This window comes from Exiguobacterium sp. SH3S3, from assembly GCF_004337115.1.
Taxonomy (GTDB): Bacteria; Bacillota; Bacilli; order Exiguobacteriales; family Exiguobacteriaceae; genus Exiguobacterium; species Exiguobacterium aurantiacum_A.
Genome location: NZ_SJUU01000014.1, coordinates 1 through 43,969, shown reverse-complemented (window position 1 = coordinate 43,969; position 43,969 = coordinate 1). Strand labels below are relative to the sequence as shown.

The 43,969-nt window shown below is 52.2% G+C and carries 43 protein-coding genes, 2 tRNA genes and 3 rRNA genes; 47 read left to right on the top strand and 1 reads right to left on the bottom strand.

Annotation, left to right across the window (positions count from 1 at the left end):
- The 11 genes from EVJ28_RS12520 to rsmI form a co-directional block, all read left to right on the top strand.
- Positions 1 to 123 (top strand): 23S ribosomal RNA (locus EVJ28_RS12520); the annotation flags it as partial.
- 51 nt (positions 124 to 174) lie between these two features.
- A 5S ribosomal RNA gene (gene rrf, locus EVJ28_RS12515) occupies positions 175 to 290 on the top strand.
- Positions 291 to 374: 84 nt separating this feature from the next.
- Positions 375 to 1,796: an aminotransferase class I/II-fold pyridoxal phosphate-dependent enzyme gene (locus EVJ28_RS12510; RefSeq protein WP_236634156.1), complete on the top strand. Its 1,422-nt coding sequence runs from the start codon at positions 375 to 377 to the stop codon at positions 1,794 to 1,796.
- 2 nt (positions 1,797 to 1,798) lie between these two features.
- Entirely contained in the window at positions 1,799 to 2,440 is a 642-nt protein-coding gene (gene tmk / locus EVJ28_RS12505; protein WP_070329396.1) for a dTMP kinase, read from the top strand.
- A complete protein-coding gene (locus EVJ28_RS12500; RefSeq protein WP_070329395.1) occupies positions 2,437 to 2,766 on the top strand; it encodes a cyclic-di-AMP receptor in 330 nt (109 codons plus the stop codon). Before tmk ends, EVJ28_RS12500 begins: the two co-directional genes overlap by 4 nt.
- The gene (locus tag EVJ28_RS12495; protein ID WP_131458678.1) at positions 2,766 to 3,776 is read left to right on the top strand and encodes a DNA polymerase III subunit delta'; all 1,011 of its coding nucleotides are present in this window, start codon (positions 2,766 to 2,768) and stop codon (positions 3,774 to 3,776) included. The genes EVJ28_RS12500 and EVJ28_RS12495 overlap by 1 nt, the downstream gene beginning before the upstream one ends.
- 6 nt (positions 3,777 to 3,782) lie before the next feature.
- Positions 3,783 to 4,613, top strand: a complete 831-nt coding sequence (locus EVJ28_RS12490) for a PSP1 domain-containing protein (RefSeq protein ID WP_131458679.1) — start codon at positions 3,783 to 3,785, stop codon at positions 4,611 to 4,613.
- A gap of 23 nt (positions 4,614 to 4,636) precedes the next feature.
- Positions 4,637 to 4,972, top strand: a complete 336-nt coding sequence (yabA, locus tag EVJ28_RS12485; protein WP_016510808.1) for a DNA replication initiation control protein YabA — start codon at positions 4,637 to 4,639, stop codon at positions 4,970 to 4,972.
- Positions 4,973 to 5,037: 65 nt separating this feature from the next.
- Positions 5,038 to 5,772 carry a tRNA1(Val) (adenine(37)-N6)-methyltransferase gene (locus tag EVJ28_RS12480; RefSeq protein WP_070329393.1) on the top strand — a complete coding sequence of 245 codons (735 nt, stop codon included), beginning with the start codon at positions 5,038 to 5,040 and terminating at the stop codon, positions 5,770 to 5,772.
- On the top strand, positions 5,765 to 6,043 hold the full coding sequence (locus EVJ28_RS12475; protein WP_016510809.1) for a GIY-YIG nuclease family protein: 279 nt from the start codon (positions 5,765 to 5,767) through the stop codon (positions 6,041 to 6,043). The genes EVJ28_RS12480 and EVJ28_RS12475 overlap by 8 nt, the downstream gene beginning before the upstream one ends.
- Entirely contained in the window at positions 6,015 to 6,884 is an 870-nt protein-coding gene (gene rsmI, locus EVJ28_RS12470; protein WP_131458680.1) for a 16S rRNA (cytidine(1402)-2'-O)-methyltransferase, read from the top strand. Before EVJ28_RS12475 ends, rsmI begins: the two co-directional genes overlap by 29 nt.
- 16 nt (positions 6,885 to 6,900) lie before the next feature.
- Here rsmI and EVJ28_RS12465 read toward each other — a convergent pair whose 3' ends face one another.
- Positions 6,901 to 7,194, bottom strand: a complete 294-nt coding sequence (locus tag EVJ28_RS12465) for a transition state genes transcriptional regulator AbrB (RefSeq protein ID WP_070329391.1) — start codon at positions 7,192 to 7,194, stop codon at positions 6,901 to 6,903.
- Between the two features lie 329 nt (positions 7,195 to 7,523).
- On the opposite strand from EVJ28_RS12465, the gene metG reads away from it, so the two are divergent.
- The 36 genes from metG to EVJ28_RS12285 all read left to right on the top strand — a co-directional run.
- Positions 7,524 to 9,482 carry a methionine--tRNA ligase gene (gene metG / locus EVJ28_RS12460; protein ID WP_131489141.1) on the top strand — a complete coding sequence of 653 codons (1,959 nt, stop codon included), beginning with the start codon at positions 7,524 to 7,526 and terminating at the stop codon, positions 9,480 to 9,482.
- 53 nt (positions 9,483 to 9,535) lie between these two features.
- Positions 9,536 to 10,303: a TatD family hydrolase gene (locus EVJ28_RS12455; protein WP_131458682.1), complete on the top strand. Its 768-nt coding sequence runs from the start codon at positions 9,536 to 9,538 to the stop codon at positions 10,301 to 10,303.
- A complete protein-coding gene (locus EVJ28_RS12450) occupies positions 10,300 to 11,607 on the top strand; it encodes a 3D domain-containing protein (protein ID WP_131489139.1) in 1,308 nt (435 codons plus the stop codon). Before EVJ28_RS12455 ends, EVJ28_RS12450 begins: the two co-directional genes overlap by 4 nt.
- A complete protein-coding gene (gene rnmV, locus EVJ28_RS12445; RefSeq protein ID WP_016510695.1) occupies positions 11,600 to 12,160 on the top strand; it encodes a ribonuclease M5 in 561 nt (186 codons plus the stop codon). Before EVJ28_RS12450 ends, rnmV begins: the two co-directional genes overlap by 8 nt.
- Positions 12,157 to 13,035: a 16S rRNA (adenine(1518)-N(6)/adenine(1519)-N(6))-dimethyltransferase RsmA gene (gene rsmA / locus EVJ28_RS12440; protein ID WP_131458684.1), complete on the top strand. Its 879-nt coding sequence runs from the start codon at positions 12,157 to 12,159 to the stop codon at positions 13,033 to 13,035. The genes rnmV and rsmA overlap by 4 nt, the downstream gene beginning before the upstream one ends.
- Positions 13,036 to 13,118: 83 nt before the next feature.
- Positions 13,119 to 13,355: a Veg family protein gene (locus EVJ28_RS12435; RefSeq protein ID WP_016510694.1), complete on the top strand. Its 237-nt coding sequence runs from the start codon at positions 13,119 to 13,121 to the stop codon at positions 13,353 to 13,355.
- A 101-nt stretch (positions 13,356 to 13,456) separates the two neighbouring features.
- Positions 13,457 to 14,320 carry a 4-(cytidine 5'-diphospho)-2-C-methyl-D-erythritol kinase gene (gene ispE, locus EVJ28_RS12430; protein WP_131458685.1) on the top strand — a complete coding sequence of 288 codons (864 nt, stop codon included), beginning with the start codon at positions 13,457 to 13,459 and terminating at the stop codon, positions 14,318 to 14,320.
- A 73-nt stretch (positions 14,321 to 14,393) separates the two neighbouring features.
- A complete protein-coding gene (gene purR / locus EVJ28_RS12425) occupies positions 14,394 to 15,218 on the top strand; it encodes a pur operon repressor (protein WP_070329384.1) in 825 nt (274 codons plus the stop codon).
- A gap of 136 nt (positions 15,219 to 15,354) precedes the next feature.
- A complete protein-coding gene (gene spoVG, locus EVJ28_RS12420) occupies positions 15,355 to 15,654 on the top strand; it encodes a septation regulator SpoVG (protein WP_070329383.1) in 300 nt (99 codons plus the stop codon).
- A gap of 183 nt (positions 15,655 to 15,837) precedes the next feature.
- Complete coding sequence (gene glmU / locus EVJ28_RS12415; protein WP_070329382.1) at positions 15,838 to 17,193, top strand: bifunctional UDP-N-acetylglucosamine diphosphorylase/glucosamine-1-phosphate N-acetyltransferase GlmU; 1,356 nt, start codon at positions 15,838 to 15,840, stop codon at positions 17,191 to 17,193.
- Positions 17,194 to 17,238: 45 nt separating this feature from the next.
- A complete protein-coding gene (locus EVJ28_RS12410; RefSeq protein WP_131458686.1) occupies positions 17,239 to 18,195 on the top strand; it encodes a ribose-phosphate diphosphokinase in 957 nt (318 codons plus the stop codon).
- A gap of 55 nt (positions 18,196 to 18,250) precedes the next feature.
- A complete protein-coding gene (pth, locus tag EVJ28_RS12405) occupies positions 18,251 to 18,808 on the top strand; it encodes an aminoacyl-tRNA hydrolase (RefSeq protein WP_070329381.1) in 558 nt (185 codons plus the stop codon).
- A 45-nt stretch (positions 18,809 to 18,853) separates the two neighbouring features.
- A complete protein-coding gene (gene mfd, locus EVJ28_RS12400) occupies positions 18,854 to 22,381 on the top strand; it encodes a transcription-repair coupling factor (RefSeq protein WP_131489137.1) in 3,528 nt (1,175 codons plus the stop codon).
- A complete protein-coding gene (locus EVJ28_RS12395; protein ID WP_131458688.1) occupies positions 22,365 to 23,912 on the top strand; it encodes a polysaccharide biosynthesis protein in 1,548 nt (515 codons plus the stop codon). The genes mfd and EVJ28_RS12395 overlap by 17 nt, the downstream gene beginning before the upstream one ends.
- 1 nt (position 23,913) lies before the next feature.
- On the top strand, positions 23,914 to 25,329 hold the full coding sequence (gene yabN / locus EVJ28_RS12390) for a bifunctional methyltransferase/pyrophosphohydrolase YabN (RefSeq protein WP_131458689.1): 1,416 nt from the start codon (positions 23,914 to 23,916) through the stop codon (positions 25,327 to 25,329).
- Complete coding sequence (locus EVJ28_RS12385) at positions 25,326 to 25,598, top strand: RNA-binding S4 domain-containing protein (RefSeq protein ID WP_070329377.1); 273 nt, start codon at positions 25,326 to 25,328, stop codon at positions 25,596 to 25,598. The genes yabN and EVJ28_RS12385 overlap by 4 nt, the downstream gene beginning before the upstream one ends.
- 45 nt (positions 25,599 to 25,643) lie before the next feature.
- A complete protein-coding gene (locus EVJ28_RS12380) occupies positions 25,644 to 26,018 on the top strand; it encodes an FtsB family cell division protein (protein ID WP_131458690.1) in 375 nt (124 codons plus the stop codon).
- A 75-nt stretch (positions 26,019 to 26,093) separates the two neighbouring features.
- Positions 26,094 to 26,648 (top strand): S1 domain-containing RNA-binding protein, encoded by a 555-nt coding sequence (locus EVJ28_RS12375; RefSeq protein ID WP_070329375.1) that lies wholly within the window; start codon positions 26,094 to 26,096, stop codon positions 26,646 to 26,648.
- 198 nt (positions 26,649 to 26,846) lie between these two features.
- Positions 26,847 to 29,249 (top strand): YhgE/Pip domain-containing protein, encoded by a 2,403-nt coding sequence (locus EVJ28_RS12370; protein WP_236634155.1) that lies wholly within the window; start codon positions 26,847 to 26,849, stop codon positions 29,247 to 29,249.
- 143 nt (positions 29,250 to 29,392) lie between these two features.
- A tRNA-Met gene (locus tag EVJ28_RS12365) sits at positions 29,393 to 29,469 on the top strand.
- A 9-nt stretch (positions 29,470 to 29,478) separates the two neighbouring features.
- A tRNA-Glu gene (locus EVJ28_RS12360) sits at positions 29,479 to 29,550 on the top strand.
- A 69-nt stretch (positions 29,551 to 29,619) separates the two neighbouring features.
- Complete coding sequence (gene tilS, locus EVJ28_RS12355; protein ID WP_236634154.1) at positions 29,620 to 30,855, top strand: tRNA lysidine(34) synthetase TilS; 1,236 nt, start codon at positions 29,620 to 29,622, stop codon at positions 30,853 to 30,855.
- Positions 30,856 to 30,890: 35 nt separating this feature from the next.
- A complete protein-coding gene (gene hpt / locus EVJ28_RS12350) occupies positions 30,891 to 31,436 on the top strand; it encodes a hypoxanthine phosphoribosyltransferase (RefSeq protein ID WP_016509617.1) in 546 nt (181 codons plus the stop codon).
- A 106-nt stretch (positions 31,437 to 31,542) separates the two neighbouring features.
- A complete protein-coding gene (ftsH, locus tag EVJ28_RS12345) occupies positions 31,543 to 33,570 on the top strand; it encodes an ATP-dependent zinc metalloprotease FtsH (protein ID WP_070329372.1) in 2,028 nt (675 codons plus the stop codon).
- Between the two features lie 94 nt (positions 33,571 to 33,664).
- A complete protein-coding gene (locus EVJ28_RS12340; protein ID WP_070329371.1) occupies positions 33,665 to 34,429 on the top strand; it encodes a type III pantothenate kinase in 765 nt (254 codons plus the stop codon).
- 21 nt (positions 34,430 to 34,450) lie between these two features.
- On the top strand, positions 34,451 to 35,377 hold the full coding sequence (gene hslO / locus EVJ28_RS12335; protein ID WP_131489131.1) for an Hsp33 family molecular chaperone HslO: 927 nt from the start codon (positions 34,451 to 34,453) through the stop codon (positions 35,375 to 35,377).
- 86 nt (positions 35,378 to 35,463) lie between these two features.
- Positions 35,464 to 36,417 carry a cysteine synthase A gene (cysK, locus tag EVJ28_RS12330; RefSeq protein WP_131458696.1) on the top strand — a complete coding sequence of 318 codons (954 nt, stop codon included), beginning with the start codon at positions 35,464 to 35,466 and terminating at the stop codon, positions 36,415 to 36,417.
- 93 nt (positions 36,418 to 36,510) lie between these two features.
- Positions 36,511 to 37,890 carry an anthranilate synthase component I family protein gene (locus tag EVJ28_RS12325; protein WP_304986368.1) on the top strand — a complete coding sequence of 460 codons (1,380 nt, stop codon included), beginning with the start codon at positions 36,511 to 36,513 and terminating at the stop codon, positions 37,888 to 37,890.
- On the top strand, positions 37,887 to 38,471 hold the full coding sequence (pabA, locus tag EVJ28_RS12320) for an aminodeoxychorismate/anthranilate synthase component II (protein WP_131489129.1): 585 nt from the start codon (positions 37,887 to 37,889) through the stop codon (positions 38,469 to 38,471). Before EVJ28_RS12325 ends, pabA begins: the two co-directional genes overlap by 4 nt.
- On the top strand, positions 38,455 to 39,288 hold the full coding sequence (locus EVJ28_RS12315) for an aminotransferase class IV (RefSeq protein ID WP_131489127.1): 834 nt from the start codon (positions 38,455 to 38,457) through the stop codon (positions 39,286 to 39,288). Before pabA ends, EVJ28_RS12315 begins: the two co-directional genes overlap by 17 nt.
- The gene (folP, locus tag EVJ28_RS12310; protein WP_070329366.1) at positions 39,285 to 40,070 is read left to right on the top strand and encodes a dihydropteroate synthase; all 786 of its coding nucleotides are present in this window, start codon (positions 39,285 to 39,287) and stop codon (positions 40,068 to 40,070) included. Before EVJ28_RS12315 ends, folP begins: the two co-directional genes overlap by 4 nt.
- Positions 40,063 to 40,428, top strand: a complete 366-nt coding sequence (gene folB, locus EVJ28_RS12305) for a dihydroneopterin aldolase (RefSeq protein WP_201738419.1) — start codon at positions 40,063 to 40,065, stop codon at positions 40,426 to 40,428. Before folP ends, folB begins: the two co-directional genes overlap by 8 nt.
- Positions 40,425 to 40,928, top strand: a complete 504-nt coding sequence (gene folK, locus EVJ28_RS12300) for a 2-amino-4-hydroxy-6-hydroxymethyldihydropteridine diphosphokinase (RefSeq protein ID WP_070329364.1) — start codon at positions 40,425 to 40,427, stop codon at positions 40,926 to 40,928. Before folB ends, folK begins: the two co-directional genes overlap by 4 nt.
- Before the next feature lie 22 nt (positions 40,929 to 40,950).
- Positions 40,951 to 41,946: a tRNA dihydrouridine synthase DusB gene (gene dusB, locus EVJ28_RS12295; protein ID WP_016509635.1), complete on the top strand. Its 996-nt coding sequence runs from the start codon at positions 40,951 to 40,953 to the stop codon at positions 41,944 to 41,946.
- A gap of 148 nt (positions 41,947 to 42,094) precedes the next feature.
- Positions 42,095 to 43,585 (top strand): lysine--tRNA ligase, encoded by a 1,491-nt coding sequence (lysS, locus tag EVJ28_RS12290; protein ID WP_131489125.1) that lies wholly within the window; start codon positions 42,095 to 42,097, stop codon positions 43,583 to 43,585.
- Positions 43,586 to 43,905: 320 nt separating this feature from the next.
- Positions 43,906 to 43,969 (top strand): 16S ribosomal RNA (locus EVJ28_RS12285); the annotation flags it as partial.

The following is a 43,969-nucleotide window of genomic DNA, read 5'->3' as shown; positions in this document are numbered from 1 at the left end:
GATGAGATTTCCCTTTGAGCAATCAAGAAAGACCCCTCAGAGACGATGAGGTAGATAGGTCATGGGTGGAAGCACGGCGACGTGTGGAGCTGAATGATACTAATCGGTCGAGGCTTTGATCTAGAAACGGTTTGAACTTGATGAGTCTTCAGTTTTCAGGGAACAATTCCCTTGTCTGGTGTCGATAGCGAAGCGGCCACACCCGTTCCCATGCCGAACACGGAAGTTAAGCGCTTCAGCGCCGAAAGTAGTTGGGGGTCTCCCCCTGTGAGGATAGGACGTTGCCAGGCCATATGAAGGACGACCAAGCACATGCTTGGTCGTCTCTTTTTGTATAATTTATGCGTACGGTTTCGGATAAGGAGGATTTCCACATGACTCGAAAGCCTAAAAATAATCCATTCACGTTTATGGAAATGCTTGAACAGCACGTTCGGGAAGGACGTGTGTCGTTTCATGTGCCAGGTCATCATAACGGGACCGTGACAGATGATAGCCTCCCGACAGCATTTAATAAAATCATGCCGTATGATTTAACCGAACTTGCACATCTGGATGACCTTCATCACGCTGAAGGGATTATCCAGCAAGGTGAAGAGGCTCTTGGGACCCTGTATCAAAGTAAGAGTAAGTGGTTAGTCAACGGATCGACCGTTGGCAACTGGAGCATGTTAGCTGCGACAGTCAAACGAGGTGAGCGGGTATACGTCCAGCGAAACTCACATAAATCAGTTTGGAACGCAATTGAATGGTTGGGCTTAGAGCCGATTTTATTGACTCCTGAACTAGAACGGGGCAGTGGTCTGCCGACAGTCGTGTCCCTTCGTACCGTCGAAGCGGCGGTTACGCAATATCCCGGAGGAAAAGCGTTACTGCTTACGTCCCCGACTTACTATGGGGATATGGCAGATGTACGGGCAATCAGTCGTTTTCTGCAGACGTTAACGATTCCTTTACTCGTAGACGAGGCGCATGGGGCACACTTGATTCATCCGAATCTTCCAAACCGCTCAGCGATTTTTGAAGGTGCGAGCGCTGTCGTCCAGTCCGCCCATAAGACACTTCCGGCATTCACGATGGGGGCCTGGATCCACTATAAGGAAGATATTAATGAATCGCGTTTATTTCATGCGCTCTCTTCCTTCCAAACGTCTAGCCCGTCTTACTTGATCATGGCGTCGCTTGATCATGCTCGAGCTTATCTCGAAAATTTGAGTGACCGAGATTGGTCACTGATTCAAACGAGTCATTTAGCTTTTATTATGGAAATGAGACGTGCCGGTTTCACAATAAAAGTGGGCGATGATTTCACAAAAATGACAGTGCTGACTTATCCGAAGAACGGTTTGATCTTTAGTAGACATCTATCTTCGATTGGAATTGATATTGAACTTGCAGCCGAGGACCATGTGTTATTCTGTCTGCCGTTCCGGGAATTAAAAACGCAAGAGATCCATCATTGGGTGAAGCTGATTAAAAATGCTTCTCAGCATGTCCCACTCATTGACGAGGATGAAACAATTTATCCGTTTCCGATGACGGAGCCTGTTTCGCGCCTTCATCTTATAAAAGAAGATACACACGTCGTGCGCCTTCCGTTCGATGAAGCGATCGGACTCGTTGCAGCTGAGACGATTATCCCTTATCCGCCAGGAATTCCTTGGATTTTAAAAGGTGAGACCGTGACGGATGAGAAAATTCGTGTGTTAAAAGAGTGGATTTCGTTGGGACGGAACCTCCAGGCGAACAGACATGTTATGATAAAACAAATTGATGTTATCGTAGAGGAGTTTTAAAAGTGAAAGGTATGTTCATCACTGTCGAAGGTCCAGACGGGTCTGGAAAGACGACGCAGTTGCAATTGCTGGCTAACGCCTTGACTAAAAAAGGGTATGAGGTTGTTATGACACGAGAGCCAGGAGGAACGAAAGTCGGGAATAGCATCCGGGAAGTGTTATTGTCTCCAGAACATGACGAAATGACACCACGCACCGAAATGATGCTGTATGCAGCGTCTCGTGCACAAAACGTGGATCAGGTGATTCGTCCGGCCATCGACCGGGGTGCCATCGTTGTTTGTGACCGGTTTGTCGATGCATCCATCGCGTACCAAGGGTATGGTCTTCAGTATGACTTAGAGCAAGTCGTATCGCTCAATAAGTGGGCGACAGCTGGGGTCACACCCGATTTGACTTTCTTATTCGACTTAAGTCCAGAGCAGTCGAGTCATCGCATGAAAGAACGCGGGCAGTTAGATCGAATCGAGAGTCGGGACGAGGCGTTTCATCAACGCGTCTATGAAGGTTTCTTGACGTTACTTCAACAAAATCCTGGCCGAATGGTCCGAATCGACGCAAGCCAGACGATTGAAATCATCCAAGATGAAGTGTTCGATATCACGATAGAACGACTACACGAAAGAGGAGTGAACGAATTATGAAAATGGTAATCGCAATCGTACACGATAAAGACAGCGCGCGTTTGTCAGACGCTTTAATTGAAGAAGATTTTCGAGCGACGAAATTGGCTACGACCGGAGGTTTTTTGAAGGAAGGCAATACGACGTTCATGATCGGTGTCCCGAAAGAACGCCTTGACGATTTGCTAGGTTTGATCAAATCGAACTGCTCAAGCCGCGATCAAATGATTACGCCAATCTCGCCTATGGGTGGACATGCCGATTCATACATTCCGTATCCTGTTGAAGTCCAAGTTGGCGGAGCGACTATTTTCGTCTTGCCGATTGAAGGATTTCATCAGTTTTAATGGGAATGGTCACACATATGCGATTCCAAGAGTTGACTGAATCACAGAAAGTCGTAGCAAAAGTGATTGAGAATTCGATTGCCGCTCAAAAAATCGGGCACGCCTACATTTTTTCGGGTGACTATGAACCTTATCTGATTGAAACGGCCCAATTATTTGCCAAGGCACTTTTTTGTGGGATGCCTAGCGGGGCTGAACCTTGTGGCGTTTGCCGAAACTGCAAACGGATGGATTCTGGCAATATCGTCGACTACATGGAAGTTGAACCGGACGGGGCCAGTATCAAAAAAGAACAAATCCAGCAGCTATTGAGCGACCTGTCGTTACGGGGAGCCGAGGGCGATCGTCAAGTCTATGTGATCCATCAAGCGCATAAGATGACGACGCAAGCAGCGAACAGTTTATTAAAGTTTTTTGAGGAACCCGGTGTCGGCAAACTCGCCATTTTGGTGACGACGCAACCTCAACTGCTTCTCCCGACGATTCGTTCACGGGCTCAACACTTAGTATTTCGCCCCATTGACCGGGTCCGCCTTGCTGAAAAACTGGCAGAAGAGATGCAATGCACGAACGATTTGGCACGTCTTGCCCTGACCGTTTATCCGAAATGGGACGATGCGCGCGAGGCACTTCACAACGACTGGTTTGTACAGGCGTACGGGCTAGTGGTACAATTAGTTGAAGTATTGACAAAACGGCCGCAAGAGTTGCTTTTGTTCGCCCAAGAGAAGTGGCTCGGTCACTTCAAAGGGCGCAATGAACTCCGAGTCGGCCTCGAACTGTTCGAAAGTTGGTTGGAGGAAGCTCTCCACTTCAAAGTTCGAACCGATTATGTCCCGGAACTGTTCACGAAAGAGCAGTCGTTATATACGGCTTTCGTGAATGATCGTCCGGTACACAAAATCGTCCATGCCATCGAATTCGTTCATGAAGCGATTCGACGGCTCGAGGCAAACGTCAATCCTCAATTAACGTTCGAACGGTTAACGTTCGATTTGCAGAAGGGATAGGAGAGCGTGCTTGAAGTAGTTGGAGTCCGTTTTAAAGAAGCGGGAAAAATCTATTACTTTTCACCAGGCGAAGCAACGCTTGAACGTGGAGACCATGTCATCGTCGAGACGGTGCGAGGAATCGAATACGGTGAAATCGTCCAAGTTGGTAAACAACTAGGTGAAGACGAAGTCGTCTTGCCGTTGAAAACGATCCTTCGTGTCGCCGATCAAAAAGATGCCGAAATCGTTCAAGACAACCAATTGGCAGCTGTTGACGCTCACGCCGTCTGTGAAGAAAAAATTCGCGAACATCGACTTGAGATGAAATTAGTAGATGTTGAGTATACATTTGATCGTAATAAAGTTATTTTTTATTTCACGGCTGAGGGGCGCGTTGATTTTCGCGAGCTTGTTAAAGACTTAGCGAGCGTGTTCCGGACACGGATCGAACTCCGACAAATCGGGGTGCGGGATGAAGCGAAGCTACTCAGTGGAATCGGTCCTTGTGGTCGAGTGCTGTGTTGTTCCTCGTTCTTAGGCGAGTTCGAACCGGTGTCTATCAAGATGGCCAAGGATCAAAACCTTTCCTTGAACCCTAACAAGATCTCCGGTGTATGCGGTCGTCTCATGTGTTGTCTCAAATATGAGAACGATACGTATGAAGAATTGAAACGAGACTTGCCAGACGTCGGGAAGCGAATCAAAATTCCAGAAGGTGACGGACGTGTCGTCGGTCTCAACATCTTGGATCAGTTGATTCAAGTCGAATTGAATGACCGGACTCGTGTTGTGACGTATACGATCGATGAACTCGTCGAAGTCGGTGCGGTCAAACGAAAACCGTTGAAACAGTGATGGGGTGCTGAGCAGTGGAGAGAATGGATAAAAAAGAAGTTATGATGCGGGTCGATGCCATCGAGCAACAGATGTACGTGTTGACGGAGCATTTAAGCGTGCTCAAAGAACAACTCGCCTATTTGCTTGAAGAAAACCAACATATGTATCTCGAGAACCATCACCTGCGTGAAAAGGTTGAGCAGCTTGCAGAAGTCGAAACCCCTGATGGCGATCCGCAAATCGCTTTGTCCGGAAAAGGACAGAACAACTTGGCGGCGCTCTATCAGGAAGGGTTCCATATTTGCAACTTGCACTACGGACAAGTCAGAAAAGATGGCGATTGCCTCTTCTGTATGTCGATGTTAAATAAGCATTAATCGGGGGCGATAGACGGAGGAAATCTCTGTCCGTCGCCTCTGTTGTTATATAGGAGGGAAACAGCGTGACTGTAAAACAAGGGGAGCGCCTTGACGATTTGCTTGGACGCCCTGGTAAAATCATCCAAAGTGATGATGTCTTTTCATTCTCATTGGATGCGGTGCTACTCGCCGAATTCGTTTGGGTACCGATTCAACAAGGAAAGTTGGTCGATTTATGCGCTGGCACCGGCGCAATCCCGCTCTTTTTATCTTATCGGACGAAAGGGACGGTGACGGGCGTCGAGATTCAGCCCCGGCTCGTCGACATGGCGAATCGCAGCATTGAGGTGAACGGTCTCGAAGAGCGGCTTCACATCATCGAAGGAGATGTGAAAACGGCCGCCTCCAGTCTCGGCCATGCCCGTTATGATGTTGTGACGTGTAACCCACCTTACTTCCTGGCCAATGAGACGTCGCTTCGCAATCAAAATGAGCACCATACGATTGCTCGTCATGAAGTACTCTGTACGCTTGAAGATTGCATTCGTTCGGCAAGTCAGCTTGTGAAGCCAGGCGGGAAAGTCGCGTTCGTCCATCGGCCCGAACGGCTGCTCGATATCGTCACGCTCATGCGGGCATACCGCATTGAGCCGAAGCGGATGCAGCTCGTCTATCCGAAGGCAGGACGAGATGCGAACACATTACTTATAGAGGGGTCTAAAGATGGAAAACCAGGACTCACGATCTTACCTCCGTTTATCGTTTATGAGGAAGATGATACGTATACGAAAACGATGCGAGACATCCTCGATGCGTAACTATTATGCGTATATTCTCGAATGCAGTGACCAAACCTACTACACCGGTTACACGACCGATATCGAAAAACGGGTCACTGTACACAACGCCGGTAAAGGTGCGAAATATACGAGGGCGCGTCTCCCGGTCAGTCTTCGATACGTCAAGTCGTTCGAGACGAAACAGGAAGCGATGCGGTATGAATGGTCGATCAAACAATTGACCCGCGCTCAAAAACAGCAGCTGATGGAGGGGACGACCAATGAATTCACAGAAAAGTTATCAAACTGAGGGGCCGACGCTTTATGTCGTACCGACACCGATCGGCAACTTAGAGGACATGACGTACCGGGCCGTCCGCATCATGCGTGAAGTCGATTTGATTGCGGCCGAAGACACGCGGCAAACGATGAAACTATGTCGTCATTTCGAGATCGAGACGAAATTGGTCAGCTATCATGAGCACAATAAGCAAGTGAGCGGACCCCGTTTAATCGAAGACATTCAAAACGGTAAGTCCGTCGCCGTCGTATCGGATGCGGGCATGCCTGGTATTTCAGATCCGGGGAGTGACCTCGTCCGACTCGCGATCGAGGCGAAGCTACCGGTCGTCGTCTTGCCGGGTGCGAACGCGGCACTCACAGCACTCGTCGCATCTGGCCTCGCGACAGAACGGTTCTTATACTATGGTTTTTTACCTCGTAAAAAGAAAGAGCGGACCGAAGTGTTGGCTTCCCTTCAATATGAACCGGGCACGCTCATCTTTTATGAGGCGCCGCATCGGTTGAAAGAGATGTTGACCGGGGTGAAGGACGTACTCGGTAATCGCGAAATCGTGCTCGGTCGAGAGTTGACGAAAACGTTCGAAGAGTTTTTAAGAGGCACGGTTGAAGAGGCGCTCGCTTGGTGCGAGGGTGAGGTGCGTGGTGAATTCGTCGTCATGGTGAGCGGCTCTACAGAGTCTGCACCGACGAGCGACTGGTGGGAAACGCTGTCGCCTTTAGAGCATGTCGATCGGTACATCGAAGACGGACTCAAACCGAACGCGGCCATTAAGCAAGTCGCGAAAGAGCGTGGCTTGGCACGAAGCGAAGTCTACGATGCGTATCATCAAGTCGACAAAAAAGAGTAAGCAAGGATTCCCTTGCTTACTCTTCGCTGTAGTAGTTCTCGAGCATGTTTTTCAACTCGACGAGAACGCGCTGTGCGCCTTCAGGTGAAAGGATGAGTTTTCCGTCAGCCAACTTGAAGTTGTCGTCAGATACTTCGCCTGTCACTTGGCATGTCATGTTCGGTTTGTATTTTTTCAAGATGATTTGTTCGTTGTCGACGTAAATTTCGAGTGCATCTTTTTCAGCGATACCGAGTGTCCGCCGCAATTCAATTGGAATAACGACGCGCCCGAGCTCGTCAACTTTCCGTACAATACCTGTAGATTTCATTTTGTATTTCCTCCTCCAATGATGTCGAAATCTCGTGGTGACATGAATCGTCAAAATTCGACAATGTGGCTATAGCAAAAAGCATACTAAACTTTCCAATTGCAGTCAACTGCTTACTATTGGAAATACACATTTTCGAATAATGACGATAAGGGAATCGTATATCCATAAAATTCCCCGATTATTTGAACACGAAACAAAGAAAGGGTTTTTTTGGAACATTCTTTATGAATCAGCATCAAATTAATTCCAAACAATTGGTTTGGAAATTCTTTTGTCGAACCGTGTATAATGGAAATTGCAAATATCGAAAGGATGGAGAACATACTATGGCGAAGCCAACTTTTTATATCACGACTCCGATTTACTATCCGAGTGCGAAACTACACATTGGTCATGCCTATACGACGGTGGCCGGCGATGCGATTGCTCGCTATAAGCGCTTAAAAGGATTTGACGTCCGTTACTTGACTGGGACCGACGAGCATGGACAGAAAATTCAAGAAAAGGCCCAAGAAGCTGGCGTGACGCCACAAGCGTTTGTCGATGAAGTCGTCAAAGACATCCGTGTGCTTTGGGACAAGCTTGAGATCTCATATGACGATTACATCCGGACAACTGACGCCCGTCATAAAGCGGTCGTCGAACACGTGTTTGAGACGCTGCTCAAAAATGATGATATTTACCTCGGTGAGTACGAAGGGTGGTACTCGATTCCGGACGAGACGTACTATACAGAATCACAACTCGTTGATGGAAAAAGTCCTGACAGCGGCCATCCGGTGGAGCTCGTGCGCGAAGAGTGCTATTTCTTCCGCCTCAGCAAGTATGCGGACCGGTTGATCGAGTACTTCGAGTCACATCCGGATTTCATTTTACCGGAATCGCGTAAAACTGAAATGATCAACAACTTTTTGAAGCCGGGGCTTCAGGATTTGGCAGTCTCGCGGACGACGTTCGACTGGGGCGTACAAGTCCCGTCGAACCCGAAACACGTCGTATACGTCTGGGTCGACGCGCTCACGAACTATATCTCCGCGCTCGGCTACGGGACAGATAACGACGAATTGTTCAATCGTTACTGGCCGGCAGACGTACACTTGGTCGGGAAAGAAATCGTTCGTTTCCATACGATCATTTGGCCGGCGCTGCTCATGGCGCTTGACCTACCGTTACCGAAGCAAGTGTTCGCGCACGGCTGGTTGCTCATGAAAGACGGTAAGATGTCGAAGTCGAAAGGGAACGTCGTCGATCCGATTCCACTCATCGACCGCTACGGTCTTGATTCGCTTCGCTACTACTTGCTCCGTGAAGTCCCATTCGGTGCGGATGGCACGTTCACACCGGAAGCGTTCGTCGATCGCCTGAACTTTGATCTCGCGAACGACCTCGGGAATCTTCTCAACCGGACCGTTGCCATGATCAAGAAGTATTTCGATGGCAACGTACCGGCTTATGCGGGGAACGTGACGGCGTTCGATGCGGAACTTCTCCGTATGGTAAACGAAACGACGAACAAGACAGAAGAAGCGATGGAGCATATGGAATTCTCGGTCGCCCTCGCAAGTATTTGGCAACTCGTCAGCCGGGCCAATAAATATATCGATGAGACACAACCATGGGTGCTCGTAAAAGATGAGTCGAATCGTGATGAGCTTGCATCTGTGATGACGCACCTCGCGGGCGTACTCCGCCATGTCGCGATCATGATTCAACCGTTCATGACACGTGCACCGAAAGAAATGTTCCGTCAGCTCGGACTCGTTGACGAAGACATGTCATGGGAAGCGCTCGATACGTTCGCTGCCTTTGATGGAGCGGTCGTGACGGACGGAACGCCGATTTTCCCACGTCGAGACGTGAAAGAAGAAGTCGATGCGATTCAAGAGATGATGCGTCAAGCTTCGCAAGCGCGCATCGAAGCGGAAGCAACGCCGGCTGAAGCTGAAGATGAGGACGTCCGTCCAGAAATCACGATCGATGTGTTCGACCAAGTTGAGTTTCGGGTCGGGCAAATCGTCGAAGCAGATAAGATCAAGAAAGCGAAAAAACTATTAAAGCTTCAAGTCGACCTTGGCGGCGAAACGCGACAAATCGTCTCGGGAATCGCCGAATGGTATGCGCCGGAAGACTTAGTCGGTAAAAAAGTGATCGTCGTCGCCAACTTGAAACCGGTCAAACTCCGCGGTGAACTGTCTCAAGGAATGATTTTAGCAGCCGATAAAGATGGTAAGCTAGAACTCGCCACCGTCTCAGAAAATATGCCGAACGGGGCCATCGTCAAATAATTTTGAGGGAGACTTCGGTCTCCCTCTCTTTGTCTAAAGAAGGAGGATGCATCATGTTGATTGATACGCACACCCATATTAACGCTGAGCAGTTCAATGAAGATGTCGAGGCGACAATCGAGCGTGCTCGCACTGCCGGCGTCTCGCCGATGCTCGTCGTCGGATTCGATACACCTACGATTGACCGTGCCATTGAGTTGGCCGAGGCGTATGAGGACGTCTACGCCATCGTCGGCTGGCATCCGGTCGACGCGATCGACTGCACCGAAGCTGAACTCGACCGAATTGAAGCGCTTATGGCACATCCTAAAGTGATGGCACTCGGGGAAATCGGCCTCGATTACCATTGGGACAAGTCACCGAAAGATGTACAGCAGCGTGTGTTCCGTCAGCAAATCGCGATCGCGAAGCGGACGAACATGCCGATCGTCATCCATAACCGCGAAGCGACAGCGGACGTGCTCGATCTGCTAGAAGAAGAGCACGCGGAAGTTGTCGGCGGCGTGTTTCATAGTTACAGCATGTCTGTCGAACTGCTCGAACGCTGTTTGAAGTTGAATTTTTACATCTCGCTCGGCGGACCGGTGACGTTCAAAAACGCCAAAGTGCCGAAGAAAGTGGCGCAGCAGGTACCGCTCGACCGTCTTCTTGTCGAGACGGATTGCCCCTATTTGACGCCGACACCGTTCCGCGGTAAACGAAACGAACCGGCATACGTCACTTACGTCGCTGAAGAGATTGCAGCGCTCCGCGGCATGCCTTACGAAGCACTCGCCGAGGCGACGACCGCCAATGCGAAACGGCTGTTCCGACTTCCATGATGATGAGACGTTTCGTGTTAAGTGTAGGCGCCATTGTCGTTGTCGTCTTCGCCTACATGATGATGCAGCCGGAGCAGATTACGATTATCGATAACGGTGTCAAGATTGAGCACGACACACAGGCTGATTCGGTCATCGAAGTGCTGGCCGAGGCCGGGATCACGATCGATGAGGCCGACTATGTGACGCCGGCGCTCAGTGCGGATATCCCGCCGGAGCGTGTCATTCATATCGAACGGGCCCATACGGTGTCGCTCCAGATCGGTTACGGCCAAATGGAAACGATCGATACCCGTGAGCGGACCGTTGGTGATGTCCTGCTCCGATACGGTGTGAGCGTACGAGAAGGCGATGATGTCTATCCGTCGGTCAGAACACCGATCACGTCAGGAATGACGATTCGCTATCAGCCGGTCGTGGCGCTTGATTTGATCATAGGCGATGATGCGACGAAAGTTCATACGATGGCATCGACCGTGGAAGAGGTGTTACGAGAAGCCCGAATTGAGATTTCGGATAAAGATACGGTCGTTCCGGCGCTCACGGCCGAAGTGCGTGATGGGATGACGATCACCGTCAACATGAGCCGAGACGTCGTTCAATATGAGAACCGCTTAATCCCGTTTGAGATCATTGAAGAAGAGGATGCGACACTTGCAGTCGGGACGACCGAAGTGTCACAAGTCGGCGTCCCTGGTCTAGAGCGGACGCGGTATGCACTGACAGTTGAAAATGGTACAATTACAAATCGGACCGAGACAGACGTCGAAATGGTGCAGACAGTCCGACCGCAAATCATTAAGGTCGGTACGAAAGTCGCAACCGAGCGCGAAGCCGAGTTTGAAGCAGCCGAAGCGCCGGCTGAGCCCGTTGACTCGACAAGTCCATTCCGCGAGGAAGCGGAAATCAAAATCGAGGAAACGCCTCGGGCCGACGATGTCCTCGACTTCACATCAGCCAAACAGCTCCTCGTCGAGGCCACCGCCTATACGAACAACGCAGAAGACACCGTGACGTATGACGGCAGAGTACTGACGCGCAGCGGCTATGACGTGACGGATACGATCCTGTATGAAGGAATGCGGATCATTGCGGTCGACCCGGCCGTCATTCCGCTCGGAACCCGTGTCTATATCGAAGGGTTTGGCATGGCGATCGCTCTCGACACAGGCAGCGCGATTAAAGGCAATATTATCGATATCATGATGGATACGAAAGAGGAAGCGGTCACGTTTGGTCGTAAGCCACTGACGATTTGGGTGATCCCGAAGCAAGAAGAGAAAGAAGGAACTGACAATGCGTGAGAAAATACAAGAAGTGATCGTCGTCGAAGGACGCGATGATACGACCCGGCTTCAAGAAGTGTACGACGTCGACACGATTGAAACGAACGGGTCGGCCGTGTCAAAACAGACGATCGAACGGATCAAACGTGCCCAGGAGACACGCGGTGTCATCATCTTGACCGACCCGGACTATCCGGGCGACCGGATCCGGGCCATCGTCGAAGAGCAAGTGAAGGGCTGTAAACACGCCTACCTCCCTCGGGCCGAGGCGAAAGACAAACGAGGGAAAATCGGCGTCGAACACGCGACACCTGCGACAATCCGTCGTGTGCTCGAGGCGGTTTATGAAACGCGAGTTGAGACGGACGAGCCGCTCGTCACACGACAGATGGTGCTCGAGGCCGATTTGATCGGCGGGGCTGACGCCGCAACTCGTCGCAAGCGTCTAGGTGTTTTGCTCCGCATCGGGGAACCGAACGCCAAGCAATTTGTGAAACGAGTCGAAGCGTTGCGTGTGACCATCGAAGAATGGGAGCGGGCGCTCGCTCAGTTAGAGGAGGAAAATCATTGAAAGACATTGCAACGATTCATCGCACAAAAGCGATTTTACAACGTCACGGCTTCTCATTCAAAAAGTCGCTCGGACAAAACTTTTTAATCGACTTGAATATATTAAATAAAATCGTCGACGCCGCAGAACTAGGTGAAGCGAGCGGTGTGCTCGAAATCGGTCCGGGAATCGGCTCGTTGACGGAACAATCGGCCAAGCGGGCGCAAAAAGTGGTCGCGCTTGAAATCGATCAACGCCTTCTGCCGATCCTTGAAGACACGATGGCGCCTTACCCGAACGTTCACGTCATTCATGGGGACGCGCTCGAGCTCGACATTCGCAGCATCGTCGAACGTGAGTTCTTGAATGAAGGAATCGATGATATCGCGGTCGTCGCCAACTTGCCATATTATGTGACGACGCCGATTATCATGCGTTTGCTCGAGAGCCGGATCAAGTTCCGTTCGCTCGTCATGATGATTCAAAAAGAGGTGGCTGAGCGCATCGGGGCGAAACCTGGCACGAAAGCGTACGGTTCGTTATCAATCGCGATCCAGTATTATGCGGAAGCGAGTGTAAGCTTTATCGTACCGAAAAGCGTATTCATGCCGGCTCCAAACGTCGACTCGGCCGTGATCACGCTCAAGATGCGGCCGCGCCCGGCCGTCGATGTCGAAGACGAAGCCTTTTTCTTTGAAATCGCCCGCGCTAGTTTCGCGCAACGTCGAAAAACGATTTTGAACAACTTGACGAATCATCTCGGCAAAGATAAAAAAGTAGACCTTGAACGTCTCTTGAATGAAGCGGGAATCGACCCGAAACGGCGAGGCGAAACGCTTTCGCTTGAAGAGTTTGCACGCTTAGCAGACACAATTTTACCACTTAAAAATAGTTGACGACCGGATAGGGAGTCGCTATAATATTTAATCTTTATTTCCGTTTTAGAATATGCTATACTTGTAACAGTGAGGTGAAGCGTATGCCAAAGACGTTGCAAGAAATCAGACAAAAACTCGAATCACATGTTGGAGAACGATTGACGTTGAAAGCAAACGGCGGTCGTAAGAAAGTCGTTACTCGGTTTGGAACGCTCGTTGAGACGTATCCTGCGGTGTTCGTTGTCAAGTTGGATGAAGACTACCATAATGTGGAACGTGTCTCGTATAGCTACGCTGATGTCCTAACGGATACAGTTAAAATTGAATTCAGTAATTGATCGATAAATGAGGGGCGGATGCATTGGCAGCTGCTTCTTTTTTTGTGCGTCCGTTTACGGTACAATGGCGAACAGGAGATACATTGGGAAGGGTGAACGATATGCGCACGATCAGTGTGAAAGCGCCGGCAAAAATCAATTTGACACTAGACGTCCTCGGGAAGCGGACGGACGGCTATCATGAAGTAGAAATGGTGATGACGACGGTGGACTTGTCCGACCGGCTCGAATTGACCGTACTTGATACGGATGAGATTCGAATCCAGTCTGAGCATGCCTATGTCCCGAGCGATCATCGGAACTTGGCTTACCGTGCGGCCGATCTGTTGCGGAAGCGGTTCGGCATCACAGAAGGGGTCGAAATCGTCCTTGATAAACAAATCCCGGTCGCAGCAGGGCTCGCGGGAGGGTCAAGTGATGCTGCGGCGACGCTTCGGGGAATGAATGAACTGTTCGACCTCGGTTTAACGCTCGAGGAGTTAGCAGAGCTCGGAGCCGCGGTCGGTTCAGACGTCTCGTTTTGTGTGATGGGTGGAACCGCGATCGCCCGGGGCCGCGGTGAGATATTAGAGGCGGTTCCGTCACCGCCGCCGTGCTATGTCGTATTGGCGAAGCCGAAGCTCGGTGTATCAACGGCTGACGTGTATCGAGCCGTTCAGATGGAGAAAATCATCCATCCAAACACTGCGGCGATGGTTAAAGCGATTCGTGAACGGGACTTTGACGGAATTTGTGCGAACCTCGGCAACGCGCTTGAAGGCGTCACGCTTGAACTGCATCCCGAAGTCCGTCAAATCAAAGAGACGATGCTGCATTGTGGTGCTGATGGCGTGTTGATGAGCGGCAGCGGCCCGACCGTATTCGCGCTCATCGAGCACGAGCAAAAAGCGCACCGCGTCTATAACGGACTGAAAGGATTTTGTCCGGAAGTGTTCGTCGTTCGGATTCTCGGTAAAAAACATTGAAAAAAGACGAATGAAAGTGATATATTCTGTTTAGAACATTCGTCTATTATTGACAAAGTGAAGGGGAATCCGTATGAAAATTCGTAGAAGTGGTCGTCTCGTCGATATGACCCGTTATATGCTTGACCATCCACATCAGCTCGTCTCGTTATCGATGTTTTCGAGCCGCTATCAGTCTGCTAAATCATCGATCAGTGAAGATTTAGTCATCGTCAGTGAAATGCTCGCCCACGACGGTACCGGAAAATTGATTACCGTCCCAGGTGCGGCCGGGGGAGTCATGTTCATTCCAGGGTGGAGCAAAGACAAGTCGCTATCGATGATCGATGGCTTGTGCGATCAACTGTCGAAACCGGAGCGTCTGCTTCCGGGAGGCTATTTATACTTAACCGACGTGCTTGGTAATCCGCGTCAAGTGAAACCGATGGGACAAATCTTCGCCTCGGTGTTTGCGGACCGTAAAGTCGACGTCGTCATGACGATTGCGACAAAAGGGATCCCGCTCGCCTACGCGGTCGCTGAGCAATTAGGTGTTCCGTTCGTCATCGTCCGGTCCGACAGCCGTGTCACGGAAGGGTCGACCGTCAGTATCAATTACGTTTCCGGCTCGTCAAAAGCGATCCGTACGATGGCACTCGCACGTCGAAGCTTGCCACGAGGCGCAAACGTCTTGCTCATCGATGACTTTATGAAAGCAGGCGGGACGATCCGTGGGATGATGAGCCTGTTGAATGAGTTCGAGGCAAACCTAGCTGGTGTCGGTGTCTTGATGGAAGCCGAAGGTGCCGAGAAGAAAATGGTGAGTGAGTACGTCAGCTTGATGAAGTTGACGAACGTTGATGCAGATGAAGGACTCGTCACAATTTCACGCGGTAACGTCGAACAGTTCTTAAAGTGATTGGCAAAAATTTGATTTCGTTTTATGATGAGAGGGTATATCAGTCATACGGAGTCAATCGGTTCGCTTGAATCACTTTAACCTTTTAGTGAAAGTACACCATGGCATAGACAACGAAGAAAAGGGGATGCGAAACATGCAGATCACAGACGTAAAAATTCGCAAAGTGACGACGGAAGGTAGGATGAAGGCGCTCGCTTCAATCACGCTCGACCAAGAGTTTGTCGTGCATGACCTTCGAATCATCGAAGGAAGCACCGGGCTCTTCGTCGCGATGCCGAGTAAACGAACGCCGGAAGGCATCTTCCGAGACATCGCTCACCCGATCAATGGAGATATGCGCCAAAAAGTCGAGGCGGCTGTGCTCGAAGCCTACGGCACGGTCGATGTTTCCACTTACGAAGCACAGGAATCATACAACGGTATAAACGAATAATGACTCGACAGCGGATGGGGACCCTTCCGCTGCCTTTTTGCGTTTGATTGGTTACGAATGGTTACAACGGTTGAAACCGCGTCACGGTTTCGATATAGTAGAAACGGTGTATTCAGGATTTAAATATAGAAAAAACCGAACGATTGAATAAAAACAGTCGATTAAGATAGGGGCGAATCAAGAATGGATCGTTTTGCAGTCATTTTGGCAGCAGGTAAAGGGACGCGTATGAAGTCTAAGCTCTATAAAGTGCTTCATCCGGTCCTCGGAAAACCGATGGTCGAACATGTCGTCGACCAACTCGACAAAATCGGAGTCAGTCGTCAAATCGTCATCGTCGGTCACGGGGCTGAAGCGGTACAAGAGACGCTAGGCTCGCGCGTCGAGTACGCGGTCCAAGAACAGCAACTTGGAACGGGCCATGCGGTTCAAATGGCAGAAGCTGAGCTCGCTGGTAAATCAGGTGCGACGCTTGTCGTCTGTGGTGACACACCACTTCTCACAGCGGAAACGTTGGAGGCGCTCCTTGCCCATCATGAGGCGCAGCAAGCGAAAGTAACGGTACTGACGGCGATCGCTGACGATGCGACCGGTTATGGTCGTGTCATCCGTGGAGAAGACGGTAACGTGACGAAAGTCGTCGAACATAAAGACGCCTCTGCTGCAGAGCAAGCGATTCTTGAAATCAATACGGGAACTTACGTGTTTGACAACGAATTATTGTTTGATGCCCTCAAACAAGTCGGTAACGATAACGTTCAAGGTGAGTATTACTTGCCAGACGTCATCGCGATTGCGAAAGAAGCAGGCGAAGTTGTCGCGGCCCATACCGCGCCGACGTTCGGCGAGACGATCGGTGTCAACGATCGTGTCGCTCTCGCGCAGGCTGAAACACTCATGCGCAAGCGGACGAACGAACGCCTTATGCGCGAAGGCGTAACCTTCATGGACCCGGCCTCGACATACATTTCGCCGGACGCCGTCATCGGATCAGATACGATCATCTACCCAGGGACAGTCATTCTTGGCAAGACAGTCATCGGTTCGGAGTGCGTGATCGGACCGAACTCGGACATCCGCAACAGTGTGATTGAAGACGGTGCGACCGTTCGTCAATCGGTACTCAGTGATAGCCGTGTCGGAAGTCATGCGCAAGTTGGGCCGTTCGCCCACCTTCGTCAACAAGCAGTCCTTGGCGCCAATACGCGCGTCGGCAATTTCGTGGAAATCAAAAAATCAACGTTCGGGGACGGTGCGAAAGCATCGCATCTCAGCTATATCGGAGATGCCTCGATCGGTGAACGTGTCAATCTCGGATGTGGATCGATCACGGTCAACTATGATGGTAAGAATAAGTTTGAGACGGTCGTTGAAGCAGACGCGTTTGTCGGATGCAACGTCAACTTGATTGCCCCGGTGACAGTCGGGAAAGGCGCGATCGTCGCTGCCGGTTCAACGATTACAAACGATGTCCCTGAAGAAGCTCTCGCGATTGCGCGCGAGCGTCAAACGAACAAAGAAGGTTACACGAAACGCTAAGTTGCTGCCTATTACTATGGAAAACGATGGAGGAGAATCCTAAACATGTCTACTGTATATGAACGTGAAATTCGCCTATTTAGCTTAAACTCGAACCGCCCGTTAGCTGAAGAAATTGCCAAAGAAATCGGTGTCCCACTCAGTGACTGCCAAGTGAAGCGGTTTAGCGACGGAGAACTTTACATCAATATCGAGGAGAGCGTCCGAGGCGACGATGTGTACATCATCCAATCGACGAGCTCACCAGTGAATGAAACGCTCATGGAACTGCTCGTGATGATCGATGCGCTGAAACGGGCCTCGGTTCGCACGATCAACGTCGTCATCCCGTACTATGGTTACGCACGCCAAGACCGTAAAGCACGGTCGCGTGAGCCGATCACAGCGAAACTCGTTGCCGATCTGCTTACGGTAGCCGGAGCGACACGCGTCATCACGATGGACTTGCACGCCGCTCAGATCCAAGGTTTCTTCAATATTCCAGTAGACCAATTGTTAGGCGTTCCGCTCATCTCGACGTATTTTGAGACAGATGAGTTCAAAGCAAAAGATATCGTCGTCGTCTCACCAGATCACGGCGGTGTCACGCGCGCCCGGAAGCTCGCAGAACGTTTGAAAGCGCCAATCGCCATCATCGACAAACGACGCCCGGAAGCGAACGTGGCCGAAGTCATGAACATCGTTGGCAGCGTTGAAGGCAAAACAGCCATCTTGATCGATGATATCATCGACACAGCCGGTACGATCACGCTCGCAGCAGACGCAATCGTCCAAGCGGGAGCAAAAGAAGTATACGCTTCATGTACCCATCCGGTTCTGTCTGGCCCGGCAATGGAGCGAATCGACAACTCGTCAATCAAAGAACTCGTCGTCCTCAACACGATCGATTTGACTGGTCGCGAGTGCTCGAGCAAAATCAAGCAGATGTCGGTTGCCCGTTTGCTTGGGGAAGCGATCATGCGTGTCCACGAGCACAAATCGGTGAGCACGCTGTTCGATTAAAAAAACGAGGCCCGAAGGCGTTCGCCTTTGGGCTTTTTTGTTCAGGAGGAACATGATGAAATGTATCGTCGGTCTCGGGAATCCGGGCAAGAAATATGGAATGACCCGTCATAATATCGGGTTTTTAGCAATTGATCGGTTAGCGGACAAGCACGGGATCACGCTTGACGAAGCCAAGTTTAAAGCAGTCATTGGAACGGGAAGAATCAATGGAGAGCGGGTCGTCCTCGTCAAACCGCTCACGTACATGAATCTATCAGGTGAAGCGGTCCGTCCGATTCTCGATTACTATAAAATCGATATCGACGATTTACTCGTCATCTATGATGATTTAGACATGGTCCCAGGTAAACTCCGCCTGCGTCCGAAAGGGAGTGCCGGTGGACATAATGGCATCAAGTCATTGATTCAGCATCTAGGGACGATGGATTTTAAACGGCTTAAGCTTGGCGTTGGACGTCCGCCGCACCCGATCAAAGTTGTTGATTGGGTACTGATGAGTTATCGAAAAGAAGATATGTCCGAATTGAACGATACGCTCGACCAAGCCGTGGCCGCCGCAACAGATTTTGTGGACACGGACTGGGTCGCGCTCATGAATCGATATAACTAAAGGGTCACAGCACCCTTTTTTGTCGTATAAGGTGGAGGAAAACAAATGAACGCTTTAGAGAGATTTATGGTGACACTGCCGGAGACGAACGTGATTCGAGACCGGTTGCCTAAAGTCGACCGTCAACTCGTCACGGGATTGACGACAAGTGCCAAAGCGCTCGTTTTGGCCGGTTTGGCGAAACAGTCGACACGCCGTCTCGTTGTCGTCACCCATAACATGTACCAAGCCCAAAAGATGTTCGACCAGCTTGAGCCACTTGTCGGACCGAGCAAGACGTTGCTCTATCCGATTGACGAGACGCTCGCCGGGGAACTGTCGCTCACATCCAGTCCCGAGCTCCTCGCCGCGCGAATCGAAGCCAGAACACGCCTCCTGACCGAAGAGGGAGGCGTCCTTGTCGTACCGCTCGGTGGCTTGCGTCGTTTCGTGCCGAGTCCGACCGATTGGCTGGCGAGTCATCGGACGATCAAACCAGGGCAAGAGCTTGATTTAAAGCCGTTTGCCTCAACACTGATTGAATTTGGTTACGAGCGGACGGCCACGGTTACGGCGCCAGGTGAGTTTTCGGTCCGCGGCAGTATTCTTGACGTCTATCCGCTCACGGAAGCGAGACCGTATCGAATTGATTTGTTCGACACGGAAGTCGATTCCGTCTTCACGTTCGATGCGGAGACGCAACGGTCGTTAGGTGTCGTTTCGGAAGCGGTCATCACGCCGGCGACCGAGTTCGTCGCATCGGTCGAACAGTTGAAGAAAGCCGGACAAGCGCTCGAACGGCAATACGAAAGGACGCTCGAGCTGATTGAAACCGAGACGATTCGACAAGCGCTTGAATCAGGTATCGCCCGCGACATCGAACAGTTCGGGCGCGGTGATGTGCCGGAGAAGCTCGGGAAGTATACGCCGCTACTTTATACGTCGACGCTGCTTGACTATGTGGGTGCTGATTCGGTCCTCATGTTGGACGAAGTGGCACGCATCGAGGACGCGGCGGACGTGCAAGACCGTGAAGAGGCCGAATGGTTCTCGTCACTGATCGAACGCGGGGAGTCGGTCAGCAACTATACCCTCGCCGTGCCGATGCACAAAGTGTTCCGAAGCTTGAAACAAGTCGCGTTCTCGTTGCTGCCATCACGGCGTTCGGGGATCCCGGAGACGAATACGGTCCATCTCAGTTGCCGCCCGCTCCCTGCCTTCCACGGACAGATGCACTTGTTGAAGCAAGAGGTCGAGCGGTGGCAACAAAGTGATCACCGGATCGTTTTCCTCGCCGGGGATCAAATGCGGGCAGACAAAGTCGTGGCGCTCCTGGAAGACTACGGGATCCCGTCCACGTTCACAAACGTTGACGGGGAGCTGTTGCCACGCCATGTCCACGTCATGATCGGACAGGTCGAAGGAGGGTTCGAGTTATCGACGAGCCGCCTCGTCGTCGTCTCGGAAACGGAGCTGTTCAAGCGGGTCACGAAACGGAAACGGCAGACGAAGAATTTGACGAACGCCGAACGGATCAAGAGTTATCAAGAGCTGAAGCCGAATGATCATGTCGTTCATATCCATCACGGAATCGGGAAATACTTAGGTATCAAAACGATCGAAGTCGGCGGGATCCATCAAGACTACCTCCATCTCGTGTACGCCGGGGATGACGCGCTTTACGTGCCGGTCGATCAAATCGACCTCGTCCAAAAGTACGTCGGGGCCGAAGGGAAAGAGCCGAAGATTTATAAACTCGGCGGGACGGAATGGAAGAAGGTCAAATCAAAAGTCGCCAAGTCGGTCGAAGACATTGCCGACGAGTTGATCAAACTTTATGCGGCCCGAGAGGCATCGGTCGGCTTCGCCTTCCCGGCGGACGATGACGAGATGAGCCAGTTCGAATCGACCTTCCCGTACGCCGAGACGGAAGACCAAGTTCGGTCGATCGCCGAGATCAAGGCGGATATGGAACGGTCGCGCCCGATGGATCGCCTGCTTTGCGGTGACGTCGGATATGGCAAGACCGAAGTCGCGATCCGGGCGGCGTTCAAATCCGTTCTCGCGGGCAAACAAGTCGCATTCCTCGTGCCGACAACGGTGCTCGCGCAGCAACATTATGAGACGATGCTCGAACGGTTCAGTGAATTCCCGATCAACGTCTCGGTCATGAGTCGTTTCCGTTCGAAGAGTGAGCTGGCGGCGACGAAAAAAGGACTGAAAGAGGGAACGATCGACGTCGTCGTCGGGACGCACCGCGTGCTGTCGAAAGACGTGACGTTCGCCGATCTTGGCCTTGTCATCATCGATGAAGAACAGCGGTTCGGGGTCAAGCATAAAGAGCGCCTGAAACAGCTGAAGACGAACATCGACGTCTTGACGCTTACGGCGACACCGATTCCGCGGACGCTTCATATGTCGATGATCGGAATCCGTGATTTATCTGTCCTCGAGACACCGCCGGAGAACCGTTATCCGGTTCAGACGTACGTCATGGAATACGACGGCATCGTGTTGCGAGAAGCGCTCGAGCGCGAACTCGCCCGTGGCGGCCAAGCGTTCTTCTTATATAACCGAGTCGAAGGGATCGAGCGGAAAGCCGAAGAGATTCGGGCGCTGTTGCCGGATGCCCGTATCGCGACGGCGCACGGCCGGATGACCGAAACCGAGCTTGAAAGTCAGCTCATCAGTTTTCTTGAAGGAGAAGCCGACGTCCTCGTCTCGACGACGATTATCGAGACCGGCATCGACATCCCGAACGTGAACACGCTCATCGTGCACGACGCCGATAAGATGGGTCTGTCGCAGCTGTATCAGCTTCGAGGACGCGTCGGCCGATCGAACCGGATCGCGTATGCGTACTTCACGTATCGGAAAGACAAGCGGTTGACCGAAGTTGCGGAGAGCCGCCTGCAAGCGATCAAAGAGTTCACCGAGCTCGGCAGCGGGTTTAAGATCGCGATGCGTGATTTATCGATTCGTGGGGCCGGCAACCTGCTCGGTGCCCAACAGTCCGGGTTCATCGACTCGGTCGGGTTCGATCTGTATTCACAGATGTTGTCAGAAGCGATCGAAGAGCGGAAAGACCGCATGCGCGGCCAAGCGAAACAAGTCGTCTTCAAACCGGAAGTCACGTTCCAAGCGGATGCCTACATTCCGGACGATTACTTGTCGGACAGCGAACTGAAGATCGAGATGTATAAGCGGTTCAAATATGTCGATACACCAGAAGCACTGTTCGCGCTTCAAGACGAGCTGATCGAACGGTTCGGAGAATTCCCGGAACCGGTCGCGTTGCTCATCCAACTGACGCGTCTGCGCATTTACGGGGAGCTGGCGAAAGTGACACGGATCAAACAGTCACCAGAGCGGATCGACATCGTGTTATCGATGGAATCGACGACGGCACTCGATGTGCCGTCGTTCATGGAATGGACGATGCCGCTCGGACGGAAACTCGGAGTCGGGCAAGACAACGGGGCGCTCAAGCTGTCACTCAGCGGACGTATGCCGGTTGTCGAGCTGTTGAACGATGCCGACACGGTCCTTGAGGAACTCGTGAAGCGGTTGGTGGTCCATGCGGACGCCAAGTAAGTTTGCGACGGGCGTCGTCTTATTTGCGCTCGCAGGATACATTTCAAAATTTATTAGTTTTGCCTATCGGGTCCCGTATCAAAACATTGCCGGTGATTTTGGGTTATACGCTTACCAGACGGTATATCCGTTTGCGGCGATCGTCGCCTCGCTCGGGATTTACGCGATGCCGGTCGTGATTGCCAAAATCGGGGTCGGGGCACAAGGTCCAAGACAGAAGTTAGAAGTCCTGTGGGGCAGTTTTTATGTGCTCCTCGGCCTCGCTGTCGGCCTCGTGGTCGCGATGTTCGCGCTTGCGCCTGTCATCGCGCGCTTGCTCGGTGACCCCGAACTGGCGACGACGCTCCAAATCATCAGTCTCAGCTACTTGTTGATGCCTGCGCTTGCGGTACTGCGCGGGTCATTTCAATCAATTGATGACTTGCGACCGAGTGCGCTGTCGCAAGTGCTTGAAAACTTGATTCGGGTCGCGGTGTTGCTCGTCTCATTGCTCGTCGGTGTCCACTTTGGACGTGACGCATATGAACTCAGTCGCTATGCCTATGCGGCGACGTTAGTCGGCGGGAGTGTCGCCGTCGTCGTCTTGTCGATTTGGGCGAAAGGGTTCCGAATCGTCGCGGTCCGTGCCACAACACTGCGTGCCGTACTGCGTGTTCTCTTGACGAGCGGGCTTGCGGTCGGATTTGCGTCGCTCGGTATTCTTTGGATGCAACTCGTCGATTCATTCACAATCGTCAATTTGATGGGCGGCGATTATTCGGCCAAAGTGAGTAAAGGCGTGTTCGACCGTGGCTATCCGCTCGTGCAGTTTGCGATCCTCTTCACGACGGCACTCGGGATGGCGAACGTGCCGAACTTAGTCCGCCATTACCGGGCCGGGCGACTCACAGCGACGGCAACGGGCCTCAGTTCGATGATTCGAGTGACGACCACGGTCGCTGCGGCTGCAACGATCGGACTGATGGGCGTCATGTGGCCTTTGAACGTCGCGTTGTTTGAAAATGCTGACGGTACAAGAGCGCTTGTATTGTTGTCGACAAGTACGTTCGCGGCCTCGCTCGCAGTCGCGAGTATGACGTGCCTTCAAGCGATCGACAAAGAGCGGACGGCCGCCTTTGGTATGCTGTTTGCCATGATTGTAAAGTTTGTGATCAATTTGCTGCTCGTTCCGCGTTATGGGATTGACGGGGCGGCAGTCGGTACGTCGCTCGCATTTTTAGCGATGGCAGCCTTTAATTTTAATCGGCTCGATCAGAACATTCCGCTCGGTACGTTTCGATTGCACCATTACGGACTGCTTTTAAAGACCGTCCTGCCCATGGGGATCGTCTTGCTCGGTTTGAACGCGTTAGCGTCTGAGTCACCATCAAACCGCGTCAACGCACTCGGTTGGCTCGGTTTGATGGTGGTGTGCGGCGGCGCTTTGTACGTCTGGCGAGCGGTCAGGGAACAGGTGCTGACGATCGAAGAATGGGAGATGATCCCGTTTGGAAATCGACTCATCAATTTGATTGATAAAAAGGAGACCTAATATGAGTTATGGAATTACCGTCGTCGGACTCGGCTCCGGCGAACTCGAGCAACTTCCGCTCGGGGTATATCGTCATTTGAAACAGCAACCGCTCGTCTGGTTGCGCACGAAAGAACATCCGGTCGTCAAAGAGCTCGAGGCGGAAGGGGTTCATTTTGAATCGTTCGACCACATTTATGAATCAAACGATACATTTGAGGACGTCTATAAACAAATCGTTGAGACGTTGCTCGATAAGAGCGACGAACTGGCGATTACGTATGCGGTCCCGGGCCATCCGTTCGTCGCCGAGCGGACGGTCGAACTGCTCGTCGAACAAGGGGCGGACGTGACGTTCCTCGGCGGACAGAGCTTTTTGGACGCCATGTTTCAAGCGCTCCAGATTGATCCGATCAATGGATTTCAACTGCTCGATGCGACCGCACTCGACGTTGAACGGCTCCAAGTCACGCAGCACGTCTTAATCGGTCAAGTGTACGACGGGTTTGTGGCCGGGGATGTGAAAGTACAATTGATGGAACGTTATCCGGACGAACATCTTGTCAAGCTTGTCACGGCGGCCGGAACGAAACGAGAGCGAATTTCCGAAGTTCCGCTCTACGAGATGGACCGGGTCGCTGAAGTCGACAATTTGACGACGCTCTATGTCCCGCCACTCACTGACGAGACGCACCTCGCGCGGGAGTTTGCGACGTTGACAGACATCATCGCGACACTCCGCGGTCCGAACGGCTGCCCGTGGGACCGAAAACAGACGCACGCATCACTGCGGAAATATTTACTCGAAGAGGCGTATGAGTTGATCGAGGCGATCGACGAAGAGGACGATGATGCGATGATCGAAGAACTCGGAGACGTCTTGCTCCAAGTCATGCTTCACGCGCAAATCGGGGCCGATGAAGGGTACTTTGATATTCGTGACGTGATCGGCGCGATCAGCACAAAAATGGTCCGTCGCCATCCGCACGTCTTCGGTGACGTGACGGTCGCAGACGCCGACGACGTGGTTTCGAACTGGAATGCGATTAAACAAGACGAAAAAGGGGAAAATAAACATTCGCAGCTTGATGGTGTGCTCATGACCCAACCGGGGTTAATGCGTGCCGAGCAACTCCAAAAGAAAGCGGCTCAAGTCGGGTTCGAGTGGGATGACGTAACCGGAGCGTTCGAGAAGCTCGAAGAAGAGTTACAAGAGTGGCGAGAAAGTCCCGAAGATGAACAAGAACTAGGGGACGTACTGTTCTCAGTCGTCAACGTAGCCCGTTATTTCGGGTTGAACGCGGAGCAAGCACTTGAACGGACCAATCAAAAATTCAAGAGACGATTTGAATATATCGAAGCGAACGGATCGCTCAGCGACATGACGCTCGAACAGATGGATCGGCTTTGGGATGAAGCGAAGGAGAAGGGATTATGAGACTAGATAAATTTTTGAAAGTGTCGCGCTTGATCAAACGACGGACGTTAGCGAAGGAAGTGGCCGATCAAGGCCGTATCCGCTTGAATGGCCAAGTCGCCAAGGCCAGTACGGACGTCAAGGCCGGTGATGAGCTCCAAATCCGATTCGGGAATAAGCTGGTGACGGTCATTATCGATTCAATTGCCGAGCATGCCCGGAAAGAGGATGCGAAAGAAATGTACCGGTTGATCAAAGAAGAAAAGGTGAACAGTGGTACGGAAGCATAAAAAAAAGGTATACTGAATATAATAGGTCAAGAGGAAGGTGATTCGATGAATGGACGTAACCCGATGGAACGCAAACAGCGGATTCGGGCTCTCGACGAACGGAGAGAACAGCTGGAAAAAGAACAGAGCCGGCGACGTATCCATCTTCGACGCCGCCTAGCCGTGGCCTCACTTGTCTTTTTGTTGTTGATTGTCTTCATCGGTCAGAGCTATTTCTCAAAGGTCGGATATGTAGCGGATCAAGAGCTAAAGCAAGACGAGGCTCGTGTCGAGCTTCGTGAAACGAAGGAAGAACAAGCGGAGCTAAAAGAGCAGGTTGAACGTTTACAAGACGAAGAATACATCGCCAATCTTGCACGCAACGAGCTGTTGTTCTCGAAAGATGGCGAGATTATTTTTTACTTCTCACCAGAGGAATAAGTAGGCTCGTTGACCGTTGACGAATCGACTCGTATAATTGTAGGGAATCATTCAAAAAAAGGAGTACATTATTTTATGTCAATTGAAGTAGGAAGCAAGGTACAAGGTAAGGTTACAGGGATTACGCATTTCGGAGCGTTCGTAGAGCTCCCGAATGGAAAAACGGGTTTGGTGCACATCAGTGAAGTGGCAGATTCTTATGTCAAAGACATCAATGAAGTCCTAACGGTCGGTCAAGAAGTCACAGTCAAAATCTTGAACATCGAAAGTGATGGCAAAATCGGGTTGTCTATCAAAAAAACTGTCGATCGTCCTGTTAGCGAACGCCCAGAACGTCCAGCCGGCGAACGCTTCTCACGGGGCCCTAGTTCGGGCGGCCCTGGTCAAGGTGGCCCACGTCCGGGCGGTCCACGTCCAGGTGGTCCTGGTCAAGGCCCACGCGGCGGCGGTGGCCCACGCGGTGGCGGCGGTCCCCGTGGCGGTGGCGGCGCGCGTCGTGAAGTACGTCGTGAGCCAGAAACGTTTGATACGTTGATGACCAAGTTCTTGAAAGATAGCGACGAACGCCTTACAACGTTGAAGCGTCAAACTGATTCAAAACGCGGTGGACGTGGAGCCAAGCGCGGGTAACCCTTCGTAAACCATCAGCTTCTACTCGTAACGATAACGCCACGGACACCGGTCCGTGGCTTTTTTTCATGGCGCGACAATTGTCGACGCTTTTTTGTTATGAAAAATAACTAAAAAGGGTTGCAATTTTTCGATGGAGCGAGCACAATAGGGAACATGAAAAATAGTTATGTTTTATAAGTAAAGGTGGAGAAACAAATGAACGGATGGAAGTTGTGGAAAGCAGAATGGCAGAGCATCGGTAAAAATCCGCGGGTATGGATTCCGATTCTCGCGGTCGCGCTCGTGCCGCTCATGTATGCGGGCATGTTCTTGTGGGCATTTTGGGATCCTTACGGCCAAATGAAAGATTTGCCCGTCGCTATCGTCAATGAAGATCAAGGGGCCACGTTTGAAGGGGAGGAACTCGCTGTCGGTGACGAACTCGTCGATAAGTTGACGACCTCGGAAGCGTTCCGATTCGTCGAAGTGTCGAAAGCGGAAGCGGACGCCGGGTTACAAGATCACGCCTTTTACATGGCGATCGAAATCCCGGATGACTTTTCGGAGAAAGCGACGAGCGCGCTGTCCGCTGACCCTGAGCAATTAGAACTTCGGTACATCGCGAACGAGTCGTATAACTTCCTCGCCGCTCAAATCGGAGGTTCGGCGATGGAGCAAGTGAAAGGCGGACTGTCGACTGAAGTGACGAAACAGTATGTCAACGCCATGCGGGACGGATTGAAAACCGTCGCTGACGGATTAGATGAAGCCGCAACCGGTGCGACGGAGCTTGCTGACGGATCAACGACCGCTAAAGAAGGGGCCGTTAAGCTAGCGGACGGCTCGCGACTGCTAGCTTCAAAACAGCAGGAACTAGCGGACGGCGCAGCCAAGCTCGATGACGGACTCGGTGCGCTTGAGTCTGGGACGGCTGATCTCGTCGACGGGAGCCAGCGTATCCAAACTGGGAGTTCCACGCTGTCAGACGGTGTCCATCGTGTCGACGCCGGGGCCGCCGTGCTAAAAGACGGTACGACTCAGCTCGTCGACGGAACGAGCGCGTTCTCTTCGAAGTTAGGCGAGTTGCATAGCGGGACGCAACAGCTTGACGCTGGAATTCATGAACTCGCAGCCGGACTCGAGGACGCACAGGCCGGAAGCGGCCAACTCGTCAACGGCTCGAGCACACTCGCAGAAGCGCTTAGTGCGGCTAGTGCCGGAAACGAAGCACTTGTAGCGGGAACGGTAGGTGTCACCGCTGGCATTGACCAAATGAAAACGGAGTTGTTAGGCCAGCAAGAGCAACTGATCGCCAAGTTGTCTGCGCTCGCCGAATCCGGTACGCCCGCAACGCCAGACATGTTGCAAGCGCTCGTCGCCGAGCTGTCTACAGGCATGCAGGCAACGGAAGCAGGATTCACATCGCTTTCAGAGGGCGCGTCTCGTGTCACGGAAGGCCAAACGGCACTCGGGGAAGGGTTGGGACAAGCAGAAGCCGGTGCCACTGAACTCGCGGCCGGATTGGTTGCGTTGAATGACGGACAGACTCAGCTCGTCAACGGGGCCGCGGCGCTGAGCGAGGGGTCAAGCCAAATCGAGCAAGGTGCCAAAACCGCGATGGATCGTTCGGGTGAACTTGCATCGGCAAGCGTTCAATTGAACGACGGGGTGGCGACGCTTCATGACGGGACGACGGAACTGGCGTCGGGGAGTGATCAATTGGCTGACGCCACGCTCGCCTTGTCTGAAGGAAGTACGAAACTCGCCAACGGGGTCAAAACGGCCGGTCAAGGAACGGGTACCATCGCTGAAGGGGCATCGCGTCTGGCCGAAGGGGGTCAAGCGCTCGGTTCTGGAAGTTCGGACCTGGCGGAAGGTCTGACTGAACTAGAGTCTGGTAGCGGAAAACTTCGTGACGCCTTACTCTCGGGTGCGGAATCGGCTGACGTCGACATCCGCGATGAGAACGTTGAAATGATGGCGGGGCCGATTCAAATCGTGAACGACTCGATTCATCACGTACCGAACTACGGGACAGGATTTGCACCATACTTCATGTCGCTCGGTCTCTTTGTCGGGGCGCTCTTGTTGTCAATCGTCTATCCGCTCTATGATCCGGCTGGCAAACCGAAGCGGAGTTTATCTTGGTTGTTATCGAAATCGGGCGTATTAATCGTCGTCGGTTTTGTTCAGGCGCTCGTCTTAAACGTGGCGATGATGACTTTGCTCGGACTCGAGGTCGAGTCACCGCTTCGCTTCTTCGGTTTCAGCTGGCTCGTCAGTATTACGTTCTTATTGATTGTTCAGTTGCTCGTCACGACGCTCGGGAACCCGGGACGGTTCGTTGCCATCGTCTTATTGATTCTTCAATTGACGACGTCGGCCGGGACGTTCCCGCTTGAATTGATTCCACGTGCCTTGCAGCCGTTCAACGCGTTACTTCCAATGACGTATACGGTGGCCGGCTATAAAGAGATTTTGTCGGCGGACGGGCTCAGTTATTTACAAGGGGCGATTCTATACTTGGCGCTCGTGTCGGTCGGTTGCTTCTTCTTGCTCTGGGGATATTTCCGCATCGCTTGGAAGAAAAAATATCGCCCGGCTCCGTCGGAAGCGTGATGCACAATCAACCGAAAATCGTGTATAGTGTATGAAATGGCACTATACACGATTTTTTGTGAAAAAAGTTTTAAAAAAGAATTGACACGGACGTGGCTACTGGTTATTATAGAAAATGTGCTTAGGACACAACACAATAACATGGCGGTGTAGCTCAGCTGGCTAGAGCGTACGGTTCATACCCGTGAGGTCGTGGGTTCGACTCCCTCCGCCGCTACCATTTTATTTAGGCCCGTTGGTCAAGCGGTTAAGACACCGCCCTTTCACGGCGGTAACACGGGTTCGAATCCCGTACGGGTCACTTACCTAAGCGAAAAGAAGCCATCTCAAGTTGAGATGGCTTCTTTTGTTATACCAAGGAGGAGCGACGATGACGAAAGTGCTGATGGCCGTATCGGGTGGGGTGGATTCAATCGTCTTGTTAGACCGCGTCGTGAGAAGCGGTGCTGACGTCGGGATCGCCCACGTCCATCATGGACTTAGGCCCGAGTCCGATGAAGAGTTCGAGTTCGTGAGACAGTTGGCGAAAGCGTACGGTGTGCCGTTTCACGGGAAGCGTCTTGCGTTTCCGGACGGGGGATCACAAGCCGTCTATCGGGCGGCGCGGTATGCATTTTTTGAAACGGTCATGCGTGAAGACGGGTATACCGAACTGATGACGGCTCATCACGGCGATGACGAGCTCGAAACGGTACTCATCCAGCTTCATCGAAACGTCGTCGAAGTGACTGGGATCCCGGAACGTCGACCGTTCGCCGGAGGGACGATTGTTCGTCCGTTGCTGACGGAAACAAAACGACAGCTCTTGGCGTATGCGTCAGCGAACGGACTCGTCTGGCGAGAAGACGCGACGAATGAGCAGACGGATTACTTGCGCAACAAGATCAGACACCACATCGTCCCGCAGCTCCTCGATGTTTGGCCGAACGTGGTTCAAGACGTCGGTCAGGCGGCCCGTCGACAGCGTGAGATTTGGCATAAGCGCTACGACGACGTCGGGAAGTGGATGGTGCGCTACGTCCGTTGTGATATGAAAACGTTTCATGTGAAACTTGAAGACGTGGCCAGTTTGAACGGGCCCGAACGATACGTACTCGGCCGACTCTTATCGGCTAGATATGGTGTCGAGATGGGCGAAGGGATCAGTCGGCTTCTGGACAGTCCAAAAGGGACGGGCCGTTACGACCTTGAAGGCGGCTCTCGATTACAAAAGTATGATGGGGTGATCAGCCTCGTCCCACATACCGATCCAGTGCTGACTGAAGCACCGGGTGACCGAGTGATCTCGAGCCTCCCGGTCCAGGCGTCTTTTGGCGACCGCGGGCTCTCACTTGAAGTCGTCACAGGCAAGGATGGGATCCCGCTCGAGGCGCTCACGTTCCCGTTGACCGTCCGCTCCGTCCGACCAGGGGATGTGATGAAACTCTCGATCGGGACGAAAAAAGTCGCCCGAATCTTGATCGATGCGAAAATTCGTCGTGAAAATCGTCCGTTTGTCCCCTTAGTAGTTGACGCGACAGGGAGGATTGTCGCTATAGTAGGAGTAAGAGTTTCGGATTTTCCGGATAAGTCAGATGCGATTTGCCCACGATTAATGGTAAAATGATGATTGTGTCGGATTAGAAAGAGGAGGATTTCAAGATGTCATTAATGAACGATATGGAAAAGGTGCTTATTTCAAGTGAAGAGATTCAAGTAAAGGTGAAAGAACTCGCGACAACGCTCAGCGAAGAATATAAAGAAGAGTTTCCGCTTCTCGTCTGCGTATTGAAAGGCGCGATGCCGTTCATGTCGGACCTCGTCAAAGAGATGGACATCCATTTAGAGATGGACTTCATGGACGTATCGACGTATCACGGTGGAACGTCATCGACAGGTGAAGTGAAAATCGAGAAAGATTTAAACACGTCTGTAGAAGGACGAGACATCCTGATTGTAGAAGATATCATTGATAGCGGGCTCACGCTCGGCTATCTCGTCGATCTCCTCAAATATCGGAAAGCCAAGTCGGTGAAGATCGTCACGTTGCTCGATAAACCGACGGGTCGCAAGAACGGTCTATCGGCAGACTATAGCGGTTTCGTGATTCCGCACGAGTTTGTCGTCGGCTACGGTCTCGATTACGAAGAGAAATATCGTAACCTTCCTTACGTCGGTGTGCTCAAGCCGAGTGTTTACGGGGGCTAACGTTTTTCTTTTGAAAATGTGACGTGTTAAGATAAAAGAAATACCCCAAAGTATACACATATACTGAATGGGCGAGAACATCGTTTCTCGGAATAGGAGGCAGAGAATGAATCGTGCAGTGAAAAACACCTTAGTGTTCGGTGTGATTTTCCTGGCCTTGATCTTGTTCCTTCAATATTTACAGAACCCGAGTAGCCAGAGCGAAACGCTCTCTTATTCGAAGTTCTTGGAATATGTGGAAGACGATCGGATCGAAACGGCAACCGTACAGGAAATCCCGGGAGCCATCTCAATTACAGGTGACCTTACAGGAGACGAAGACCAGCTTTATGAAACGAATATCCCGGCCAACGAGGCCGAATACGCCGAAGTGCTCTCGCAACTTCGCGCGAATACCGACATTCAAATCGAAGAATCAGAGTCGAGTGGTAGCTGGTTTAGCATCGTATTCGCGATCTTACCGTTCATCATCATCTTCATCTTGTTCTTCTTCTTGCTCAACCAAGCCCAAGGCGGCGGTGGTGGCGGTCGCGTGATGAACTTCGGGAAATCGAAGGCGAAACTCTACGACCAAGAAAAACGTCGTGTAACGTTTGATGACGTTGCCGGGGCGGATGAGGAGAAACAAGAACTCATCGAAGTCGTCGAATTCTTGAAAGACCCTCGCAAATTCTCGAGACTTGGAGCGCGGATTCCGAAAGGTGTCTTGCTCGTCGGTCCTCCGGGAACAGGTAAGACGTTACTCGCTCGTGCAGCTGCGGGAGAAGCCGGTGTACCGTTCTTCTCGATCTCAGGTTCTGACTTCGTCGAAATGTTCGTCGGTGTCGGGGCGTCGCGTGTCCGCGACTTGTTCGAGAACGCGAAAAAGAACGCACCGTGTATCATCTTCATCGATGAGATCGACGCGGTCGGACGCCAGCGTGGTGCCGGTCTTGGTGGTGGCCACGACGAGCGTGAGCAAACGCTCAACCAGCTTCTCGTCGAGATGGATGGATTTAGTGACAACGAAGGAATCATCATGATTGCCGCGACGAACCGTCCGGACATTCTTGACCCGGCCCTTCTTCGTCCAGGTCGATTCGACCGTCAAATCACGGTTGACCGCCCGGATGTTAAAGGCCGTGAAGCAGTACTCAAAGTTCACGCCCGTAACAAACCGCTCGATTCGACAGTTGACTTGAAGTCGATCGCGCAGCGGACGCCTGGATTCTCAGGTGCTGACCTTGAAAACTTGTTGAACGAAGCAGCGCTCGTCGCAGCCCGGTCTGACCGTTCAGCGGTCTCGGTCGTGGATGTCGAGGAAGCGATTGACCGTGTCATCGCTGGTCCTTCTAAGAAGAGCCGCGTCATCTCGGAGAAAGAACGCCAAATCGTCGCCTATCATGAGGCGGGTCATACGATTATCGGGATTGAACTCGAGAACGCAGACGAAGTGCACAAAGTGACAATCGTCCCACGTGGAAATGCTGGCGGATACGTCGTCATGCTTCCGAAAGAAGATCGTTACTTCATGACGAAACCTGAACTCGAAGATAAAATCGTTGGTCTCCTCGGGGGCCGCGTGGCGGAAGACGTCATCTTCGGTGAAGTGTCGACAGGAGCAAGCAATGACTTCCAACGCGCGACTGGTATCGCTCGGAAGATGGTCATGGATTACGGGATGAGCGACAAGCTCGGACCGCTCCAACTTGGATCGAACCATGGAGGACAAGTCTTCTTAGGTCGCGATTTCCAAACGGAACAAAACTACTCGGATGCGATTGCACAAGATATCGACCTCGAGATCCGGGACATCATCAACCGCTGTTACGCGAAAGCGAAACAGATTTTGACTGACCGTAAAGACGATCTCGAGCTCGTCGCGAAGACGTTGCTCGAAGTCGAGACGCTCGATTCGAAACAGATTCGTCACTTGATCAAGACGCGCGAATATCTTCCGCACGAACCGGAAGAGCCGTCTGAACCATCGAAAGATGATGCAAGCGATGAGGCGAAGAAAGATGAGGCGGCCGTCAAGCACGGGCAAGTCATCGATCAGCCTGGAGTCGTTCAAGAAGCGAAGCCGGACGTTGTCCCTGAAGGCGATAAGCCGGAAGCGACACCGACGGAACGCCCGAACAACGAATCACGGTAAGTGTAAGAGACGAATGCCCTAAATAAGGCATTCGTCTTTTTTCGTGTTATAATTCGAGCGAACTGTAATTGACAACAAAGTGAGGAACCATATCATGATTTTAGTGATCGATGTTGGGAATACAAATATTGTCCTCGGGATGTACGATGGTGAGACGCTCGTCCATCATTGGCGCATCTCGACGGACCGCACGAAAACGACCGACGAGTACGGTATGCTCGTCAAATCGCTGTTTGACCACTCGAACGTCTCGTTTGACCAAATCGACGGCGTCATTTTGTCTTCGGTTGTTCCACCGGTCATCTTCCCGCTCGAACAGATGTCGCAGCGCTACTTCAACGTCCGGCCGATCGTCGTCGGTCCCGGCGTGAAAACAGGTCTCGACATCCACGTCGATAATCCGCGTGAAGTCGGGGCGGACCGCATCGTCAACGCGGTCGCAGGTATTGCCAAGTACGACGGTCCATTGATCATCGTCGACTTCGGTACGGCGACGACGTATTGCTATATCGATGACAAACGCCGTTATCACGGCGGGATCATCTCCCCGGGGATTATGATCTCGGTCGAGGCGCTCTATCAACGGGCCGCGAAATTACCGCGCATCGAGCTCGCGACCCCGCCGACCGTCGTCGGGAAAAATACGATCCAAGCGATGCAATCGGGCACGTATTACGGGTATGTCGCCCAAGTCGACGGCATCGTCAGTCGCGTCAAGCGTGAAGTCGGGGAAGCGACCGTCATCGCGACAGGTGGGCTGGCCCGTTTGATCAGTGAACATGCCGAAACGATTGACGTCGTCGACTCGTTCTTGACGCTCGATGGACTTCGTCTCATCTATGAGCGCAACCAGAAATAAACTTTAAAGGAGTTACTCAATATGATTCAACCAGAACAACAAGCGTTACTTGACCAAATGAAAGACGACTATCTCGTCCGTGCCCTCGGGTTCGGTGGAGAAGTCCGGGCGTTCGCCGTACGGACGACAAAAACGATTTTCGAAACGCAACTTCGTCATCAGACGACACCGGTCGCCTCAGCCGCGCTCGGGCGGACGATGACGATCGGGACGATGATCGGTTCGATGCAAAAAGGAGCCGCGCGCGTCACCCTTAAAGTCGAAGGCGATGGACCGATCGGGAAAATCATCGTCGATGCGGACACGGCAGGAGACGTCCGCGGATACGTGTCACATCCGCGTGTCGAAGGCGGAACATTCGTCAACGACCACGGATTGACGAAGTTGAAAGTCGGCGATGTCGTCGGCCGCGGCACGGTCTCGGTCATCAAAGACCTCGGGCTAAAAGACTTCGTTGGCGGTTCGTCCGAAATTCAAACGGGTGAGATCAGTGAAGACTTCACGTACTACTTCGCGACGTCGGAACAAGTGCCTTCAGTCGTCGGAGCTGGTGTGCTCGTGCTTCCAGAAGATGAATCGATTTTAGCTGCCGGTGGGATTATCGTCCAGTTGATGCCGGACGCTTCAGAGCAAACGATTCAAGCGTTAGAAGACGCATTGAAAACGTTCCCGCCAGTGTCGGTTCTCATCGGAGAAGAGAAGACACCAGAAGAGATGCTGCATATGCTCCTCGGAGATAGCTTAGAAGTACTCGACCACCAAGCGATACAGTTCAACTGTACGTGCAGCCGGGATCGGATGGAAAGTGCGATCATCGGGCTCGGTACCGAAGAGATCCGTCAAATGATCGAAGAAGATGGCGGCGCCGAGGCGGTTTGCCACTTCTGTGGCGAAAAGTATCACTTCTCGGCTGAACAGCTCGAAGTGATGAAACAGCAAGCACGCTGAGGCTGTCGTTCCAAATTGCATATTTTCAATCCGATAGGGTATTATTACAATATCGGAATAGTCGGAATTATGAAGGAGGAAATGAAATGCGTATCGTAGATTCAGTGACAGACTTAATTGGAAAGACTCCGGTCGTGAAGTTGAACGGGCTGACTGGCCCGGATGACGCGACGGTTTACATGAAGTTAGAATATATGAACCCTGGTTCGAGTGTAAAAGACCGGATCGCCTTAGCGATGATCGAGGCCGCTGAGGAAGAAGGCGTCTTAAAGCCGGGTGACACAATCATCGAGCCGACGAGTGGGAACACGGGCATCGGACTCGCAATGGTCAGTGCCGCTAAAGGCTATAAGGCAATTCTCGTCATGCCGGAAACGATGAGTATGGAACGTCGCAATCTGCTTCGTGGATACGGTGCCGAGCTGATTTTGACGCCTGGTCCTGAGGGGATGGGCGGAGCGATTCGCCGGGCGACAGAAGAAGCTGAGAAAAACGGCTACTTCCTCCCGCAACAATTCAATAATGCGGCCAACCCGAACGTCCATGAAATGACGACCGGCCCTGAGATCGTCGATGCGTTCGACGCGTCAGGTCTTCAAGTCGATGCGTTCATCGCTGGTGTCGGTACAGGCGGAACGATCACAGGAGCGGGTAAAGTATTGAAAGCCCACTATCCGGACGTGCAAATTTTAGCGGTCGAACCGGTCGACTCTCCAGTCTTATCTGGCGGGAAGCCAGGACCTCATAAAATTCAAGGCATCGGGGCCGGCTTTATCCCGTCGATTTTAGACACTGAGATTTACGAAGGTGTCCTTCAAATCACGACAGAGCAGGCGTTCGAGTACGCGCGTCTCGCGGCTCGGACGAATGGTGTGCTCGGTGGCATCTCGTCAGGTGCAGCCATCGCGGCCGCGGTCGATACGGCGAAGCGCCTTGGGAAAGGCAAAAACGTGCTCGCGATCATCCCGTCAAACGGAGAACGCTACCTTAGCACGCCGCTCTATCAGTTCGACGAAGAATCAGATAGCGTTCGCGCATAACAAACGGCAGTTACCAGAAGACATCTTCTTTCGGTAATTGCCTTTTCTTGTGTACAATTAGAGGCATGAATGAGTGGAACGGGGGGATTTGACGTGAGAACGACAGCGTTCAAAACGATGCGAACGACAAAAGAGAGAATGTATGAGACGTATATGACGTTGACGGAAGCGGGCGAGCGCTATGCGTGGCTCGAGAGCGGGAGGGCTGGACGTTACACGATGGCCGGGATCGAGCCGTTCGGTGCGCTTCACGTGAAAGATGGGACTGGAACGCTCGTCATTTCAGATAAGACCGAGACGTTTTATGGCCAACCGCTCGACATCGTCGAGCAAGTGCGGGCCCGTTACGTTGCCGCAAGACCAGAAGGAGCACCGCCATTCTTCGGTGGGATGATCGGTTATGTCAGTTACGATGTCGCCCGGACACTCGAACGCTTGCCGCTTCAAGCCGAAGATGATCTAGGGACGCCCGACGTCTCGTTCTTGCTGTTTGACGAAGTGGCGGTATTTGACGAAGCGACATCGCTCCTCTATTTGCTGGTCACCGCCGATGAAGAAGTAGAAGCGAAGCTCGAGCGCTGGGCTGCCCTATGGCAGACGGAGACGCATTACACGTTCGGACCGGTCGCGCAAGCGCCACTCGAGCGAGCGCGTTCTCTATCGCAAGGTGAATTCGTCGAAGCTGTGCAGAAAATTCAAGACTACATCGTCGAAGGCGACGTGTTCCAAGTGAATCTGAGCGTCCGCCAATCGGAAGCGCTGCTCGCGGACCCACGCCACGTCTATGACACATTGCGCCAAATGAATCCCTCACCGTATATGGGGTACTTCGTCGACGATTTTTTGACGATGGTGTCGGCCTCGCCAGAACTGTTGATTGAGAAACACGGGACGTCGATCTCGACACGCCCGATCGCCGGGACACGGCCGCGCGGACGGGACGAGGCAGAAGATATGGAACTAGCGCGGACGTTGCTCGACAACGAGAAAGAGCGGGCCGAGCACGTCATGCTCGTTGATTTGGAGCGGAACGACCTCGGGAAAGTGGCGGCTTATGGGACGGTACACGTCGACGAATTGATGGTCATCGAGAAGTACTCACACGTCCAGCACATCGTTTCGAACGTGCGCGGCACGATCCGAGACGGTGTGTCCGGGTCAGAGGCGCTCGGGGCGATGTTCCCGGGCGGAACGATTACCGGTGCCCCGAAAATTCGGACGATGGAAATCATCGAGGAACTTGAACCGGTTCGACGTGGGATTTACACGGGTTCGTTCGGCTGGATCAGTTGGGACGACGACCTCGTCTTTAACATCACGATCCGGACGATGGTCGTCAAAGACGGGATGGCCCACGTCCAGGCTGGGGCAGGGATCGTCATCGACTCCGACCCGGTCGCTGAATATGAAGAATCGTTGTCGAAAGCGAAGGCGCTATGGGCCGCGAAAGAAATGACGGAGGCGACGGTATGATTTTACTCATCGATAACTACGACTCATTCACGTACAACTTGGTTCAATACTTTGGTGAGCTTGGAGAGGACTTGATCGTGCGTCGTAATGACGACGTTACGATCGAAGAGATTAAACAGATGGGTCCGAGTTATCTCGTCATCTCGCCAGGTCCGCGGACGCCGAACGAAGCGGGGATCAGCGTCGACGCGATTCGGACGTTTGCTGGGAATATCCCGATTTTCGGGGTGTGTCTCGGTCATCAAGCGATCGGTCAGGCGTTCGGCGGGAAAGTCGTCCATGCGGACCGCCTCATGCACGGGAAGACGTCACCGATCGAACATGACGGCAAGACGTTATTTAAAGACATCCCACAGCAGACGATCGTGACGCGTTACCATTCGCTCGCCGTCGAGCGCGCTTCATTGCCGTCCTGCTTAGAAGTGACGGCTGAGACGAGCACGGGCGAGATCATGGCGCTACGCCATAAAGAATTGCCGATCGAGGGCGTCCAATTCCATCCTGAAGCCATCTTGACGGAACATGGGAAAGACATGATTAAAAATTTTATCGAGGCGTATCGTCATGTGGCTTTGGCATAACGGCGAACTGCGCGGCAGTTCAGAAGTGACGGTGCCGGTTCACGACCACGGTTTTTTGTACGGGATGGGGTTGTTCGAGACGTTCCGGACGTTTGACGGGGTCCCGTTCTTGTTCGACCTCCATTGGGACAGGCTTGAGAAAAGTATGGACGCACTTTGGATCGATCTACCTTATACGAAGCAGGAAATCAGACAGGCGATTCAAGACGTCGTGCGTCAAAACGAGGCGCCGAACGTATATATCCGACTGAACGTCTCCGCCGGTGTCGCTCCGCTCGGTCTGCACGACGGGCGTTACTCACGGCCGAACGTGACGCTGCTCGTCAAACCGTTACCGGAAACGTTCGAACCGACCGAGAAACGGCTTGAGGCACTCCCGTTTCCGAGAAGTCGACCGGAAGCGGCGTTCCGTTTGAAGTCACATCACTATATGAACAACATCCTTGGAAAACGTGCCTTGGTCGACCGGGAAGCGGAAGGTTTGTTCGCGGACGAGGCGGGACGTGTCGTCGAGGGACTCGTCTCAAACATCTTTTGGGTGGAACAGGATGGGCGGCTATGGACGACGCCGCTCGCGACCGGGGCGCTTGCGGGCGTGACCCGGCACTGGCTGATGGAGACATTTGACGTGCTCGAACGTGACGTGACGTTTAAAGAACTCGAGCATGCATCCGAAATTTGGCTCACGAACTCGGTGCAACAAATCGCACCGGTCACCGCTTATGCCGGCCGGACGTATCCAGGCAAGCAGGGGGCTCGATTTACAGCGTGTTGGTCCGAGTTACGACGAGCAATTGAAAGTGAGGGAACAGCATGACAAAAATTATGGGCATTTTAAACGTGACGCCAGATTCATTTTCAGACGGTGGACGTTATAACGCAGTCGAGCAAGCGCTCGAACACGCTAAACGGCTCGTTCAGGACGGGGCCGATGCGATCGACGTCGGAGGCGAGTCGACAAGGCCGGGCGCACAGTTCGTCACGGCGGATCAAGAGATCGACCGAGTTGTCCCGGTCATTCGCCGCCTGAAAGAGGAGCTTGACGTCCTGATCTCGATCGATACGTACAAACCTATCGTTGCGCGAGCGGCACTTGAAGCGGGCGCTGACATGATCAATGACGTGTGGGGGTCGAAGTGGGACGATCAATCGATGGCAGAAGTGGCCAAAGAGTTTAACGTCCCGATCATTTTGATGCATAATCGAGACAACCGAAACTATGGACACTTCATCGAAGAAGTCGTCGGCGACATACAAGAATCAATCGCGATCGCCCGTGCCGCCGGTGTACGTGATGACCAGATTTGGTTAGACCCCGGCATCGGCTTCGCCAAGGACTACAACCAAAACTTAGAGCTCATGAATCGGCTCGACGTCATCACGAATCTCGGGTTCCCCGTTCTGCTCGGGACATCGCGAAAATCGTTCATCGGCCAGACACTTGATTTACCGACCGAGGAGCGGGTCGAAGGGACGGTCGCGACGACATGTCTCGGGATTGTGAAGGGGTGCGCCTGGGTACGGGTGCACGATGTGTTAGAGAACAAACGGGCGTCACGGATGATGGATGCGATGTTAGGAGGCGGACAAGTTGGATAAGATGTTTGTGAACGGGATGCGTTTTTACGGTTACCACGGTGTATTTGAAGAAGAGAACCGGCTCGGTCAGCGATTTAATATTGATTTGATGTGTGAGTTAGACCTGGCCCCTGCCGGCCAGTCCGATAATTTGGAAGACAGCGTCAGCTATGCCGGACTCTATCAACTGACAGAAGACATCGTCACAGGCGAGGCGGTCAACTTACTCGAAGCACTCGGTGAACGGATCACGACGGCCGTGCTCGCCCACAGTGACAAGATTCAAAGTGTGACGGTCAAGGTCATCAAACCGGATCCACCGATTCCGGGCCATTACGATTCGGTCGCGATCGAGATGACGCGGAGGCGTAACGGATGATGTATGTGGCGCTTGGTTCGAATATCGGTGAACGGGAGCGTTATTTGTTCGGTGCCCTTCAAGAGATGGAGGCGGCCGGTCTTCATGTGACGAAGCAATCGAATGTATACGAGACGGCACCGGTCGGCTATACAGATCAACCATCGTTTTATAACATGGTCGTCGAAGTCGAGACATCGCTAGGGGCGGACGATGCGCTCGTTCGTCTCCAACAGGTTGAGCGCGGTCTTGGGAGAGAGCGTCTGTTTAAGAACGGGCCGCGTACGATCGACCTTGACATCTTGCTCTATAACGGCGAATATATACAATCGAAGCACTTAACTGTTCCGCATCCGCGAATGCATGAACGTGCTTTTGTCCTTGCCCCGCTCGCGGAGATTGCTCCGACGCTCGAGGTTAATGGGAAGACGGTACGACAATTATGCGATGCCTTGCCGGAATCGGAGCGGCGCGACGTCGTACGTCTACAGTCGTTAACGTCATTAGTCGGTTCTGTTTAACGCTATTGAAGGAAGTGAAGCAATGTCAGGGTTCAAAATTGGTAACGTTGATATAAAAAATCGGGCGGTCCTCGCCCCGATGGCCGGAGTGACGAACCCGGCATTTCGTTTGATTGCGAAGGAATTCGGTGCCGGACTCGTTTGTGCGGAGATGGTCAGCGACAAAGGGATTTTATTTGAAAACGCGAGAACGCTGCGCATGTTATACGTCGATGAGCGCGAAAAGCCGCTCAGCCTGCAAATTTTTGGCGGTTCGAAAGACACGCTCGTGAAAGCGGCGCAATACGTGGATCAAAACACGAACGCCGATATCATCGACATCAACATGGGGTGTCCGGTCCCGAAAGTCACGAAATGTGAAGCGGGTGCTAAGTGGCTCCTCGATCCGGATAAGGTTTATGAGATGGTGAACGCTGTATCGAAGGCGGTGGACAAACCGGTGACCGTCAAGATGCGTACCGGCTGGGACAGTCAGCACATCTACCTCCTAGATAACGTCAGAGCGGCCGAATCCGGTGGCGCGGCGGCGATCGCGATTCACGGACGGACGCGGTCCCAATTGTATGAAGGAACAGCCAACTGGGAGCTTATTGGTGAGGCGAAGAAAATTGCCGGCATCCCGATTATCGGGAACGGTGATATTACGACGCCGCAACAAGCGAAGCATGCCCTCGACCATTACGGTGTCGATGCGGTCATGATCGGGCGGGCTGCCCTCGGAAATCCATGGATGCTCTATCAGACGGTGCAGTACCTCGAGACGGGTGAACTTCCGGCCGAGCCGGAGGCACGCGAGAAAATTGACATTTGCATGCTGCATCTCGATCGTTTGATCGACTTGAAAGGCGAGGTGGCGGCGGTTCGTGAAATGCGTCAACACGTGGCCTGGTACTTGAAAGGTCTCAAAGGAAACGGGCCGGTCCGTAAGCAAGTCTTCGAGTTGGAATCACGGGATGCCGTCGGGAGTGTGCTCTACGATTTCGTCGGACAGATCGAGAACGCGCCACAAGAAGTGTGAACTAGTGTAAAAAAGTGATTTATGGTAAGCTTGTTTGGCGAAAAAGTGATACGCAAAGAGCGAACAGCTTAGGCTGTGCTGTTGGCCGTGAGGTCGACAGCTTTTTGTTAGGACCAAACCCAATATGTATAGAGGAGTGAATGGAGTAGTGAGTCACGAGTTGGAAATGAACGACCAAATGCAGGTTCGATTTGAAAAGATGACTGAGATGCGCGCGCAAGGGCTCGACCCGTTCGGACATCGGTTCGAACGTTCAGCCCATGCCGGTGAATTACATGAGCAATATGAAGCGATTGAGAAAGAGGCGCTCGCTGAGCAAGACGTAGAAGTCACGCTCGCGGGACGGATTATGACGAAACGTGGAAAAGGGAAGGTCTTCTTCGCCCACATCCAAGACGTCACGGGACAGGTTCAAATTTACGTCCGTAAAAATGACGTAGGGGATGAGGCGTTTGATTTGTTCAAATCATCTGACCTCGGTGATATTGTCGGCGTGAAAGGTAAGCTGTTCAAAACGAATGTTGGCGAGTTATCGATTCACGTCGAGACGTTTGAACTTTTGACGAAAGCGCTCCGTCCGCTTCCAGACAAATATCATGGCTTAAAAGATGTCGAACAACGTTATCGTCAACGTTATCTCGATTTGATCACGAACAATGATTCGCGCCAAACATTCATTTTGCGTAGCCGAATCATTTCAGAGATCCGTAACTTCTTGAACCATCGCGGTTACTTAGAAGTTGAGACACCGATGCTCCATACGATTGCAGGCGGAGCAGCTGCCCGTCCGTTCTTGACGCACCATAACGCCCTCGATATGGAACTTTATATGCGCATCGCGATCGAGCTTCACTTGAAGCGCCTCATCGTCGGTGGCCTTGAGCGTGTTTATGAGATTGGCCGTGTCTTCCGTAACGAAGGTATCTCGACACGACACAACCCAGAGTTCACAATGATCGAGCTCTATGAAGCGTACGCTGATTACAACGACATCATGGATTTGACAGAAGAACTCGTTGCGCACGTTGCTAAAGAAGTACTCGGTACGACAGACGTGAAGTATGGAGAAGATACGATCCATCTTGGTGTCGGTTGGAAGCGGGCCCATATGGTCGACTTGGTTAAAGAAGAGATGGGTGTCGACTTCTGGCAGCAGATGTCTGATGCACAGGCACGTGAACTTGCGAAAGAGCACGGAGTAGAAGTCCAAGACCATATGACGTTCGGTCATATCGTCAACGAGTTCTTCGAACAAAAAATCGAAGAGACGTTGCTTCAACCTACGTTCGTCACGGGACATCCGGTCGAAGTGTCGCCGCTTGCGAAGAAGAACGATCAAGACCCGCGCTTCACAGATCGCTTCGAGCTGTTCATCGTTCGTCGTGAACACGCGAACGCGTTCACAGAGTTGAACGATCCAATCGATCAACGTGAGCGCTTCGAAGCCCAACTACTTGAAAAAGAAGCTGGGAACGATGAGGCCCATGAACTTGATAACGACTTCCTAGAAGCGCTCGAGTACGGGATGCCGCCAACAGGTGGTCTCGGAATCGGGATTGACCGTCTTGTCATGTTGCTCACAGACGCACCATCGATTCGCGACGTATTGCTCTTCCCGACAATGCGTCACCAACAGTAACAAGTTACGACCTCTCACCATTGCGGTGAGAGGTTTTTGGTTTCTACAGCCAAGCTATAACGTGGCAGGAAACTTTTTCAGAAAAACTTTTACCGAAACTATTGCATTCTATTTGAGGATGGGTTAAAGTAATAAACGTTGCCGCTGATGGCAGCGGAAAAGAATTAAAAAAGTGGTTGACAACTGTGTCGATGACTTGTAATATTGTAAGAGTCGTTAAGAGCGACAGACGAACTTTGAAAACTGAACGATGAGGCAAAAAAGTTTTACAAGTTTTGATTGAAGCGCAAGCTTCGTCATTTTCAAGAGCTATATCAAATTCTTTGGAGAGTTTGATCCTGGCTCAGGACGAACGCTGGCGGCGTGCCTAATACATGCAAGTCG

Excerpts from the sequence above, each read along its gene's own strand:
- pabA (WP_131489129.1), top strand. The coding sequence starts at position 37,887 with ATGATTTTACTCATCGATAACTACGACTCATTCACGTACAACTTGGTT.
- hslO (WP_131489131.1), top strand. The coding sequence starts at position 34,451 with ATGATTCAACCAGAACAACAAGCGTTACTTGACCAAATGAAAGACGAC.
- yabA (WP_016510808.1), top strand. The coding sequence starts at position 4,637 with ATGGATAAAAAAGAAGTTATGATGCGGGTCGATGCCATCGAGCAACAG.
- EVJ28_RS12450 (WP_131489139.1), top strand. The coding sequence starts at position 10,300 with ATGATGATGAGACGTTTCGTGTTAAGTGTAGGCGCCATTGTCGTTGTC.
- EVJ28_RS12385 (WP_070329377.1), top strand. The coding sequence starts at position 25,326 with ATGAGACTAGATAAATTTTTGAAAGTGTCGCGCTTGATCAAACGACGG.
- EVJ28_RS12370 (WP_236634155.1), top strand. The coding sequence starts at position 26,847 with ATGAACGGATGGAAGTTGTGGAAAGCAGAATGGCAGAGCATCGGTAAA.
- folP (WP_070329366.1), top strand. The coding sequence starts at position 39,285 with ATGACAAAAATTATGGGCATTTTAAACGTGACGCCAGATTCATTTTCA.
- rsmI (WP_131458680.1), top strand. The coding sequence starts at position 6,015 with ATGAATTCACAGAAAAGTTATCAAACTGAGGGGCCGACGCTTTATGTC.
- EVJ28_RS12375 (WP_070329375.1), top strand. The coding sequence starts at position 26,094 with ATGTCAATTGAAGTAGGAAGCAAGGTACAAGGTAAGGTTACAGGGATT.
- EVJ28_RS12495 (WP_131458678.1), top strand. The coding sequence starts at position 2,766 with ATGGGAATGGTCACACATATGCGATTCCAAGAGTTGACTGAATCACAG.
- rnmV (WP_016510695.1), top strand. The coding sequence starts at position 11,600 with ATGCGTGAGAAAATACAAGAAGTGATCGTCGTCGAAGGACGCGATGAT.
- purR (WP_070329384.1), top strand. The coding sequence starts at position 14,394 with ATGAAAATTCGTAGAAGTGGTCGTCTCGTCGATATGACCCGTTATATG.
- EVJ28_RS12395 (WP_131458688.1), top strand. The coding sequence starts at position 22,365 with ATGCGGACGCCAAGTAAGTTTGCGACGGGCGTCGTCTTATTTGCGCTC.
- dusB (WP_016509635.1), top strand. The coding sequence starts at position 40,951 with ATGTCAGGGTTCAAAATTGGTAACGTTGATATAAAAAATCGGGCGGTC.
- EVJ28_RS12510 (WP_236634156.1), top strand. The coding sequence starts at position 375 with ATGACTCGAAAGCCTAAAAATAATCCATTCACGTTTATGGAAATGCTT.
- hpt (WP_016509617.1), top strand. The coding sequence starts at position 30,891 with ATGTCATTAATGAACGATATGGAAAAGGTGCTTATTTCAAGTGAAGAG.
- tilS (WP_236634154.1), top strand. The coding sequence starts at position 29,620 with ATGACGAAAGTGCTGATGGCCGTATCGGGTGGGGTGGATTCAATCGTC.
- EVJ28_RS12380 (WP_131458690.1), top strand. The coding sequence starts at position 25,644 with ATGAATGGACGTAACCCGATGGAACGCAAACAGCGGATTCGGGCTCTC.
- EVJ28_RS12435 (WP_016510694.1), top strand. The coding sequence starts at position 13,119 with ATGCCAAAGACGTTGCAAGAAATCAGACAAAAACTCGAATCACATGTT.
- EVJ28_RS12475 (WP_016510809.1), top strand. The coding sequence starts at position 5,765 with ATGCGTAACTATTATGCGTATATTCTCGAATGCAGTGACCAAACCTAC.
- ftsH (WP_070329372.1), top strand. The coding sequence starts at position 31,543 with ATGAATCGTGCAGTGAAAAACACCTTAGTGTTCGGTGTGATTTTCCTG.
- EVJ28_RS12340 (WP_070329371.1), top strand. The coding sequence starts at position 33,665 with ATGATTTTAGTGATCGATGTTGGGAATACAAATATTGTCCTCGGGATG.
- EVJ28_RS12315 (WP_131489127.1), top strand. The coding sequence starts at position 38,455 with ATGTGGCTTTGGCATAACGGCGAACTGCGCGGCAGTTCAGAAGTGACG.
- EVJ28_RS12465 (WP_070329391.1), bottom strand. The coding sequence starts at position 7,194 with ATGAAATCTACAGGTATTGTACGGAAAGTTGACGAGCTCGGGCGCGTC.
- EVJ28_RS12500 (WP_070329395.1), top strand. The coding sequence starts at position 2,437 with ATGAAAATGGTAATCGCAATCGTACACGATAAAGACAGCGCGCGTTTG.
- yabN (WP_131458689.1), top strand. The coding sequence starts at position 23,914 with ATGAGTTATGGAATTACCGTCGTCGGACTCGGCTCCGGCGAACTCGAG.
- mfd (WP_131489137.1), top strand. The coding sequence starts at position 18,854 with ATGAACGCTTTAGAGAGATTTATGGTGACACTGCCGGAGACGAACGTG.
- metG (WP_131489141.1), top strand. The coding sequence starts at position 7,524 with ATGGCGAAGCCAACTTTTTATATCACGACTCCGATTTACTATCCGAGT.
- pth (WP_070329381.1), top strand. The coding sequence starts at position 18,251 with ATGAAATGTATCGTCGGTCTCGGGAATCCGGGCAAGAAATATGGAATG.
- cysK (WP_131458696.1), top strand. The coding sequence starts at position 35,464 with ATGCGTATCGTAGATTCAGTGACAGACTTAATTGGAAAGACTCCGGTC.
- EVJ28_RS12455 (WP_131458682.1), top strand. The coding sequence starts at position 9,536 with ATGTTGATTGATACGCACACCCATATTAACGCTGAGCAGTTCAATGAA.
- spoVG (WP_070329383.1), top strand. The coding sequence starts at position 15,355 with ATGCAGATCACAGACGTAAAAATTCGCAAAGTGACGACGGAAGGTAGG.
- glmU (WP_070329382.1), top strand. The coding sequence starts at position 15,838 with ATGGATCGTTTTGCAGTCATTTTGGCAGCAGGTAAAGGGACGCGTATG.
- ispE (WP_131458685.1), top strand. The coding sequence starts at position 13,457 with ATGCGCACGATCAGTGTGAAAGCGCCGGCAAAAATCAATTTGACACTA.
- folK (WP_070329364.1), top strand. The coding sequence starts at position 40,425 with ATGATGTATGTGGCGCTTGGTTCGAATATCGGTGAACGGGAGCGTTAT.
- EVJ28_RS12410 (WP_131458686.1), top strand. The coding sequence starts at position 17,239 with ATGTCTACTGTATATGAACGTGAAATTCGCCTATTTAGCTTAAACTCG.